The sequence below is a fragment of the Cupriavidus sp. H18C2 genome (assembly GCF_049393795.1).
Classification (GTDB): domain Bacteria; phylum Pseudomonadota; class Gammaproteobacteria; order Burkholderiales; family Burkholderiaceae; genus Cupriavidus; species Cupriavidus pauculus_C.
This window is the reverse complement of the sequence record NZ_CP186011.1, coordinates 226428-280482: the sequence shown is the minus strand read 5'-3', so window position 1 is coordinate 280482 and position 54055 is coordinate 226428. Positions and strand designations below refer to the sequence as shown.

Sequence of the window (54055 nt, the reverse complement as noted above, 5' to 3'; positions counted from 1 at the left end):
CGGATAACTCGCTGCGCGAGCATATCGACGGCCTCTGGCCCGTGCTGACGCGCGAGCCCGCCGAGCATCCGCCGCTGTGCTCGCTGCTGCCGCTGCCCCGGCCGTACGTGGTGCCGGGCGGCCGCTTCCGCGAGCTGTACTACTGGGATTCGTACTTCACGATGCTGGGCCTCTCTGCCAGCGGCCGGCACGACCTGCTGCGCGCGATGGCCGACAACTTCGCCTACCTGCTGGACACCTACGGACTGGTGCCGAACGGCACGCGCACGTACTACCTGAGCCGGTCGCAGCCGCCGGTGTTCGCCCTGATGACGGGCCTGTTCGAGGACCAGGGCGTGGACGCGGCCGTGCGCTACCTGCCGCAACTGGCGCGCGAGTATGCGTTCTGGATGGACGGCGTGGGGCACCTGCAGCCGTGCCAGGCGCATCGCAGGCTGGTGCGGCTGCCCGACGGCGCGTACCTGAACCGCTACTGGGACGACCGCGCCCATCCGCGCGAGGAAGCCTACCTGGAAGATGTCGACACGGCGCGCCGCGCCAGCCGGCCCGCCCACCTGGTGTTCCGGGACCTGCGCGCGGCGGCCGAATCGGGCTGGGACTTCAGCTCGCGCTGGTGCGAGCCCGACCCGGTGGCCGGGCAGGCCGCCTGCGACCTGGCGACCATCCGCACCACGGCTATCCTGCCCGTGGACCTGAACGCGCTGCTCTGGTACACCGAATGCCGCCTGGCGGAACTGAGCGAGCGGTCCGGCGACGCTGACGCCGCCGCGCGCTACCGCGAGGCCGCCGAACGCAGGCGGCAGGCCATCGCCGCCATCATGTGGGACGACGGCGTCGGCGCGTTCACGGACTTCGACTGGCACCGCGGCACGGCGCGCCCGCACCTGAGCGCCGCCACGCTGATGCCGCTGTTCCTGGGTCTGGCCACGCCAGCACAGGCGGCGCGCGTGGCCGACGCGGTATCCGCCCGGCTGCTGGAGGAAGGCGGGCTGGCCACGACCGAGATCGACTCCGGCCAGCAATGGGACCGCCCTAACGGCTGGGCGCCGCTGCAGTGGGTAGGCATCATCGGGCTGCGGAAGTACGGCTTCGACGCGCTGGCCGACGACATCGCCCAACGCTGGCTGCGCACGGTCGGCAGCCTCTATGCATCGGAATACAAGCTCGTGGAGAAATACCGGCTGCAGCGGCGCAGGTCCGGCAGCGCCGAAGGCGGCGGGGGCGGCGAGTATCCGCTGCAGGACGGCTTTGGCTGGACCAACGGCGTGGTCAGCGCGCTGCTGGCGCTGTACCCGGCCGATCCGGCCCGCCACAGCCGGGCGGGCCAGCCGGCGCCGGCGGGGTGAGCGGGCGGTGGAACGGGCGGGGAACCCCGCGCCGACGTCGACATTCGGAATCGCGTTCCTTTGTTCAGAATTCGACAATGCACTGCGGCAAATGCTGGCGACTGTTCCTGAAACGCCAATAACTCACATGAGTTATTGGCGCATCCGCCGCCGGCCCTCACACTAGCCGGAGGGTCATTCGACACGACCCTAAACGACTTGGCAACTCTTACTACCCCGGCGATCCCGCGCGTCGGGGTATTTCTTTTTGGGACGGCAAACCTGCCCTACGCATCCGCCCAGCGCCGCAGCAGGTTGTGATAGACGCCCGTCAGGCCGATGACCGATGCGTGGGTGTGGCCCAGTTCGGCCGATTACACTGGCGGCTTCCCGGACTGACCGGGTATCCAGATTTCTCGATTTATGCAGCCGACATCACCTGTCTCCCTGATCGACTTCCGCGCCGATCCCACGCCCGCCCACGACAACCCGCGCCCGGACCGGCTGGTGACTGGCAACCCCGACCGCACCACGTGGACGCACTACAGCGCGGCCCAGGGGGATTTCGACTGCGGAATCTGGGGGTGCGAACCGGGCGCGTGGCGCATTGCCTTTCCGGCCGGCAAGGAAGAGTTTTTCCACGTGATCAGTGGCCGGCTGCGGATCACCAGCCATACTGGAGACGCCCGCGAGTTCGGGCCGGGCGATGCCTGCGTGATTCCCGCGGGCTTCGAAGGCGTGTTCGAGGTCATCGAAACCGTCCGCAAGCATTTCGTCGTGATCGACCGCAACGCGGGCTAAGCCGGCCCGCAGGAGCCCCTGCCATGCCAAGCTGTGCCGCCGTCCCGCTTGCCGCGTCCCGCGCCCTCGCCACCCTGACGACCTTCGCAGTGCTTGCCGCGTCCGGCCCCGCCGCGTTCGCGCAAGGCAATCCGTCGGCACCGCCGGCACAGGAAGCCGCGCCGCCTGCCGCCTCCGCGCCCCGGCCGGCCCGGCCCGTGGCCGTGACGCCGAGTTTCGACTGCAAGAAGGCGGAAGGACAGGTCGAGCAGCTGGTCTGCAAGGACACCACGCTGGCCCGACTCGACCGCGAGACCACGCGGCTCTATGGCCTGGCGCTCGATGCCCGCTCACTGCCCACGGCGCAGAAGAAAACGCTGCTGGCCGAGCAACGGGGCTGGGTCAAGGGCCGCAACGACTGCGCGCAGGCCGACGACGCGCCCAACTGCATCGCCACCACCTACCTGCGCCGGATCTATGACCTGCGCCATGGCTACGCGGGCGCCCGCACGCAGGATGATCGCGGCATCAGCCGGGGGCCGTTCAATATCCGGTGCGGGGGCGTGGACGCGGTCATCGCGGGCACCTTCGTGCAGACCGATCCCGGCTATGCCTATCTGCGCTGGCTGGACCAGCAGGTGGTGCTGCGGCAGACGCCGGCGGCATCCGGCGCGCGCTACGCCGCGACGCTCAAGGATGGTGAAGCGCTGTTCTGGGACAAGGGCCCCGACGCGCTGCTGACCCTGCCCGGCAAGCCCGACATGCAGTGCCGCGTGGAGATGGCGGCCCACTGAGCCGCCCCCCTTTAGGCCGTCAGGCCGCCTCGCCGCTCCAGCGCCGCAGCAGGTCGACGGTGCCGCCCCCGGCGTCGCACGCGGCCTGGCCGATTTCCCGCGCCCAGTAGCGTTCCGAGCCATCGGCCACGCGCCAGGCGTGGAGCCGTCGCGTCAGCAATTGCAGGTCGTATTCCTCGGTGATGCCGATGGCGCCGTGCACGGCGTGGGCCATCGACGTGACCGGCCCCACCGCGTCGCTGGCGTTGCACTTGGCGATGGCCGCGTCCATGCGCGACGGGCGCCTGCCGGGGCCGCCGAACGCCAGCTGCACGGCCATCCGCACCATCGCCACCTGCTCGGCCATCACGCTGATCTGGTGCTGGATGGCCTGGAACTTGCCGATGGCCCGGGCAAACTGCTCACGGTCGTTGGCGTACTGGAGCGTCATGTCGAAGACGCGCGCGATGGCGCCGGCCATCTGCGCCGCGTGCAGCGCCGCGCCCACCGTGCGCAGCGTGCCGGGCGCCAGCGCGAACGTCGCGGCGGCCGGGCAGGCCACGCTGACCGTCAGGTCGCCATGCACGCCGGTCGGCGCCACGTCGGCGGCGTCGCGCGGCACCAGCCACGCCCGGTCCGCATCCTGCGCCAGGAACCAGCGCGCCGCCGCGCCGTCGGCAACCTGCGCGCGAGGCTGGCCGTCCAGGCAGGCCAGTGCGACGGGGCCGTCCGGCACCTCGCGCTTGGCCTCGTCCAGCAGCGCGCGCGCGAACATCGTCTGCGCCAGCGGCAGCGGCACCACGTACTGGCCGGCCAGCGACAGCATCGGCAGCACATCCGACAAGGACAGGCCCGCGTCAGGCCGCAGGCTGTCGGCAAAGCCGCTGGCGTCGAGCCGCGCCCAGAGCGGCGCGGCGTCGCCACCGGCCTCGATGGCGCGTATCACGGCCGGCCCGCAGTGGTCGCGCAGCACGGCTTCGAGCGCGTCGGCGTAGAGGTTGTCCATTCCGCTCTCCATGTCAGCGCAGCCCCAGCCCGCGCGCGATCATGCCGCGCAGGATCTCGCGCGTGCCACCGCGCAGCGAATAGGTCGGCGATATCTGGCTCACGTAGGCGGCCGTGCGATAGAGGTCCGCATTGCCGGCCAGCGCCGGGTCGTCGCCCAGCGCGGCCTCGGCCAGCGCGCCGATCGACTGTTCCAGTTCGGTGCCCAGGTCCTTGACCAGCGCCGCCTCGACGAGCGGGCTCTTCCCCGCAGCCAGCCGCGCCGTCACGGCCAACGACATCGCGCGCAACGCTGCCAGCCGCGCCAGGATCTGGCCGACGGCCACCGTGTCGCGCCGAGCGGGCGGCAGGCCGCGCAGCGCCGCGAGCCAGGCGTCCAGCAGCACCACGCTCGAATACAGCCGCTCCGGGCCGCTGCGCTCGAACGCCAGTTCCGCGTTCACCTGTTCCCAGCCGGCGCCTTCCTGGCCGACCAGCGCGTCAGCCGGCAGGTGGACGTCATCGAACGCAACTTCCGAGAAATGCGCGTCGCCGGCCAGGTCGCGGATCGGCCGCACCGTCACGCCGGGCAGCGACAGGTCGACGATCACCTGCGACAGCCCGCGCTGCCGGTCGCCCGCATCGCCCGACGTGCGCACCAGCGCCAGCATGTAGTGGCAGCGGTCGGCATTGGTCGTCCAGATCTTGCGCCCGTTGAGCCGCCAGCCGCCATCGGGCAGCGGCACGGCGCGCGTGGTCACGCTGGCCAGGTCCGATCCCGCGTTTGGCTCGCTCATGCCGATGCAGAAGAACGCCTCGCCACGGCAGATGCGCGGCAGGTAGTGCGCGCGCTGCGCGTCGGAGCCGTAGCGCAGGATCAGCGGGCCGCTCTGGCGGTCGGCGATCCAGTGCGCGGACACCGGCGCGCCGCACGCGAGCATTTCCTCCACGAGCACGAAGCGCGAGAACGCGTCGAGCCCCGCGCCGCCGTACTGCGCCGGCAGCGTGATGCCGACCCAGCCGCGCCGGGCCAGCGCGCGGCTGAAGCCGGCGTCGAAGCCCATCCACGAACGCGCCCGCACGTCGGGCGGCGTGGGGGGCAAATGCTCCCGAAGGAACGCCTTGACCTCCTGCCGCAACGCGGCGGCGGGGCCCGGCAGCGCGGTCAGCGCGAACGTGCCAAACAGCGGATGCAATGTGGACTCCTGGCGGCTAAGCGTGGCGATGGGCAGCGATGGGCAGCGATGGGCGGCGATGATCGGCGGTCAGTCGAGCGTCACGCCCGAGTCCTTGACCACCTTGCCCCAGCGGTCGATTTCCTGCGCGACGTAGCGGCCGTACGCCTCGGGCGTGGACCCGCGCGGCTCGGCGCCCTGGGCGGCCAGGCTGGCGCGCACGTCGGCCGATGCCAGCGCCTTGGTCACGGCCGCGTTGAGCCGCTGGACGATCTCGGGCGGCGTTCTGGCGGGCACCATCATGCCCTGCCACGCGCCCACCTCGAACCCCTGCATGCCCGATTCGGCCAGCGTCGGCACGTCGGGCAACTGCGCGCTGCGCGTGGCGCTGGTCACGGCCAGCGCCTTCATGCGCTTGTCGCGGATGAATGGCAGCGACGAGTTGATCGTATCGGTCATGAACTGCACCTGCCCGCTGGCCAGGTCCGTCAGCGCCGGCGCGCTGCCCTTGTACGGCGCGTGCACCGCGTCGAGCCCGTTGGCCTGCAGGAACAGGAACGCGGCCAGGTGCGTGACGTTGCCGTTGCCGGCCGATCCGTACGTCATCTTGCCCGGATGCGCCTTGAGCCACGCCACGAACTCCGGCACGGTGCTGGCCGGCACCTGCGCGTTCACTTCCAGCACCAGCGGCACGTTGGCGGTCATCGCCACGGGCAGCAGGTCGCGCCGCACGTCGTAGGGCAGCTTCTTGTACAGCGCCGGGCTCAGCGCGATGGACGACGTGTTGTACAGCACCGTGTAGCCGTCGGCCGGTGCCTTGGCGACGATCTCGTTGCCGATGTTGCCGTTGGCGCCGGGCCGGTTGTCCACCAGCACCTGCTGGCCCAGTTCGTCCGACATCTTCCGGGCGATCACGCGCGACACGAGGTCCGTGGGGCCGCCCGGCGGGAACGGCACCACGAGCCGGATCGGCTTGTCGGGATAGGCAGCGTGCGCGGGCATGGCGCCCAGTGCCAGGCTGCAGGCGGCCACGGCGGCCAGCCCCTTGCGGGCCAGCGCCGACAGCGGCAGGCGCCGGGCGGTGATGCGTGGTATTGGCATGGTTGTCTCCTCCGGTGAATACCGTTGGCGCCGACGGCGTGTCCCCGCCGCTGGCGTCCGTGCGCGCCGGGCGCCTAGGCTTCGCGCCCCGCCAGCAGCCGGCGCGCGGTGTACGTCATGACCCGTTCGTCGCGCTGGTTGAAGACCTCGATCGACGAATCGACCACGGCGCGGCCGCTTTTCGACGTGGGGCGGATGCCGGTCACGGTCACGCGGGCGCGGATGGTGTCGCCAACCAGCACCGGCGCGTGGATCTGCTGCGTCAGTTCCAGCATCGCCAGCCCGGTGCCCTGGATCATCGTCTGCAGGATGAAGCCCTCGATCAGCGCGTACGTCAGCGCCGCCGGCACGGGGCGGCCCTTGATCGCGCCGCCCGCGTAGCCCGATTCGATGAAGATGGCCTCCAGCATGCCCGTCACCGAGATGAAGTTGACGAGGTCGGTCTCGGTCACGGTGCGGCGGAACGTCTCGAAGACCTGCCCGGTCTCGATGTCCTGCCAGTAGTAGCCCTGTCCCAGGCGTTGCGGTTGCGGCTGTGTCATGCGTGTCTCCTGTTGTGAGTCGGCCAAGGGGTCAGCCCAGCGCCGCGATCTCGTCGTCGCTGAGTCCGATGCTGCCCAGCACCTCGCGCGTGTGCTCGCCCAGCCGGGGCGGCACGCCGGCATGGGCGCGCTGGCCGTCAAAGCGCACCGGCGCCCCCGGAAAGCGCAGCGTGCCCATGGCCGGGTCCTGCACCGCATCGAAAAAGCCGGTGGCGCGCAGGTGCGGGTCGTCGACAAGTTCGTCCAGGCCGTTGACGCGGGCCACCGGGATCTGCAGTCCTTCGCAGAGTTCGATCCAGTCGGCGGTGTCGCGCGCCCGCACCAGCTCGCCGGTGATCTCGTAAAGCGTCTCGATATGGCGCGTACGCGCGGCGATGTCGGCAAAGCGCGGGTCGGCGGCCAGGTCGTCGCGGCCGGCCGCGCGGAAGAAGTCGCGCCAGTGCGCGTCGGTGTACGGCATCATGCAGACGTAGCCGTCGGCGGTCTGGTACGGCCGGCGCAGCGGCGCCAGCACGCGCGGATAGCCGGCCTGCGCGCGCGGCGGGTCGAAATGCTGGCCGTACAGGTGCTCGACCAGGTTGAACGCCACCATCGACTCGAACATCGGCACCTCCACCATGCCGCCCTGCCCGCCATTGCGCGCGCGGCCGGCCAGCGCGGCCGAGATCGACAGCGCGGCCACCAGGCCGCTGGTCTTGTCGGCCGCAATCGTCGGGAAGTAGCGTACGGTGCCGGTCTGCGCGGCCATCAGCGCGGCATTGCCGCACAGGCCCTGGATGATGTCGTCGTAGGCGGGCCGGCCGCCGTACGGGCCGTCCTCGGCAAAGCCAAGCAGGCTGACGTAGACCAGTTGCGGATGGCGCGCCATGACGCTGGCCGGGTCCAGGTCCAGCTTGCCCAGCTTCTGCGGGCGCATGCTGTGCAGGAACACGTCGGCCGTATCCAGCAGCCGGTGCAGCGCAGCCTGCGCGGCCGGCTGCTTCAGGTTCAGCACCACGCTTTTCTTGCTGCGGTTGACGCCCAGGAAGATCGCGGACATGCCTTCCTCGGTGGCCGGGCCGGTGCGGCGCGTGGAATCGCCATCGGGGGTTTCCACCTTGATCACCTCGGCGCCAAGGTCGGCCAGCCACTGGCTGGCATAGGGGCCCATCACGACCGTGGACAGGTCGATGACGCGGATACCGGACAGGGGCAGCATCGCGGGGGGTCTCCTTGTTTCTGGAATCGAATGGGCCCCAGCGTAGCCCCGCGCGGCGCTTGCGTCTAATATTCCTTTTTTAGGAACCGATATCCAGACAGTATCGCCATGGACCTGCGCCAGCTCCAGCAATTCGTCGTGCTCGCCGAGACCGGCAACTTCCACCGGGCGGCCGAGCAGCTCCACATGGCGCAGCCGCCGCTGTCGATCTCGATCCGCAAGCTGGAGGCGTCGCTGGGCACGCCGCTGTTCCTGCGGACCACGCGCGGCGTGCGGCTGACCCAGGCCGGCGAGGCCGCGCTGGACGACGCCCGGCGCGCGCTGTTCCACGCCGCGCAGGTGCGGGCGGCCGCGCAGTCCGCCGCGCACGGCGAGCGCGGCGCGCTGCGCATCGGCTTTGTCGGCTCGGCCACCTACGCGCTGCTGCCGCGGCTGATCCCGGCCTTCCGCGAGGCCCATCCCGGCATCGAGCTGATCCTGCACGAATCGACCTCGGCGTCGATCCTGGAGCGGATCGGGCGCGGCCTGCTCGACGCCGGGCTGGTGCGGTTCCCGATCCTCGACAGCGGCCCGTTTCAGCTACTGCCACTGGAATCGGACACCTTCATGGCCGCCGTGCCGGCCGACAGCCCGTACGCCGCGCACGACAGCATCGCGCTGAAGGCGCTGGCCGCCGAGCCGTTCATCATGCATCCCCATGCCGATGTGCCCAACCTGCGGGCCGTGGCGATGCTGCTGTGCCAGCAGGCCGGCTTCGTGCCGCGCATCGCCCAGGAGGCCGTGCAGGTGCAGACCATCGTCAGCCTGGTGGAAAGCGGGCTGGGCGTGGCGCTGGTGCCGGGCGTCACGGCGCGGTACACCACGCGGCGGGTGCGCTTCCTGCGACTGTCCAGCCCCCGGCCGGCGGCCCGCATCGGCATCGCGCTGGCCACGCAGCAGGATGCCGACGACCGCCATGTCCAGCGCTTTATCGCGGTGGCGCAGCGGCTGGCCAAGGAATAGCGGCGGGGCGACGGTGTCGACCGGGCGGCACCCGCGACCCGCGCTTCGATTTCTTTCAGGACGACCCAGAAGAAATTCAGATCACGGCGTGACAGCATCGCGGCGCCATACCGGTGCGCGCCGCGATTCAGGCTGGCGGCGCATGACCCCCAGTCAGAGCCGAACTTGTCCGCATCTGCGGTCCGGGTGCATGTCTTGACACTCGGCGTAGCCATTCCTTTAATGAGTACGCATTCCCGAGCACAGGCCGAGGAGATCATGGACCCGCGCAGCGTTGACGATCCCCAGCGCAAGAAGGAAGAGGTGCGCAGCTTTCTGTTTCTGACGGCCGTGATGGTGCCGGTGCTGTCCGTGATCATCGTGGCCGGCTACGGCTTCATCGTCTGGATGAGCCAGCTCATCAGCGGCCCGCCCACGCATTAACAGGACCGCCAGAAAGCACAGCCTCGGCAGAATTGGCCCAAAGTCCAATTGCCATCGAGAAGAAAACCTGCAAAAGCAGTCTTGTCAGGAGTCGACGCATGCCTGAAAGACGTTCCATCCCCATCCAGCCGGCCGCCCCGGACGACGAGTGGCATATCGCCGGCATCATGGTCTTTGCCCAGCCGGGCCAGCTTGACCGCGTGCGCCATGCCATCGACGCCATGACCGGGGTCGAAGTCCACGCCGTCAGCGACGCCGGCAAGCTCGTGGTGACCGCCGAGGCCCCCACCTCGCAGGCCATCGTCGCCCAGCTCACCTGCCTGCACCAACTGGAAGGCGTGGTATCCGCCACGCTGGTCTACCAGCACAACGAAGACGCCGCAGCCATGCACGAGGAGATTGCCGATGTCAGTCACGCGCCGTGATTTCATCAAGCAGACGGCCATCGCGGCAACCGCCTCCGTGGCGGGTATCCCGGTGCCTGGCGAGGCCGCCAATTTCGTCACCGACAGCGAAGTCACCAAGCTGAAATGGTCGAAGGCGCCCTGCCGCTTCTGCGGCACCGGCTGCGGCGTGACCGTGGCCGTGCGCGACAACAAGGTGGTGGCCACCCAGGGCGACCCGCAGTGCGAGGTCAACAAGGGGCTGAACTGCGTCAAGGGCTACTTCCTGTCGAAGATCATGTACGGCCAGGACCGGCTGACCCGCCCGCTGCTGCGCATGAAGAATGGCAAGTACGACAAGAACGGCGAATTCGCGCCCGTGAGCTGGGACCAGGCGTTCGACGAGATGGAGCGCCAGTTCAAGCGCGTGCTCAAGGACAAGGGCCCGACGGCGGTCGGCATGTTCGGATCGGGCCAGTGGACGATCTGGGAGGGCTACGCCGCGTCCAAGCTGATGAAGGCCGGGTTCCGCTCGAACAACATCGACCCGAACGCGCGCCACTGCATGGCGTCGGCCGTGACCGGCTTCATGCGCACCTTCGGCATGGACGAGCCGATGGGCTGCTACGACGACTTCGAGGCCGCCGACGCCTTCGTGCTGTGGGGCTCGAACATGGCCGAGATGCACCCGATCCTCTGGACCCGCATCACCGACCGGCGCCTGAGCCACCCGAAGACCCGCGTGGCGGTGCTGTCCACGTTCACGCACCGGTCGTTCGACCTGGCCGACCTGCCGATCATCTTCACCCCGCAGACGGACCTGGCGATGCTGAACTACATCGCCCACCACATCATCCAGACCAACCGCGTCAACAAGGACTTCGTCAACAAGCACACGGTGTTCAAGGAGGGCGTGACCGACATCGGCTACGGCCTGCGGCCGGACAACCCGCTGCAGAAGGCCGCCAGGAATGCCGGCAACCCGACCGACGCCAAACCGATCACCTTTGACGAATTTGCGAAGTTCGTCTCGAAGTACGACGCCAACTACGTCAGCAAGCTTTCCGGCGTGCCCAAGGACAAGCTCGAACAACTGGCCGAGCTGTACGCGGACCCGAACGTCAAGGTCATGTCGCTGTGGACCATGGGCTTCAACCAGCACACGCGCGGCACGTGGGTCAACAACATGGTCTACAACGTCCATCTGCTGACCGGCAAGATCGCCACGCCGGGCAACAGCCCGTTCTCGCTGACCGGGCAGCCATCGGCGTGCGGCACCGCGCGCGAGGTGGGCACCTTCGCCCACCGGCTGCCGGCCGACATGGTCGTGACCAACCCCAAGCACCGCGCGGAAGCCGAGCGCATCTGGAAGCTGCCCGCCGGCACCATCCCCGACAAGGTGGGCTACCACGCCGTGCTGCAGAACCGCATGCTCAAGGACGGCAAGCTCAACGCCTACTGGGTGCAGGTCAACAACAACATGCAGGCCGCCGCCAACATGATGCAGGAGGGGCTGCCCGGCTACCGCAACCCGGACAACTTCATCGTCGTGTCCGACGTCTACCCCACGGTCACGGCCCTGTCGGCCGACCTGATCCTGCCCAGCGCCATGTGGGTGGAAAAGGAAGGCGCCTACGGCAACGCCGAGCGCCGCACACAGTTCTGGCATCAGCTTGTGGACGCCCCGGGCGAGGCGAAGTCCGACCTGTGGCAACTCATGGAGTTTTCCAGGCGCTTCAAGATCGAGGATGTCTGGCCCGCCGACCTGATCGCCAAGCAGCCCGACGTGCGCGGCAAGACGCTGTTCGACGTGCTGTTCCGCAACGGCAACGTCGACAAGTACCCGCTCAAGGAGACCAACAGCGGCTACAACAACGCCGAGGCCAAGGTCTTCGGCTTCTATGTGCAGAAGGGACTGTTCGAGGAATACGCGGCGTTCGGGCGCGGCCACGGCCATGACCTGGCCCCGTTCGATGCCTACCACGAGGCGCGCGGGCTGCGCTGGCCCGTGGTCAACGGCAAGGAAACGCGCTGGCGCTACCGCGAGGGCAGCGACCCGTACGTCAAGGCCGGCACCGGCTATCAGTTCTACGGCAATCCCGACGGCAAGGCCGTGATCTTCGCCCTGCCCTACGAGCCGCCGGCCGAGGCGCCGGACAAGGAGTACCCGTTCTGGCTGGCCACGGGCCGCGTGCTCGAACACTGGCACTCGGGCTCGATGACGCGCCGCGTGCCGGAGCTGTACCGCGCGTTCCCGAACGCGGTGTGCTTCATGCATCCGGAAGATGCGCGCGCGATGGGCCTGCGGCGCGGCGTGGAGGTGGAGGTGGTGTCGCGGCGCGGCCGCATGCGCACCCGCATCGAGACCCGGGGCCGCGACGCGCCGCCGCGCGGCCTGGTGTTCGTGCCGTGGTTCGACGCCAGCCAGCTCATCAACAAGGTCACGCTGGACGCCACCTGCCCGATCTCGCTGCAGACCGACTTCAAGAAGTGCGCGGTCAAGATCGTCAAGGTCTGACCGACGGCCACCAAGGAGACGCCATGGAAGCAGACGCCCTGAAAGCCAGCCGGCACCGCGCCACGTGGCTGGTGTTCGCCGCCTGGCTGCTGGTCGCGCTGGTCACGCTGCTGGTGCCGCCGGCCGGCGCGCAGGGGCTGGTCGACGCGATGCGCGGCCCCACCCCGGTCGGCGACGAGGCCAAGGCGCCGCTGCTGTACCCCACCGAGAACAAGGACATCCGCCGCACGCGCAACTACACCATGCAGCCGCCCACGATCCCGCACAAGATCGACGGCTACCAGCTCGACAAGGACTTCAACCGCTGCATGTTCTGCCACGCGCGCACCAAGACCGAGGAAACCGGCGCCATCCCGGTCAGCATCACGCACTACATGGACCGCGACAACAACGTGCTGGCCGAGGTGTCGCCACGGCGCTATTTCTGCACCCAGTGCCACGTGCCGCAGGCCGACGCCAAGCCGCTGGTCGGCAACTCGTTCGTCGACGTGGAGACCATGCTGAGGCGTGCCGGCGGCGAGAAAGGGGCCAAGGGCGGCAACGCCCGGGCGGGCACCACGAGCACCAAGTAACCACACGGCCGCACCGACCGGGGCAAGCGATGACGGGCAGATTCTGGGATCTCATCAAGCGGTACTGGCGCACCATCAACCGGCCCAGCGCGTACTTCAGCCTGGGCTTCCTGACGGTGGGCGGCTTCATCGCCGGCGTGCTGTTCTGGGGCGCGTTCAACACGGCGCTGGAGCTGACCAACACCGAGCAGTTCTGCACCGGCTGCCACGAGATGCGCGACAACGTGTACCAGGAACTGCAGGGGACGATTCACTTCACCAACCGCAGCGGCGTGCGCGCCAAATGCTCGGACTGCCACGTGCCGCACAACTGGACCAGCAAGATGGCGCGCAAGATGCAGGCGTCCAAGGAAGTCTGGGCCAAGATCTTCGGCACCGTGGACACGCGCGAGAAGTTCCAGGCCCACCGCCTGACGCTGGCGCAGCACGAATGGGCGCGCTTCAAGGCCAACGATTCGCTCGAATGCCGCAACTGCCACGACTACCAGTCGATGGACTTCACGCGCCAGAGCCCGCGCGCGCAGGCCATGCATTCCACCTACCTGGCCAACAAGGAGAAGACGTGCATCGACTGCCACAAGGGCATTGCGCACCGGCTGCCCGACGTGGCCAAGGCCCAGGAGCCGTAGCGCCATGGCCGCCGCGCTGGAGGCCAGCGAGCTGACCGTCCGGCGCATGGGCCGGAAGATCTTCCGCGACGTCGGCGTGGCGCTGCCGCCGGGCGGGCTGCTGCAGGTCGTCGGCCCCAACGGTGCGGGCAAGACCACGCTGCTGCGCGTGCTGTCGAGCCTGCTGCAGCCGGCCGCGGGCCAGCTTGCATGGCTCGGGCGCCCGGTGCGCGCGGGCGATGCCGACTACCTGGCCAGCCTGGCCTACGTCGGCCACACCAACGGCATCGACGCCGACCTGGGCCCGCTCGACAACCTGCGCTTCGCCGCGCGCATGGCCGGGCTGCGGCCCGATACGGCCGCGCTGCGGCAGGCGCTGGCGCGGCTCGGGCTCGATCGCGTGGCCGAAACGCCCGTGCGGGCGCTGTCGCAGGGCCAGCGGCGGCGCGTCAGCCTGGCCCGGCTGGCGCTGGCGCCGCGCCGGCTGTGGCTGCTGGACGAGCCGCTGACGTCGCTCGACCGCGACGCCGCCGACCGCTTCCACGCGATGCTTGGCGCGCACCTGGCCGACGGCGGCATGGCGGTCGTCGCCACGCACCAGCCGCTGGACGTACCCGGTGGCGCGGTGCTGGCGCTGCGCGGCGCCGAGGGGCGGCCATCATGATCGCCACCACCGGGGTGCTCGGCGCCGTGGTCGCGCACGACCTGTCGCTGGCGTGGCGGCGCCGCACCAGCCTGCTGGCCAGCGTGGTGTTCTTCGTGATCGTCTGCAGCCTGTTTCCTCTGGCCATCGGCCCCGACCCACAGCAACTGCGCGCGCTGGCGCCGGGCATCCTCTGGGTGGCCGCGCTGCTGGCGTCGATGCTGTCGCTGTCGCGCCTGTTCGCGCAGGAATACGCCGATGGCAGCCTGGACCAGCTGCTGCTCTCGCCCCATCCGCTGGCGCTGCTGGTGCTGGGCAAGATCTGCGCGCACTGGCTGACCAGCGGCCTGCCGCTGCTGGTGCTGACGCCGCTGCTGGCGCAGCAATACAGCCTGCCCGGCGCGGCCACGTTGCTGCTGACCGCGTCGCTGCTGGTCGGCACGCCCGCGCTGAGCCTGATCGGCGCGGTGGGCGCGGCGCTGACGCTGGGCGTGCGCGGCGGCGCGGTGCTGCTGTGCATCCTGGTGCTGCCGCTGTCGATCCCGGTGCTGGTGTTTGGCGCCAGCGCCGGCGCGGCCGCCGACGCGGGGCTCAGCGTGGCGCCGCATTTCTCGCTGCTGGGCGCCTGCCTGGCGCTGTCGCTGCTGCTCTGCCCGCTGGCGGCGGCGGCCGGCCTGCGCATCGCCATGGAGTGACACGATGACCCGCCACGCCTCGCTGCCCGACGCCTCGCCATCGCCCGCCGCCTGTCCGCTGCCGCCCGCGCGCCTGCGCTGGACCGCGCTGGCCGCGCCGGTGCGCTTCTATCCGCTGGCCGGCCGGCTGGCGCCGTGGTGCTTCGCGCTGGCGGCCGTGTGGCTCGCGGTGGGGCTCTGGCTCGGCTTTGTCGTGGCCCCCACCGACGCCCAGCAGGGCGAGGTCTACCGCATCATCTTCATCCACGTGCCGGCTGCGTGGATGTCGATGTTCATCTACCTGGTGATGGCCATCTACGGCGCGCTGTCGCTGGTGCTGCGCACGCGGCTGTCCGCGATGATGGCGTCGGCGCTGGCGCCCACGGGCGCCATGTTCACGTTCCTGGCGCTCTGGACCGGCGCGCTCTGGGGCAAGCCGACGTGGGGCACATGGTGGGTCTGGGACGCGCGGCTGACGTCCGAGCTGATCCTGCTGTTCCTCTACCTCGGCTTCCTGGCGCTGGAATCGGCCATCGACGAGCCGCGCCGCGCCGAGCGGGCCTGCGCGGTGCTGGCCGTGGTGGGCGTGGTGAACCTGCCGGTCATCTACTTCTCGGTGCAATGGTGGAACACGCTGCACCAGGGCGCGTCGGTGAGCCTGACGGCCGCGCCGACCATGGCCGCGACGATGCTGGCCGGCATGCTGGCGATGACGCTGGCCTGCTGGCTGTACACGATTGCCGTCGCGCTGGTGCGCGTGCGCTGCATCCTGCGCGAGCGCGGCGAAGTGGGGAGGCTGCGAGCATGAGCGGTCATACGGCGTACATCGTCGGCGCGTTCGGCGTGGCATTGGCCGCCATCGTGCTGGAACTGGGCTGGCTGGCGCGGCGGGGCCGGCGCGGCACGGCCGACGGGCGGAGCGACGCGCCATGATGACCGCGCGCCAGCGGCGCCTGGGCCTGCTGCTCGCAGCGCTGGTCTGCGGCAGCGTGGCGCTGGCGCTTGTGCTCAATGCGTTCCGGTCGAACCTGGTGTTCTTCTTCAGCCCCAGCCAGATTGCCGCGCAGGAGGCGCCCACCGCGCGGGCGTTCCGGCTGGGCGGGCTGGTGGCGCCCGGCTCCATCCGGCGCGAGGGCGAGAGCCTGACCATCCGCTTCATCGTCACCGATACGCGGCATACGGTGCCCGTGGTCTATCGCGGCCTGCTGCCGGACCTGTTCCGCGAAGGCAAGGGCGTGGTGGCGCGCGGCATGCTCGATGCCAGCGGCACGTTCGTGGCCAGCGAGGTGCTGGCCAAGCATGACGAGAACTACATGCCGCCGGAGGCCGCCGAGGCCCTGAAGCGGGCCGCCAACGACAGCGCCCCCGGCGCGAAGGCGCAGCGATGATCGTCGAACTGGGCCACTTCGCGCTGATCTGCGCGCTGCTCGCAGCGCTGGTGCAGGGCGTGCTGCCGCTGGCGGGCGCGCCGCGCGGCTTCGTGCCGTGGCTGGCGCTGGCGCGGCCGGCGGCGGTCATCCAGTGCGTGCTGGTGCTGGCCGCGTACCTGACGCTCACGTGGGCGTTCGTCGACAACGATTTCAGCGTGCGCTACGTGGCCGGCAACTCGAACAGCGCGCTGCCGCTGGTGTACCGGCTGGCCGCCGTCTGGGGCGGGCACGAGGGGTCGATGCTGCTCTGGACGCTGATGCTCGCGGGCTGGTCGCTGGCCGTGGCGCTGTGCAGCCGGCGCCTGCCGCTGGCGTTCGTGGCGCGCGTGCTGGGCGTGATGGGCGCGATCTCCACCGGGCTGCTGCTGTTCCTGCTGTTCGCGTCGAACCCGTTCGTGCGGCTGCTGCCGCGCGCGATGGAAGGCCGCGACCTCAACCCGCTGCTGCAGGACCCCGGCATGGTGTTCCATCCGCCGTTCCTCTACATGGGCTACGTGGGCTTTGCGGTGGCCTTTGCGTTCGCGCTGGCGGCGCTGCTGGAAGGCCGGCTGGACGCTGCGTGGGCGCGCTGGTCGCGGCCGTGGACCACGCTGGCGTGGGCGTTCCTGACCGTCGGCATCGCGCTGGGCAGCCTGTGGGCCTACTACGAGCTGGGCTGGGGCGGCTGGTGGTTCTGGGACCCGGTCGAAAATGCGTCGTTCATGCCGTGGCTGGCCGGCACGGCGCTGATCCACTCGCTGGCCGTTACCGAAAAACGCGGCGCGTTCCGCGCGTGGACCGCGCTGCTGGCCATCTTCACGTTCTCGCTGAGCCTGCTGGGCACGTTCCTGGTGCGCTCGGGCGTGCTCACGTCGGTCCACGCATTCGCGGTGGACCCACGGCGCGGCGTATTCATCCTGACGCTGCTGGCGCTGGTCACGGGCCTGGCGCTGGCGATCTTTGCGTGGCGCGCGCCGCAACTGCGGCGCGGCACCGCGTTCAGCCTGGCGTCGCGCGAGACGTTCCTGCTGGCCAACAACGTGCTGCTGGCCGTGGCGGCGTCGGCGGTGCTGCTCGGCACGCTCTATCCGCTGCTGCTCGATGTGATGGGGCTTGGCAAGGTGTCGGTGGGCCCGGCCTACTTCGAGCAGGTGTTCGTGCCCCTGATGGCGCCCGCCGTGCTGCTGATGGGCGCGGCGCCGCTGGCGCGCTGGCGCCGGGGCGACTGGCCGCCCGTGGCGAGGCGGCTGCGCTGGGCGGCCGTGGCCAGCGTGGTCATCGCGCTGGGCCTGCTGCTGGTGCTGCGCCACCGCTCCGCGCTGACCGGGCTGGGGCTGACGCTGGCGCTGTGGTGCATCGCCAGCGCGCTGGCCAGCCTGGCAGACCGGCTGCGGCACCGGCCCGGCTGGCTGGCGGCGCTGCGCCAGTTGCCGGCCGGCTACTGCGGCATGCTGCTGGCTCACGCGGGCGTGGGCGTGTTCATCGTCGGCGTGACGCTGGTGGGCAGCCAGGAGACCCTGCGCGAGCTGCCGATGCGGCCCGGCGACAGCGTGACCGTGAACGGCTACGCGTTCCGCTTTGACGGCGTGCTGCCCGTGGCCGGGCCGAACTACGAGGCGCTGCGCGCGGTGCTGACGGTGACGCGGGACGGCCGGCCCGTCACGACGCTGGGCACCGAGCGGCGCATCTACCGCAGCCAGGACATGCCCACCACCGAGGCCGCCATCGATACCGGCTTCACGCGCGACCTCTACGTGGCCGTGGGCGAGGCCGCCGGCGAGAAGACCTGGGCGGTGCGCATCTACGTCAAGCCGTTCGTGACATGGATCTGGGCCGGCTGCGGGCTGATGGCGCTGGGCGGACTGGTGGCCGCTGGCGACCGCCGCTACCGGGCGCGGCGGCGCGTGGCCGAAGTTGCGGACGTGGCCGGGGCCGACGACGGCCGGCTGGCACCGCTCTCGCAGGCCAAGGCAGGACAACCGGTGCCGGGAGCCACGCCATGACCCGCTTCCTGCTGCCGCTGGCATTGTTCCTGGCAATCGTCCTGGCGCTGGGCGCCGGCCTGCGCCACGATCCGCGCGAGCTGCCGTCGGCGCTGGTCGGCAAACCCGCCCCGGCATTTGCGTTGCCGGTGCTGGCCGCGCAGGACGGGCCCCGGACGGTGACCACCGCGGACCTGCGCGGCAAGGTGTGGATTCTCAACGTCTGGGCGTCGTGGTGCGCGGCGTGCCGGTCCGAGCATCCGCTGCTGGTCGACTTTGCGGCGCGCTCGCCGGTGCCGGTCTACGGCCTGAACTACAAGGACACGCCGCCCGCCGCGCTGGCGTGGCTGCGCGAGATGGGCGATCCGTACCGCCAGTCGCTGGTCGATGCCGATGGCCGAGCGGGTATCGACTTCGGCGTCTATGGCGTGCCCGAAACCTACGTGATCGACGCCCAGGGCGTGGTGCGCTACCGCCAGGTGGGCCCGCTCACGCGCGACGTGCTGGAGCATCGCATCCAGCCGCTGCTCGACCAGTTGCGCGGAGACGGCCATGCCTAGCCGCCGCTGGCACACGTTGCACACGCTGCGCACGTTGCTGGTGCTGCTGGCGGTGCTGGCGGGCCCGGCGCACGCCGCCGCGCCCGACCCCGCCCTGGACGCGCGCGTGCACGCGCTGGCGCAGCAGTTGCGCTGCATGGTCTGCCAGAACCAGACGCTGGCCGATTCCAACGCGCCGCTGGCCGTGGACCTGCGCGGGCAGATCCGCGCGCAGATGGCCCAGGGCGCCAGCGATATGGCGATCAAGGATTTCCTGGTCCAGCGCTACGGCGACTTCGTGCTCTACGATCCGCCGTTCAAGCCGGCCACGTGGGCGCTGTGGCTCGGCCCGTTCGCGCTGCTGGCCGGCATCGTGGCAATGCTGTGGCGGCGCCGGCGGGCCACGGCGACGGCCGCGCTGGCGGCGGGCGAAATCCTCCCGCCCCGGCCGGCAGAACCGCCACCGCCCCGCCGCGCCGGCGCGCGCTGGACGTCGGCCGCGCTGTGCCTGTGCCTGCCGCCGGCCGCGGCGGCGATCTACCTGCACCTGGGCAACCCGTCGGCGGTCTGGCAGCGGGCCGATGCGCACGACCTGTCCGGCGACACGCACGCGCCCCAGATTGGCCAGATCGAGGCCATGGTGGACCAGCTCGCGCGCCGGCTGCAGGCCAAGCCCGACGACGCCACGGGCTGGACCATGCTCGCGCGCTCGTACACGGTGCTCGAACGGTTCGACGATGCCGCCTCGGCCTACGCCCGGGCCATTGCGCTGGCGCCCGGCGTGGCCTCGCTCCATTCCGACTACGCCGACGTGCTGGCGAGCCTGGACGACGGATCGCTCGAAGGCCGGGCGATGACCGAGATTCGCGCCGCGCTGGCCCACGACCCGGAAGACCCGAAGGGCCTGGCGCTGGCGGCCAGCGCCGCCGCCCAGCGCGGCGACGTGGCACAGGCCATCGACTACTGGCAGCGGCTGTACCGGCTGCTGCCGCCCGATTCCCAGACCGCCACGCGCATCGCCGCCAATATCGCGGCGGCACAGGGCGCCGGGGCGCCGGCCAATGCCGCCACGCCGCGCTGAACCTGCGGCACAGCGCCACATCGTCCGTAATTCCTTGCATCTGCCACGAAAAGGTTGCAGTTAGCGCATCCCGTTCCGGGAAACGCCTTGCCTTGTCTGCCGACAAGTGGCCCGAAAGTGAATGCCGCCACAATGCCGCAATTTGGGCGTCGGCCACAGTGACAGCGAAACGGAACAGGGAACGATACGCGCCGGAATGCGGCGCGACGGCAGGCAGCGAACCGCGGCACGGCCGTCTGGCGCTGGCCCTGCCGGTGCGGGCGCCCGAGGAATGCCGCCCCGCCCCGCCCGCCCGGCACGTCAGCACCACGCACCTGCGCCGCTTTGTGCTGCTGATGCAATACGAGTCCGCCGTGGCGGCCGAGCACTACACGGGCGTCCGGGCCGCGTCGATCCGCTATGCGGTGCAGCGGCTGGAGGAACGGCTGGGCACGGCGCTGTTCAACCGCTCCCCCTCGGCCATGTCGCCCACGGCCGCCGCCGATCGCCTGTATCCGTGTGCCGTGCGCCTGCTGGACATGTGGGACACGCTGACCGGCGGATCCGCGCACGACGCCCCGCACGCCCAGCCCTCTTCCCGGGCTCCGCAAGGCCCCGATGCCCCGGACGCCCGCGACGCCTCCCTGCCGCCCGGCCCCCTGTGGGAGTAACGGAAGCGGTCTGCCAGTGGCTGTCTGGCATCGGCCAGTCACCCTTCCATCGTAGAATGGCCAATTACTTGGCAACCCCGGGGTTCACCCATGGCCGATCGTGACGGTCTGCATCACAAGACATTCCTGCTGTTGCTGGCGATGGTCACCATCGCATTTTTCTGGATCCTGCTGCCGTTCTACGGCGCCGTGTTCTGGGGCGCCGTGCTGGCCATCATCTTCGCGCCGCTGCAACGGCGGCTGGTCAACACGCTGCGCGGCCGCACCAACGTGGCCGCGCTGCTGACCCTGATACTGGTACTGGTGCTGGTCATCCTGCCGGTCACGGTCATCACGATGTCGCTGATCCAGGAAGGCGTGAACCTGTACGACAGCATCCGCTCGGGCCAGATCAACTTCGGCCACTACTTCCAGTCCGCCGCCGACGCGCTGCCGCCGTTCGTGCGCGACATGCTGGCCCGCGCCAACCTGGCCAGCGTGTCCGACCTCAAGGACAAGCTCAGCGCCAGCGCGCTGGTGGCCAGCCAGGCCGTGGCCACCCGGGCGCTCAGCATCGGCCAGAACACGGCCCAGTTCATGATCGGCTTCGGCATCATGCTGTACCTGCTGTTCTTCCTGCTGCGCGACGGGCCCGTGCTGTCGCGCAAGCTGCGGCTGGCCGTGCCGCTCAGCGCCAGCCACAAGCAGCACCTGATCCAGAAGTTCACCACCGTCGTGCGCGCGACGGTCAAGGGCAATATCGCCGTGGCCGTGGTGCAGGGCGTGCTGGGCGGCGGCATCTTTGCCGTGCTCGGCATCCAGGGCGCGCTGCTGTGGGGCGTGGTGATGGCCTTCCTGTCGCTGCTGCCGGCCGTGGGCGCGGGGCTGATCTGGGCGCCGGTGGCGGTCTACTTCCTGCTGACCGGCGCCATCCTGAAGGGCTGCATCCTGATCGGCTTCGGCGTGCTGGTGATCGGCCTGGTGGACAACGTGCTGCGCCCCATCCTGGTCGGCAAGGACACGCAGATGCCGGACTACGTGGTGCTGATTTCCACGCTGGGCGGCATGGCGCTGTTCGGGCTGAACGGCTTTGTCATCGGCCCGCTGATCGCGGCGCTGTTCATCGCCTGCTGGGACCTCAACAACACCGAGGACCCGGCCGACCTGCACTGACCCGGGCGCCCGACCATGGACCGACTCCAGGCGATGAAGACGTTCGTGGCCGTCGTGGAATGCGGCGGCTTCACGCCGGCCGCGCGCCGGCTGGACGCGTCGCTGAGCGTGGTGAGCCGCATCGTCACCGACCTGGAGACCCACCTGGGCGTGCGGCTGCTGACGCGCACCACGCGCGTGGTGCGGCCCACGGCCACCGGCGCCGCCTACTACGAGAACTGCCGCCGCATCCTGGCCGAGATCGACGAGGCCGAACTGGCCGCCGCCGGCAGCCACGAGGCGCCGCGCGGGCGGCTGTCGATCACCGCGTCGGTGCTGTTCGGGCGCCGCTTCGTGACGCCGGTGGTGGTGGAATACCTGCGGCGCTACCCGGAGGTCGATGTCGACTGCCTGTTCATCGACCGCATCGTCAATTTCATCGACGAGGGGATCGACGTCGGCGTGCGGATTGGCGAGTTGCCGAGTTCGTCGCTGCAGGCGATCCCCGTGGGCCGCGTGCGGCGGGTGGTCTGCGCCGCGCCCGACTACCTGTCGCGCTACGGCACGCCGGGTTCGCCCGATGACCTGGCGGCCTATGCCGTGATCCAGACCACCGGCATCTCGACCGCGCCGGAGTGGCGTTTTCAGCACAATGGCGAGCCGATGCCAGTGCGGCTGACCCCGCGCATGGCCACCACCACCAATGACTCGGCCATCGCCGCGGCCGTGTCCGGCTTCGGGCTGGTACGTGTGCTGTCCTACCAGATTGCCGACGAAGTGCGCGACGGCCGCCTGCGGATCGTGCTGGCCGACTTCGAGCCGCCGCCGCTGCCCATCCACATCATCCACCGAGAAGGCCGCCACGCGATGCACAAGGTGCGGGCCTTCATCGACCTGGCTGTCGATACGCTGCGCGGCACGGCGTCGCTGAACGGCGGCTGAGCGCCGCCCGGCCGCATTCTTCTGGAATCCACAAGAGTCCCTTCGGCGGCCGCCCGTTTTTCCGCCTGATCGGGCTGTCTATAGTCGATCCTTACCCGGCACGGCTTCTCCGTGCCGCAACAATCGACCCAGGACCCCCGACCATGAAACTCTACGGACACCCGCTCTCCGGCCACGCCCACCGCGCCTGGCTGTACCTCTCGCTGCTCGGCCAGCCGGCCGAATGGGTCGACGTCGACCTGCTGGCCCGCGCCCACAAGACGCCCGAATTCCTGGCCATGAACCCGTTCGGCCAGGTGCCCGTGCTGGTGGATGGCGACACGGTCGTCAACGATTCCAACGCGATCCTGGTCTACCTGAGCAAGAAGCTCGGCCGCACCGACTGGCTGCCGGAAGCGCCGGCCCAGGCCGCCGCCGTGCAGCGCTGGCTGTCCGTGGCCGCCGGCGACCTGGCGTTCGGGCCGGCCCGGGCGCGGCTGGTGACCGTGTTCAACGCCCCGCTGGACAGCGAGGACGCCATCTCGCGTGCCCACGTCCTGCTCAGGCGCATGGACGACGCGCTGGCCGCCACAGGGTGGATCGCCGCCGACCATCCGACCATTGCCGACGTGGCGCTCTACAGCTACACGGCCCGCGCGCCGGAAGGCTTCGTCGACCTTGCCGAGTATCCCAACGTGCGCCAATGGCTGGCCCGCGTGGAGGCGCTGCCGGGCTTCGTGCCGTTCCAGCAGACCGCCGTCGGCCTTGCCGCCTGAGCCTTAACCGTTCCGATTCGCCCCGTTGCCGAAGGAGCCCGCCATGACCCCGCATCCCGCCGCCCACGCCGCCATCCAGCCCGGTACGCCCTGGCATACCGGCGAACGCCAGCTCCAGGCCAGCATCGGCGTGGAGACGCGGCTGGCCGAAGTGGGGCCGCGCGTGGTGCGCGACTACATGCCGGACCAGCACCGCGACTTCTTTGCGATGCTGCCGTCGATCGTGATCGGCACGGTGGCGCCCGATGGCCGTCCGTGGGCCACGGTGCGCGCCGGCCAGCCGGGCTTCCTGCATTCGCCCGATCCGCGCCGGCTGGACGTGACACTGGTGCGCGACGCCGACGACCCGGCCGACGCGGGCATGGAGGACGGCAACGCCATCGGCCTGCTCGGCATCCAGCCGGCCACGCGGCGGCGCAACCGGATGAACGGCGCCGTGCACCGCGCCGACGCGGGGCATTTTCATGTGGCGGTGGGCCAGAGCTTTGGCAACTGCCCGCAGTACATCCAGAAACGGGCGCCGATCTTTATCCGCGACGCCGGCACGCCGGCCCCGGTGGCACCCGAGGTGCTGGACGCGCTGGACCCCCGCGCGCGCACGCTGATCCGCCACGCCGACTCGTTCTTCGTGGCGACCTATGTCGACCTGCCGGACGGCCAGCGCCAGGTGGATGTGTCGCACCGTGGCGGCAAGCCCGGCTTTGTCCGCGTGGACGACGACGGCGGCCTGACCATCCCGGACTTCGCCGGCAATACGTTCTTCAACACGCTGGGGAATATCGTGGCCAACCCGGTGGCGGGGCTGGTATTCGTCAGCTACGCAACGGGCGACCTGCTGCAGATGACCGGCCGCGCCGAGGTACTGACCGATTCGCCGGACATCGCCCGCTTCGAGGGCGCCCAGCGGCTGTGGCGCTTTGTGCCGGAACAGGTCATCCGCCGCGATTCGGCGCTGCCGCTGCGCTGGGACATCGACCCGGACGGCGCGTCACCGCAGGCGCTGGCGACGGGGAGCTGGGGTTGAGGGGTGGGCGGATGCGCTGGCGGGGGTACTGGCGGGGACACGTCGCAAATTGCACCTCGGTGCCCTCTCCCCCGGCCCCTCTCCCGCGGGCGGGAGAGGGGAGAAAAAGCTGTCGCGGTCTCACCCGCCTGTCGCTTCCCGCACCGCCCCGGCCACCCACTGCGCCAGCATCCGCAGCGCGGTGAGGTCCTCGGCGGTCCACGTCTCCACTGCAGCCAGGTAGTTGAACGTGCCGATCACCGTGCCGCCGTGGCACAGCGGCACGTTGACCACGCCGTTCAGGCCCAGGTTGCGGATGGTGGCGATGTCGTCGAACACGGCGGCCAGGGCCGTGTCGCCTTCGCCGACGAAGACTTCGCCGCGTTCCAGCAGTTGGCGGGTCCAGGCGGTGTCGCCCTTGACCTTCTTGCCGCCCACCGGATACGCGGCCGGGTCCGACGACCAGAGCCGGCGGATTTCGCGGGTCGGCACGTCCCAGGCGTTGATGGTCAGCAGGCCCGGCCCGACGATGTCGAGCGTGGCCTGGCCCACCGCGTCCATGACGGCCTGCGGCGTGGCGGCCGCGCGCAGGCGGTCGAACAGCGGGTGCAGGTGCGCCTGCCAGTGGCCCAGCGAATCCACGCTTTCCATCCTCATTCCCCGTGGATGCCCAGGTCCTTGATCAGCTTGCCGTAGCGGTCCGCGTCGCGGCGCAGGATCTTGCCGAATTCCTGCGGCGTCGACGTGGCCGTTTCCACGCCGATGGCATCCATCTTGGCCTTGACCTCGGGCAGCGTCATCACGCGGTTGATCTCGCGGTTCAGGCGCGCCACCAGGTCGGCGGGCATGTTCTTCGGGCCGAAGGCGCCGTACCAGACCGACAGCTCGTAGCCGGGAATGGTCTCGCCGACGGTCGGCACGTTGGGCAGCAGCGGCGAGCGCTTGGCCTCCGTCACGGCCAGCAGCTTCAGCTTGCCGCCCTTCACGTGCGGCAACGTCTGCGTGCCGGCCGAGAACAGCAACTGGGTCTGGCCCGCCACGGTGTCCACCACGGCCGGGGCGCCGCCCTTGTAGGGCACGTGCAGCATCTGCACGCCGGCCATCTTCTCGAACAGCACGGCGCTGAGGTGGTTGGTGGAGCCCGGGCCGGCGCTGGCGTAGGCCAGCTTGCCCCGGTTGGCCTTGGCGTAGGCGATCAGTTCCTTGACGTTGCTGGCCGGCACCGACGGATTCACGACCATCGTGTTGGTCACGTAGGCCAGCAGGCCCAGCGGTGTGAAGTCGTCCACGCCCTTGAACGGCATGTTGGCCATCAGCGCCGGGTTCATCGCGTGCGTGCTCATCGAGCCAATCAGCAGCGTGTAGCCGTCCGGCTGGGCGCGCGCGACCATGGCCGAGCCGATGTTGCCCGACGCACCGGGCTTGTTGTCGACGATCACCGGCTGGCCCAGCGACTTCGTCAGGTGCTCGGACAGCACGCGCGCCAGGATGTCGGTGGACCCGCCGGCGGCCCAGGGCACGATCAGCGTGACGGGCTTGGCCGGATAGGCGTCGGCGGCACCGGCGTGGCCGGCGAACGACATCGCCAGTGCGGCGGCACCGCACAGCAGGCTCTTGAATACGGACCTCATGATGCAACTCCCCTTCTGTCTTCGGACTTCTCGATGTAATCGGGCTTTAGCGGCCCACTGCGTAACCCTGCATGCCGCGCGCGTTGGCGCCGGCACGCAGCACCAGCCGGCCGCGCGCGTCGCGCTCGCGCGTGCAGGCCGACATGCGGCCTTCCGACCAGTCTTCACCCACGCGAACTTCGTGCCCGCGCGCGCGTAGCGCGTCCACGGTGGCAGCCGGGAAGCGCGATTCGACGGTAATGCGGTTCAGCGTCGTCTGGCGCGGCCAGAACGACTGCGGGAAATGGTCGATATGCCACGCGGGCGCGTCGATCGCCTCCTGCAGGTTCATGCCGTGCACCGCGTGGCGCATGAAGAACGCCAGCGACCACTGGTCCTGCTGGTCGCCGCCGGGCGTGCCGAAGACCATGTACGGCTCGCCATCGCGCAGGCACAGCGACGGCGACAACGTGGTGCACGGGCGCTTGCCCGGTGCCAGCGTGTTGGGCAGCCCCGGTTCCAGCCACGTCATCTGCAGCCGCGTGTTCAGCGCGAAGCCCAGCGACGGGATGGTCGGGCTCGACGACAGCCAGCCGCCCGACGGCGTGGCCGCCACCATGTTGCCGTGGCGGTCGATCACGTCGATGTGGCAGGTATCGCCGACAAAGACCTCGCGCTCGGCCCATTCGCTGACCGGCGGCAGCGCGGCAAACGTGGGCTCGCCGATGCCGAAGCGCGTGTCGGCCACGGCCAGCGTGCGCTCGGCCACGCCAAGGTCCGGCATGCGCGGCGCCAGGCCGCCCAGCGCGCCGGGCAGCATCGCCGTCGACGCCTGGTCGCCGATCAGCGCGGCGCGCGCGGCCAGGTACTGCGGGTCCAGCAGCGCGCGCAGGCGGCTGTCGGTGAACAGCGGATCGCCGTACCACGCGGTGCGGTCGGCCATCGCCAGCTTGGCGGCCTCGGCAATCTTGTGCACGAATTCGGGCGACGTGGGGGCGTGGGCGTCCAGCCCGGCGTGGCGCAGCATGCCAAGCTGCTGCAGGAACATCGGCCCCTGGCTCCAGATGTCGCACTTGGCCACCGCGTAGCGGCCAAAGTCCAGCGAGACCGGCGCCTCGACCGTGGGCGTCCAGCCCGCCAGGTCGTCGTAGCGCAGCAGGCCGGTGTGCTTTTCGCCCGTGGTGTCGCGCACGGGGGTGTCGCGGCAGTAGGCGTCGATGGCTTCGGCCACGAAGCCGCGGTACCAGCACTGCATCGCGGCGTCGATCTGGCCGGTGCGGCTGTCGCTGGCGGCCATGGCGGTCTCCACCACGCGCGTGTAGGTATCGGCCAGCACCGGCAGCGTGTGCAGCGCGCCGGGGCGCGGCACCTTGCCGTCGGGCAGCCAGGTATCGGCCGAGCTGTGCCATTCGTCGCGGAACAGCGACTCGACGGCCAGGATGGCCTGCGAGATACGCGGCACCAGCGGAAAGCCGTTGCGCGCATAGCCGATGGCGGGCGCCAGCACGTCGGCCACCGACCACGTGCCGTGGTCGCGCAGCATCGTCAGCCATGCGCCGAACGCGCCGGGCACCGTGGCGGGCATCAGGCCGATGCCGGGCATCAGTTCCATACCCTGGCGGCGCAGTGCCTCGGGGTCGGCCAGCGCCGGGGCCGGGCCCTGGCCGCAGACCGCGCGCACGGCGCGGTCCTTTTCGCTCCAGAACAGGATCGGCACCTCGCCGCCGGGGCCGTTCAGGTGCGGCTCCACCACCTGCAGCACGAAGCCCGCCGCCACCGCCGCGTCGAAGGCATTGCCGCCGCGTTCCAGCACGCCCATCGCCGTCTGCGTGGCCAGCCAGTGGGTGGAAGCGGCGACGCCGAAGGTGCCGACGATCTCGGGGCGTGTCGTGAACATGAGGGAATGACTCCTTTTGCAGGCATTTGCAACGTGATTCGAGTATAGGCAGCCGGGATAACTGCCAACATCGAATTTCTTATCGTTGTATTACCATCTGGTTATACCTGCCCGGACCGCCTTCCCATGCCGATTGCCACCGACAAGCTGCTGCACCAGATCGTGTCGCGCCTGCGCCTGCGTCATTTGCCGCTGCTGCTGGCGCTGGAGCGCCAGCGCTCGGTGTCGCGCGTGGCGGCCGAGCTGAACCTGTCCCAGCCGGCGGTGACCAAGGCACTGCGCGAGATCGAGGACATCTTCATGACGCCGCTGTTTACGCGCACGCGCAACGGGCTGGAGCCCACCGCCACGGGCGCGGCCGTGCTGACCCACGCCCGGATGACGATGGCCGACGCCGAGGCGCTGGGCCGCCAGCTGGCCGTGATCGAGGCTGGCAAGCGCGGCCGGCTGCGGCTGGGCGTGATTCCGTACACGGCGCGGGCGGTGCTGGACGCGGCGCTGGCCTATGCGCTGGACCAGTCGCCGCGCCTGACCGTGCTGGTGCGCGAGGGGACCACCGACGAACTGGTGGGCGCGCTGCGGCAGCACGAACTCGACTGCGCCATCGCCCGGTCGTTCTACCTGGCCGGCGAGGACATCGCCCAGCAACCGCTCTACCGCGAAGAGCCGGTGCTCGTGGTACCGTCGCGGGCCAAGGCGCGGCTGGCGCGCGGCGGGCTGGACTGGAAGCGGCTGGCCGAACTCGACTGGATCCTGCCGCCGCCGCACACCCCGGTGCGCCGCACGATCAATACGATGTTCGCGGTGGCCGGCGTGGCGCCGCCGCTGCCGATTGTGGAGACCTACTCGGTCAAGCCGATGGCCACGCTGCTGCGCAGCCAGCCCGACGCCATCACCATCGTCCCGCGCGCCGTGGCCGCCGAACTGATCGAACTGGGCGACGCCGCCGCACTACCGTTCTCGCTGAGCTGGGACCTGCCGCCCGTGGGCGTGATGTGGCGCCGGGAGTCGGAAGCCAATGAACTGGTGCTGCCGCTGGTGGCGGCGCTGCAGCGGGCGGTCAGTTGATGGCGCCTGCCTGCTTCCGGTTTGCGCACCCAATGCCAGACGCCGCTTGATAGAAGCCACAACCCTATGAAAACCATCGCCCTCTACCTGCTGACCGCGCTGGCCGAAATCCTCGGCTGCTACCTGCCCTACCTCTGGCTGCGGCAGCACGGCAGCCCCTGGCTGCTGATTCCCGGCGCCATCTCGCTGGCGGTCTTTGCCTGGCTGCTGACGCTGCACCCGGACGCCTCCGGCCGGGTCTACGCCGCCTACGGCGGTATCTATATAGCAGTGGCCATCGGCTGGCTCTGGCTCGTCGACGGCCTGCGGCCCACGGTCTGGGATGTGACAGGTGTCACAATCGCGGTCGCCGGCATGGCCGTGATCGTCTTTCAGCCGCGTTAAATGGGCGCCGCAGGCGGTTTAATCGCCACCTCCCGCTGACAAAAACCGTCACCAGGTGTTTCTTGAGTCGCTCCCTCCCAGAGTGGGGTGACAACTTTTGACAGATACATCTGGTTACAGGTGACAAGAATTCTCACATTTCTACGAATTCTGGCCCGTTTCAGGGCTGGCACACCTGTTGCTCTCTATGCACCCGACAGCAACTGCTGTTTCCAAATTAATCAAAGGGGTCAATTCCATGAAAAAAGCACGGATGGGAATCCAACGGGTCCAGAAGGGTTTTACGCTGATCGAACTGATGATCGTGGTCGCGATCATCGGTATCCTGGCTGCTATTGCGATTCCGCAATATCAGGATTACGTGGCGAAGACGCAGGTCGCGCGTGTGGTCAGCGAAACCTCGGCGTATAAGACGGCAATCGAAGACCGGCTGAATCAAGGTGCCCAGAGCGTTTCGTCGGATGACGTGGGTTACGTCACTTCTACGTTGGTGGCGGCGAACCCGTTTGCCACGGCTATCGCGCCGGGAGCGGACGGTTCGTTTACCTATACCGCGACCATTGGCGGCAATGCCAGCAAGGCTGTGTCGGGCGCTACGGTTACCCTCGCCCGGGACAAGACGGGTACTTGGAAGTGCACGACCGCAGCAGGCGGCTCTCAGAACTGGAAGACCAGCTACGCTCCCGCCGGCTGCGGCCCGGCGACTAATGGTAACGGCACGGGCACCGGCACCGGCACGGGCACCGGCACCGGCACCGGCACGGGCACGGGCACGGGCGGCGCGTAAGTCGCACGATAGCCTTAGCCTGCAAAAAACCCCTGGCCTTTCCCCAGGGGTTTTTTCTTTTCTGAAGCCTCTTCACCGGTCTCCGACCTGCCCCCTCAAATACCCCAGCAAATCCTCCACCTGTCCCGCATTCCCCATCCCCCAGAAACGCATCTTCGTCCCCGGCACGACCTTGTCCGGCGACTTGACGAAGGCTCGCAGCGTTTCGTCGTTCCAGACCACGTTTGACGTTTTCATCGCCTCGGAATACCGGTAGTCGGCGGTGCTGCCAGCCTTGCGGCCGTAAATGCCGTTCAGGTGCGGGCCAAAGGCGGCGCGGGCGGAGGGGCCGACCTGGTGGCACGACGCGCAGCGGGTGGTGAAGATCTGGCGGCCTTTCTCGATATCGGCGGCCTGGGTGGGGGTGGTTGGAAGGGCGAGCAGAACGGCCAGGGGGACGGTGAACTTCATGATGCGTGGCGGGTGATGAAACGGCTTTGCCCTCTCCCCGGCCTCTCTCCCGCGATGTGGGCGATGAGAGCAAACCTCCCGAGAAAAAGCGCTGTGGGCGCCGTTTTATGTAACAGCATGTGAGGCTGTGCAGTGGAAGGCGTACTGTACACCGGGCGCTGAAAGGGCGGCTTTTATACTGCCGGGCCGGTCAACCACCGCGCCCCCCCTCATGCGCAGAATCATCTGGCTCGTCATGAGCCTTGTCATTGCCGCACTGCTCCAGGTGCCGGCATTCGCCGCCGATCCGGCCTCCGAGGCCGAAGCGCAGCAAATCCCCGTCCTGACCCACGCCGAAGCCGTTGCCGAACTGAAGCGCCTGCAATCCGAGCAGGATCGTGTGAAGCAGCAGGCATCCAGCGCGTCGGGCAATACCAAGCTTGGCGACCTCAACGACGCCCTGAAGACGCTCGACGAGGATGTCGACAAGCTGACCGCGTCGCTGACGCCGCAGCGCGCCCAGGTGCAGGCCCAGGTGGACCTGCTGGGCCCGCCGCCCGAGGCCGGCACCACCAAGGAAGCGCCGGCCGTGGTCAGGCAGCGCGCCGAGCTGAAGGCCCGCGTGGCGCAGCTCGACGACGAACTGAAGCAGGCGGCCGACAGCAAGGACAACATCGCCCACCTGCAGGACCAGCTGGCCAAGCTCCAGCGCAGCCGGCTCAAGGACCAGCTGGCGCTGCGTTCTGACAGCATCCTGAATCCGGCCTTCTGGACGCCGCTGTTCAAGGTGTCCGACGAAGACAAGGAACGGCTGGGCAACTTCACCGACGACATCGGGCCGATGATCCGCGACGCCTGGCACCCGTCCAACCGCGGCAAGACGCTGATCCTGCTGGCCGTGGCGCTGGCCGTCTGGTCGCTGGGCCGGCGGCTGCTGGAACGCGGGCTGGCGTGGTTCTGCCTGACGCAGTTGCCCGAGACCCGCCTGCGCCGCAGTGCGCTGGCGCTGGCCACGGCGCTGACCACGGTCGTCACCACCGCCTTCGCGGTGCGCATCGTCTATGCGGCGTTCACGGGCGGCGAGGAGATCGCGCCGGCGCTGCAGGACCTGATGAACGAGATCGCCAAGTTGACGATGACCAGCGCGCTGATCGCCGGCCTGGGACGTGCATTGCTGTGCACCCGGCATCCGAGCTGGCGGCTGCCCGCGCTGGCCGATCCCGTGGCGCTGGCGATGAAGCCGTTCCCGACCGTGCTGGCCGGCCTGCTGCTGCTGGCGGGCACGCTGGAGCAGCTCAATCGCATGGCCGACACCACGGTGCAGGTCACGCTGCTGGGCCGGGGGCTGGTGTCGCTGGTGGTGGTGCTGACGATTGGCGCGGCGCTGCTGCGCGCCAACAAGGTCCGCAGCGAACTGGTGGCGGCCGGCGAGCGGCCCGAGGAACGCGCCACGCTGGCCGGGCTGATCCACGCCGCCGTCACGGTGATCGTGGCGGTGTCGTTCGTGGCGCTGCTGATCGGCTACATCAGCTTTGCGCGATTCCTGACCTACGAACTGGTCTGGTTCGACATCGTGCTGTGCAGCCTGTACCTGCTGACCCAGCTCACGCGCGACGTCTGCGAGGCGCTGTTCTCGGCCAACCACCGCAGCGGGCGCATCATCAAGCAGTTGTTCGGGGTGGGCGACAGCCATCTGGAGCAGGTGTCGACCGTGCTGTCCGGCCTGGGCGCCAGCGTGCTGTTGCTGCTGGCCGTGCTGGCGCTGCTGACCGGCGGCTTCGGCACCACGCCGGCAGACCTGCTGAACAGCCTGCTGACCGTGCTGGGCGGCGAGAAGCTGCGCAGCATGAACATCATGCCGGACCGCATCCTGAACGCCGTGATCGCGCTGATCGTCGGCATCTGGCTGCTGCGCACCGTGCGCCGCTGGCTGGACGCGGAACTGCTGCCCAAGCTGTGCTCGGAGCCCGGCCTGCGCGCGTCGCTGATCACGCTGTTCAGCAACGTCGGCTACGTGCTGCTGGTGCTGCTGACGCTGTCGCTGCTGGGCGTGACGTGGGAAAACCTGGCGTGGATCGTCAGCGCGCTGTCGGTCGGTATCGGCTTTGGCCTGCAGGAAATCGTCAAGAACTTCGTGTCCGGCCTGATCCTGCTGACCGAGCGCCCGGTCAAGGTGGGCGACATGGTCAGCCTGGCCGGCGTGGAGGGCGACATCCGCCGCATCAACGTGCGGGCGACGGAAATCCAGCTTGGCGACCGCTCCACGGTGATCGTGCCGAACTCGCAGCTCATCTCGCAGAACGTGCGCAACGTGACGATGAGCAACAGCACGCAGGGGGTGGCGACGCTGCAGCTCACCTTCCCGCTCAACACCGACCCCGAGGCGGTGCGCGACCTGCTGCTCGACGTCTACCGCGAGAACGACACCATTCTCGACATCCCGGCGCCGTCGGTCACGTTCAGCCAGTTGGCGCCGAATGGCATCACGCTGAGCGTGACGGGCTACGTATCCAGCCCGCGCATCGCGGCCGGCACCAAGAGCGACCTGCTGTTCGATATCCTCAAGCGGCTGCGGGCGGCCAATATCTCGCTGTCCGAGCCGCAGACGCTGCGGGTGGAGAACATGGCGGCCGCGCTGGGCACCTGAGCGCGCGGCCCGGCGCTAGTGCGTGCCGGGCGCGTGGCCGGTCCAGTAGTCGGCGCCATCGTCGTGCGTGGACAGGACGACCTTCTGGTGGCAGTGCTGGCAGGTGTAGACAAAGACCTGCCGGCCGGCGTGAACTTGCGTCTCGCCTGACCTGGCCAGGCGCGGATGGGGCGGAACATGACCGGGACGACCCAGCAGGTTCTTGCAGAGTTCGCAAGGAACCATGGTGCTCTCCAACTCTGACTTCGGACACCGCAACAGCGACGCCCGCCCTTTTCGCAAAAGATGCAAAAGCAGACATTGCTGCAGCGCAACAGAAAGTCAGTATAGGCGCACGATCGTGCGGTCGCCACGGGCTTTCCGGCCGATAGACGATTTCCTCGACCGGCCGCCCCGCCCGCCCGGCATCAGCCGTTCGGCTGTGTGGCGAAGCGGTCCGTGGCGGCCAGCAGCTGGTCCATGATGCCGGGCTCGGTCCAGGCGTGGCCGGCGCCCTCGATCAGGTGAAAGTCGGCGTCGGGCCAGGCCTGGTGCAGCGCGTAGGCGTAGCGCACCGAGCACGGCATGTCGTAGCGGCCGTGCACGATCACGCCGGGAATGCCGGCCAGCTTGTGGGCGTCGCGGATCAGCTGGCCATCTTCCAGCCAGCCACGGTGCGTGAAGTAGTGGTTCTCGATGCGGGCGAAGGCCAGCGCGAAATGGCCCTCGTCGTGCTTGGCGCTGTTGTCGGGGTTCGGCAGCAGCGTGATGGTCTCGCCTTCCCAGACGCTCCAGGCGCGGGCCGCTGCCAGCTGTTTCTCGCGGTCGTCGCCGGTCAGCAGCCGGCGGTAGGCGGCCATCATGTCGCCGCGCTCGGCCTCGGGTACCGGGGCCTGGAAGCGCGCCCACTTGTCCGGGAACATTTCCGAGACGCCGAACTGGTAGTACCAGTCCAGCTCCGCCTGCGACACCGTGTACACGCCGCGCAGCACCAGTTCGCTCACGCGGCGCGGGTGGGTCTGGGCATAGGCCAGCGCCAGCGTGGAGCCCCACGAGCCGCCGAATACCAGCCACTGTTCCACGCCGATCAACTGTCGCAGCCGCTCGATGTCGTCGACGAGGTGCCAGGTGGTGTTGGCCTCCAGCGACGCGTGCGGCGTGGACTTGCCGCAGCCGCGCTGGTCGAACAGCAGCACGTCGTAGCGGGCGGGGTCGAACAGGCGCCGGTGGTCGGGCGAGATGCCACCGCCCGGGCCGCCGTGCAGGAACACGGCCGGCTTGGCGCCGCGCGTGCCCACGCGCTCGAAGTACAGCACATGGCCGTCGCCCACGTCGAGCGTGCCGGTCTCGTAGGGTTCGATGTCGGGGTAGAGGGTGCGCAGGGCGGACATGAAATGTTGCGTGGCGAGATCATTCGAAACAAAAGTGTAGCCCCGGCGCGGGCCGATTGCCGCTAAGTTTCGCCTTAAGTCTCGTTTAAGTCTTCGGCCCTAGATTGGAGCCGTACCGCAACGACGCAACCGAACCGCAAGAGGTGATGCCATGACTCCCCAAGACGTGCAGGCCCTGGAAGCCTTCCTGACCCAACTGACCCAGGCGCGCGTGGACGACAAGGACCCGCAGGCCGCCGCGATGATCGCCGACGCCGCGGCCCGCCAGCCCGACGCCGCCTACCTGCTGGTGCAGCGGTCGATGCTGCTGGACCGCGCGCTGCAGAACGCCCAGGCCCAGATCGTGACGCTGCAGAACCAGTTGCAGGCCGCCCAGGGCGGCGCAGGCCGGAGCTTTGTCGACAACGACAACGCGTGGGGCCACAGCGCCGGCCGCGCGCCGCAGCCCCCGGCCTACCAGCCGGCGCCGCAGTACCCGCCGGCCGGCTACCAGGCCGCGCCGGGCCAGGCGCCGATGGCGCAGCAGCCGGCGCAGGCGGCCCGCCCCGGCTTCCTGGGTGGCGGATTCGGCAGCACGCTGGGCACCATCGCCACCACGGCGGCCGGCGTGGCCGGCGGCGCGATGCTGTTCCAGGGCATCGAGAACCTGTTCCACCACGGCAACGGCGGCGGCGGCTTCTTCGGCAACCAGACGGGGTCGGGTTCGGGTTCGGGGTCGGGTTCTGGCTCGGAGACCGTCGTCAACAACTTCTACGGCGATGACGCGGGTTCGGGCGGCCAGCGGGACAACGCGCTGCTGGCCGACAACGGCAACCTCGACAACGGGCTGGACGACTACGTCGATGCCGGCCAGGACGACGACTCGTCGTTCTTCTGACCCCCACCCCGCGGTTGTAGGACGGCGCCCGGTTGCACGGGCGCCCGCGCCGGGGCACGATCAGCCCATCGTGCCCAATCTGCCCAGCCCCCGGCCGGCGCCATGAAGACCTTCCACTGCAATCGCTGCGGCAACCTGGTGTTCTTCGAAAACGTCGCCTGCGAGCGCTGCCAGGCGACGCTGGGCTTCCTCCCGGCCATCTCGCAGATTGCCGCGTTCGAGGGCGACGACGACAGCGGCTGGCGCAGCCTGCGTCCGGACGCCCCGGACCAGATGTTCCGCCGCTGCCACAACTACCGCGCCGAGGCGGTCTGCAACTGGATGGTGCCGGCCGGCGACCCCAGCCCCCTGTGCGACGCCTGCCAGCTCACGCACACGATCCCCAACCTCGACGTGCCCGGCAACCGGCTGTACTGGTACCGGCTGGAATCTGCCAAGCGGCGGCTGCTCTATACGCTGCTGTCGCTGGGCCTGCCGGTGATCTCGCGCGGCGACGATCCGCAGGGCGGCCTGCAGTTCGACTTCCTGGCCGATGCCGGCCCCCACTCGCGCGCGATGACCGGCCACGACAACGGCCGCATCACGATCAACATCGCCGAGGCCGACGACACGCACCGCGAGCAGACGCGCAACAAGATGGGCGAGGCGTACCGCACGCTGCTCGGCCACTTCCGGCACGAGGTGGGGCATTTCTACTTCAACCTGCTGATTGCCGACACGCGGCGGCTGGAGCCATTCCGCAAGCTGTTCGGCGACGAACGCGCCGACTACGGCCAGGCGCTCAAGCGCCACTATGAACAGGGCGCGCCGCCCGACTGGCAGGCGTCGTACATCAGCGCCTACGCGACGATGCATCCGTGGGAAGACTGGGCCGAGACCTGGGCGCACTACCTGCACATGGTCGATACGCTCGACACGGCCGTGTCCTGCGGGCTCGTGCTCAAGCCCGACAGCCCGCAGGAGCCGACGCTGACCGACCAGACGCCGGTGGAGGACGCCAGCTTCCGCAGCCTGATGAACCGCTGGTTTCCGCTGACCTACGTGCTCAACAGCCTGAACCGCAGCCTTGGCGCGCCGGACAGCTACCCGTTCACGCTATCGCCGACGGTGGTCGCCAAGCTCGAATTCGTGCACCGCGTGATCGACGCCGCGGCGCGCGAGCACGCGGCCCACCGGCTGGCGGCCGGCGCTACGCCGGCACCGTGACGTCGCGGCGCGGCGCGCTGGCCAGCGACCACGCAAACACCGCCAGGCCGCCCAGCGCCAGCAGCGCGCCAACCCAGCCCGTCGACGTCCAGCCCATGCCGGCGGCGATGGTCACGCCACCCAGCCACGCGCCCAGCGCGTTGGCCAGGTTGAAGGCCGAGTGGTTCAGCGCGGCAGCCAGCGTCTGCGCGTCGCCGGCCACGTCCATCAGGCGGATCTGCAGCGGCGGCCCCAGTGCCACGGCCGTGCCCACCAGCATCACGTTCAGCGACGCCAGCCACGCGTGGTGCGCCGTGAAGAAGAACGCGCCAAGCACCAGCGCCGACCAGACCAGCACGCCGCCGACAGTCGGCATCAGCGCGCGGTCGGCCAGCTTGGCGCCAGCCAGGTTGCCCGCCACCATGCCCACGCCGAACAGCGCCAGCACGACCGGAATGCCGCTGGCCGGCAGGTGCGCCACCTCCAGCATCGTCGGCTTGACGTAGCTGAACACGGCAAACATGCCGCCAAACCCGATCGCGCCGATGCCCAGCGTCAGCCACACCTGCTTGCGCGCCAGCGCGGACAGCTCGCGCAGCGGGCTGGCGTGGCGATCCGCCGGCACGAACGGCACCCAGCGCCAGACCAGCAGCACCGTCAGCGCGCCGATGGCGCCGACGATCATGAACGCGGCGCGCCAGCCCAGCCACGCGCCGATGCCGGCCGCGATCGGCACGCCCACCAGCGTCGCCACGGTCAGCCCGAGCATGACCAGCCCCACCGCCTGCGCGCGGCGTTCCCGCGCCACCAGGCTCGCCGCGACCAGCGCCGCCACGCCAAAGTAGGTGCCATGCGGAAAGCCGGTCAGCAGGCGCAGCGCCAGCATCGACAGGTAGTCCGGCGCCAGCGCGCTGGCAACGTTGCCCATGGCAAACCACGCCATTAGCGCGATCAGCAGGTTGCGGCGCGGCCAGCGCGCGCCCAGCACGGCCAGCAGCGGGGCGCCGATCACCACGCCCAGCGCGTAGGCGCTGATCAGGTGGCCGGCTTCGGGGATGGTGATGGCGAGGTCGCGGGCGGCGTCGGGCAGCAGGCCCATGATCACGAATTCGCCGGTGCCGATGCCAAAGCTGCCGACGCCCAGCGCCAGCAGCGCACGGCGGTCGGCGGCACGGTCGCGCGGCGCGTCGGCCGTGGACGAGCCCGGCAGATCGGGAAGGTTGTCAAAATTTCCGGAAGGAGCGGTCATGAGGCGAGAAGCAGGCAATATTTTTCATGGCGGCGCCGCGCACTGGCGGGCGGGATCTTGCGTCCTGCCTCGGGGGCTCCAGCGTGCTCCGGTTGCGGCGATGCGTTGCGTTCGGCTGCGTAGTACCACGCAGTGCCGCCGGGGCGGCACGCCTACGCGCGAGGGCGCTATTGTGGGCCAAAACGGCGGACGCTGCCGGGCGCGCCGCAAAGCCCCTGCGCGCAGGTACTGTATCCGCAGGTATCCACTGGGGCCCCTGGCACTGTGGGATAGGGCACAACGAGCATTGCGGGCGCCGCGATGGCCGCCCTATGCTGAAGACATGCGGCGCCCGGGCATCGAGCCCACGAAGCACGGTGCCGGATGCCGCGCGTATCGTCGTGTGGGAGGGGATATGTCCCTGCGGAATGCACTGCTTTTATCGGCCATTGGCCTGGCCTGGACCGTCCCCGCCTTCGGGCAGGGTTGCCAGCACGACATGCAATGCAAGGGCGACCGCATATGCAACCAGGGCGTATGCATGGCCGCCGATGCCGACGGCTCGGACAGCCCGGCCGCCACGGGGTCGTCGTCCACCTCGTCTGGCTCGTCGGCCCCGGCTTCCAAGCCGCTGCCGACGATCCGGCTCTCGCCCAAGCCTGCGCCGCAGGCATCGCCGGCGCCGTCGCCCGTATCGCCACAATCGCCGCCGTCGCAGGTGCAGCCGCAACCCGCGCCGCAGCCGGCATCGCCACCGCCCGCGCAGATGTCGCCGCAACACCAGGCCCAGGGCGCGCAGCAGCAGGTCAGCGTGCCGCAAAGCTGCTGCACCGTGGCCGGCAAGCTGCGCATGGCCCCGCTGCAGTCGGGTGATGCGCCGCTGATGGCGGGCGACAGTTGCCGCGGCTTCACCAACTCGGGCAAGCCGGTGCCGGGCATCGTCTGCAACTAGTTGACGAAGGCGGCCCGCGCCGCGCGCGCTACGCCACCGCCGCCGTGATCTGCTCGCGCAGCCAGCGGTGCGCGGGATCGCGGTGCGCGCGCTCGTGCCAGAGCATCGACATCTCGTAGCCGGGCACGTCCACGGGCGCGTCCACCGCCTGCAGCGCGGCGTTGTCGCGCACCAGCCGGTCCGGCAGCATGGCCACGAGGTCGGTGCTGGCCACGACCGACGCCACATACAGGAAATGCGGGACCGACAGCACCACGCGACGCGACAGCCCCACGGCGGCCAGCGCCTCGTCGGTGACACCAAGGAAGCCGCCGCCATCGGGCGACACGATCACGTGCTCCAGCGCGCAGAACTGCGCGGCCGTGGGCTTGCGTTTCAGGCGCGGATGGCCCACGCGGCCCACCAGCACGTAGCGCTCGGTGAACAGCGACTGGCGATGCAGCGCGGCCGGCGCGCCTTCGGTCGTGTGGAAGGCCAGGTCGATGTCGCCCTGCTCCGCCTGCCGCGCCAGCCGGGACGGCACCATCTCCACCACGGCCACGCGCGTGCCGGGCGCCGCCTGACGCAGCGTGGCCAACGCGGGCAGCAGCACGGTCAATTCGCTGTGGTCGCTGGCGGCGATGCGCCAGGTGTGCGTGGCCGCGCCGGGGTCGAACGGCTGCTCGGGCGACACCGCGCGCTCCAGCGCGGCCAGCGCCTCGCGTAACGGCTCGCGCAGCGATTCGGCGCGCGCCGTGGGCCGCATGCCGCGCGGGCCCGGCAGCAGCAGCGGATCGTCGAAGATCTCGCGCAGGCGGGCCAGATGCACGCTGACCGAAGGCTGGGAATAGTGCAGGCGCTGGGCCGCACGCGTGACGTTGTGCTCGGAGAGCAGCACATCCAGGGTGACCAGCAGGTTCAGGTCGAGCCGACGCAGGTTGATCATGGCGGTATCGAGGGGGCCTGGCATAGGCTTCGATAATACCTGCTATCCCGACAATTCATTTCTCCTACCGTGGCCGTCCCTATCCTGCAGCCATCCCCATCGATTCGCCTTGCAGGAGGCAGCCATGAACGTACTGATCGTCTACGCCCATCCCGAACCGACGTCGCTGAACGGGTCGCTCCGTGATTTCGCCGTGCAGCGGCTGCAGGACGCCGGCCACCGCGTGCAGGTGTCCGACCTCTACGCGATGCAATGGAAGGCGCCGCTCGATGCCGGCGACGCGCTGGCCCGGCGGCCCGGCGACGCGCCGTTCCACCCCTCGCTCGACTCGCAGTTCGCGTTCGCCAACGGGCTGCAGAGCCCCGACATCGCGGCCGAGCAGGAAAAACTGCGCTGGGCCGATGCCGTGATCCTGCAGTTTCCGCTCTGGTGGTTCTCGATGCCGGCCATCCTCAAGGGCTGGGTCGAGCGCGTCTATGCGTACGGCTTTGCCTACGGCGTGGGCGAGCATTCGGACGCGCGCTGGGGCGACCGGTATGGCGAGGGCAACCTGGCAGGCAAGCGGGCGATGCTGGTGGTGACGACCGGCGGCTGGGCATCGCACTACAGCGCGCGCGGCATCAACGGGCCGATGGACGACATCCTGTTCCCGATCCATCACGGCATCTTGTACTACCCCGGCTTCGACGTGGTGCCGCCGTTCGTGGTCTATCGCGCCGGCAAGATGGATGCGGCGCGCTTTGCGGCCACCACCGAGGCGCTGGGCCAGCGGCTGGACGACCTGTTCACGGCCGCGCCGCTGCCCTTCCGTCCGCAGAACGGCGGCGCCTACGAGATTCCGGCGTTGACGCTGCGGGCCGACATCGCGCCGGACCAGACCGGCTACGCGGCGCACCTGGCATCGGGCGCGCCGGGCGCCTAGCGGTCGCGCGTCACGCTGACACCGGCATCGACGGTGCCGTAGGCGGTAACGCTGGACTGCCGCTCGCCGGTCTCCGAGACCGTGGTACAGCCCTGCGCCAGTGCCGCAAGAAGAAGGATGCCAAAGGAGCAAAGGACGCGCATGGGGTGGGCCCGGATCGTGGTGAATCCCGCTTCGACGGCCGGGGCGGCCGGTAAGTTTCCCGCGCCCCGCCGCCGAGGCGGCGCGGCCAGGGCGCCTGTGGCGTGCGCGCCTCGCGGGCGGCCTGTGTCCCGGCCGCGGCGGCGTGCCAGCGGATGGGCGGCGCTACAATGCCGGCTCCCTGGATCCGGAGCCTCCGCCATGCTGGCAGACCACGACGCGCTGCGCCTGCTCGTGACCCGCGAGATGCCGTTCGGCAAGCACAAGGGCACGGTCATCGCCGACCTGCCCGGCAACTACCTGAACTGGTTTGCACGCGAGGGCTTTCCGCCCGGCGAAATCGGCCGGTTGCTGGCGCTGATGCACGAACTCGACCACAACGGCCTGAAGCACCTGCTAAATCCCCTGCGTGAAAAAGCCCCCGGCCGCTGAGCGGTCCGGGGGCTTGCCTGTGCGGCGTTTGCGACGGGCGCGGCGGGCGCGGCGTTACTTCGCCGCCTGCGTCGGCGTGGGCAGGTGCGCGGTGCCCGGCGGGATCTGGTAGCTCCAGGTCTCGCTGACCGGCTTGCCGTTGACCACCAGCGCCTCGCGCATTTCCACCACCTTGCCTGGGTCCTTGACCTTGATGCGCAGCGTCACGCGATAGCCCTTGGTCACCGGGTTCGGCTGCAGCACGTTCTCGATGACCTCGGCGTTGTCGCCCACGCTGAACTGGGCCTGCACCGGCGTATTGGCCGGCAGGCTGGCCAGCGGGCCGCCCTCGAAGTCGATCACGAAGCCCAGGCTGCCGTCCAGATGGCGGATCAGGTTCTTCTGCGTGATCTCGCCGGCCGTGCGCAGCGTCTGGCGCGCCCAGGCCAGGTCCTTGGCGAACACGCCGCGCTCGTCCATGGTCCAGTGGATCGTGTAGTCGGCCTTGATCGGCGTGCCCTTGGGCGGCAACTGGTCGGGCGTCCAGAACGACACGATGTTGTCGTTGGTCTCGTCCGGCGTGGGGATTTCCACCAGTTCCACCTTGCCACGACCCCAGTCGCCCTGCGGCTCGATCCAGGCGCTGGGGCGCAGGTCGTAGCGGTCCTTCAGGTCCTCATACTGCGCGAAGTCGCGGCCGCGCTGCATCAGGCCGAAGCCGCGCGGGTTGTCCACCTGGAACATGCTCAGCGCCACGTAGCGCGGGTTGTTCAGCGGGCGCCAGAGCCATTCGCCGCTGCCGGTGTGGATCGACAGCCCATTGGAATCGTGCAGCGCCGGGCGGAAGTTGTTGGCGTCGCGCATCTGCTGCGGCCCGAACAGGAACATGCTGGTCAGCGGCGCGATGCCCAGCTTCTTGACCGGCCCGCGCATGAACACGCGCGCCTGCACCTTGAGCACCGCGTCCGAATCGGGCCGCAGCTCGAACCGGTAGGCGCCCGTGGCGCTCTGCGAGTCCAGCAGCGCGTAGAACACCAGGTGCTTGTCCTGGGGCTTCGGCCGCTCGATCCAGAATTCGCGGAAGGCCGGGAATTCCTCGGGCTCGGACAGCCCGGTGTTGATCGCCAGCCCGCGCGCGGACAGGCCGTACACCTGGCCCTTGCCAATCACGCGAAAGTAGCTGGCGCCCAGCACGCTCATGACCTCGTCGAGCTTGTCGGCGCGGTTGATCGGGTACAGCACGCGAAAGCCGGCGTAGCCGAGCTTGTTGGTGGCGGCCTTGTCGAGCTTCAGGTCGCCGAAGTCGAAGCGGCTGGGCTCGTACCTGATCTCCTGCACGCGGCTATCGACGATCTCGTTGATACGCACCGGCGTGCTGAAATGCATGCCCTGGTGGTAGAAGCCGAGCTTGAACGGCGTGCCCTGCCCCTTCCACTCGACGTTCTCCATCTTCGGCTGGATCTTGATGTAGTCGCCAAACTGCATCTGGGCGAATACGGGCGGCAGGTTGCTGGCAGGCGCCGCGTACGGCTGCTCGGACAGCTTGCGGGCGCGCGCCGTCACGTCATCGAGGGAAAAGGCGTGCGCCGGGGCGATACCGACCAGGCAGCCGGCCAGGGCCAGGCCCGGCAAGACAATTTGCATCCTGTTACGAAACGATGCGACGCGACGCGCGGCGAAGGCAGTAACCACCAGGCGATCTCCAGGTTGACAGCGGTTGGAATGGGGAAAAAGCCACAAACAAGCCATTCCCGGCACGGTAAGGCTGTAAACTTGCGGCGCAGTTCAGAAACATAACCGATTTCGCCTGACGCGCCTGTCAGACACGCGGCGACAGTCGGGCATTCGGCCCTGCCGCACCATGGCGGGGCGAACATCCCGGCGCTGCGCCCATCCGAGACAACGAACAATGCGAATGCTTTCCCTGCTGGCCGCCGCGGCCAGCCTTGCCTGCGCGCCGCTGTTTGCCGGCGCCGCGCCCGCCGCCACTGCCACTGCCACCACCGCCGCCGCGCCCGCCCTGGCCGACAAGCAGGCGTTCGTCAACGACCTCGTCGCCCGCATGACGCTCGACGAGAAGGTGGGCCAGCTCCGGCTGATCAGCATCGGCCCCGAGATGCCGGCCGCGAAGCTGATGGAGGAAATCACGGCCGGCCGCGTGGGCGGCACGTTCAACTCGGTCACGCGCAAGGACAACCGCCCGCTGCAGGAAGCCGCCACGCGCAGCCGCCTGAAGATTCCCATCTTCTTTGCCTACGACGTGGTGCACGGCCATCGCACCATCTTCCCGATCAGCCTGGGCCTGGCATCGAGCTGGGACATGGGCGTGGTGGAGCAGGCCGCGCGCATCTCTGGCCTGGAGGCCGCGTCCGACGGACTGGACGCCACGTTCGCGCCGATGGTCGACATCTCGCGCGACCCGCGCTGGGGCCGCACGTCCGAGGGCTTTGGCGAAGATCCTTTCCTGGTCTCGCAGTGCTCGCGGGCCAGTGTCAAGGGTTTCCAGGGCAGCTCGCCGGCCAACGCGGACAGCGTGATGGCCTTCGTCAAGCATTTCGCGCTGTACGGCGCCGTGGAAGGCGGACGCGACTACAACACCGTCGACATGAGCCCGCAGCGCATGTACAACGACTACCTGCCGCCCTACCGGGCCGGGCTGGATGCCGGCGCCGGCGGCGTGATGATCGCGCTGAACTCGGTCAACGGCCAGCCGGCCACGTCGAACAAGTGGCTGCTGCGCGACCTGCTGCGCAAGGAATGGGGCTTCAAGGGCGTGACCGTGAGCGACCACGGCGCGATCGACGAACTGCTGCGCCACGGCGTGGCCAGCAACGGCCGCGAGGCCGCGCAGCGGGCCATCGAGGCCGGCGTCGACATGAGCATGGCCGACACGCGCTACCTGGAGCAGCTGCCCACGCTGGTCAAGTCCGGCGCGGTGCCGATGGCGCTGCTCGACGACGCCGTGCGCGAGGTGCTGGGCGCCAAGTACGACATGGGCCTGTTCCATGACCCGTTCCGCCGCATCGGCACCGCGCAGACCGACCCGGCCGACGTCAACGCCGACAGCCGCCTGCACCGCGCCGAGGCCCGCGACGCCGCGCGCAAGTCGATGGTCCTGCTGGAAAACCGCAACCGCACGCTGCCGCTGAAGAAGGCCGGCACCGTGGCCGTGATCGGCCCGCTGGCCGACGCGCAGATCGACATGATGGGAAGCTGGTCGGCGGCGGGCGTGGCCAAACAGTCGGTCACGCTGCTGCAGGGCATGCGCGACGCGCTGGCCGGCAAGGGCCAGGTCGTCTACGCGCGCGGCGCCAATATCACCGACGACCCGCGCGTGGTGGGCTATCTGAACTTCCTGAACTGGGACAACCCCGAAGTGGTGCAGGACAAGCGCCCGGCCGGCGACATGATCGAGGAAGCGGTACGCGTGGCGCGCGGCGCCGACACGATCGTGGTGGCCGTGGGCGAGACCCGCGGCATGTCGCACGAGGCGTCCAGCCGCTCCAGCCTGGGGCTGACCGGCAGCCAGCTCACGCTGCTCAAGGCGCTCAAGACCACCGGCAAGCCGCTGGTGGTGGTGCTGATGAACGGCCGCCCGCTGACGATCAACTGGGAGAAGGAAAACGCCGACGCGATCCTGGAAGCGTGGTACCCCGGCACCGAGGGCGGGCACGCCATCGCCGACCTGCTGTTCGGCGACGCCAACCCGTCCGGCAAGCTGCCGATCACGTTCCCGCGCTCGCTGGGCCAGATCCCGACGTACTACAACGCGCCGCGCATCGGCCGGCCGTTCACGCCGGGCAAGGCGCCCAACTACACGTCGCAGTACTTCGAGGAAGAATACGGGCCGCTCTACCCGTTCGGCTACGGCCTGAGCTACACGACGTTCAGCCTGTCGGACATCCGCCTGTCGGCCGGCAAGCTGGCCCGCAACGGCCGCCTGACCGCCAGCGTGACCGCGCGCAACACCGGCGACCGCGCGGGCGAGACCGTGGTGCAGCTCTACGTGCAGGACGTGATGGCGTCCACGGTGCGCCCGCTCAAGGAGCTCAAGGGCTTCCGCAAGGTCATGCTGGCGCCGGGCGAATCGCGCGTGGTCGAATTCCCGATCGACGAGGCGATGCTCAAGTTCTACGACGCCCGGCTCGACTACGTGGCCGAGCCCGGCGACTTCAACGTCCAGGTCGGGCTCGACTCCGCGACGGTGAAGGAGGCAAGGTTCACGCTGGAGTGACCCGCGCCTCAGCGGTTGCCGTCGAGCAGGTCGTTCAGCACCTCGTCGAACGCCGCCTGGGCGTCTTCCAGCGCCTGGAGCGCGGCGTCGAAGGTCTGCAGCGCGATCTTCGACGGCTTGCCGCTGCCCTGCGGCGGATACTGGCCTTGCAGCGCGGTGAACGCCACCTGCACCTGGCGCGTGGCGTTGACCACGCGCTCCATCGCCTGCGCCTCTTCAGCGCGTTTCTGTTCGTCGTTCATGCAACAGCCCCCCGGCGGCCTTGGTTCGATATGCGGCATATCGTACAAGAACTTGCGGCCGGCCGGCCGGGTCCAACGCCGCATTGCCGGAATTTCGGGTACGCTGGACGCGCATGACCGTCCGCGCCCATGACCTCCTTCACGCCCCCATGTCATCGTCGTTTCTGCGCAGAACGCTGGCCGCGTCGCTGCTGACCGCCGGCGGCTTCGCCTGCTACTGGACCTATCTCGCCGTCAACCAGGAGCGGCTGCTGTTCGACGCGCGCCGCCGCCCGCCCCGCGACCTGCCCGAAGGCATCGACGCCTACTCGCACCCCGTGCCGGGCGGGCTGTTCCGCGGCTACACCTACCACGCCGACCACGAGGGCGTGCGCGACCTGCTGTTCTACCTGCCCGGGCGCGGCGAGGACGTGCTGGACACGCTGCAGTTCATGAAATGGCTGCCGGCCGGCATGGGCTTCGCCACGTTCGACTACCGCGGGCTGGGCCATTCCGACGGCATGCCGTCGGAGGCCGCCGCCGTGGCCGACGCCAGCCAGTTCCTGCTGCATATCCGCCGCGCGTTTCCGGGCGTGCGGGTGCACGTGGTGGGCCGCTCGCTGGGCACCGGCGTGGCGATCCAGCTTGCCGACCTGCAGGATTTCGAGAGCCTGCAGCTCATCACCCCCCACGACTCGCTGCTGGAAATCGTGCGCAAGCGCTTTCCGCTGGTGCCGCTGCGCCAGCTCATGCGCCACCATTTCGATTCGATTTCCCACTGCAAGAAGGTGGTGCAGAGCACGAAGGTGCTGCTGGCCGAGATCGACGACGTGGTGCCGCACGAGTGCTCGGAGCGCCTGATGGCCGCCTGGCCGGGCCCGGTGGCCGTGCAGACCATCGCCGGCACCGACCACTACACGATCGTCGAGCGGCCCGAAACCTGGGTGGCGCTCTGCGAGTTTGCCCAGGGTGTGCCGCATCAGCCACCGCAGCGGGTGCCCCAGCCGCCGCCGGCCGACCTGACCGATACCGGCATGCCGTTGCCGCTTTCCGCCGCGCGGTAGAATGCGCGCCATGAAAAAAATCGTAGTCAAGGCGGCGGGCGTCACGGCGGCGCTGGCTGCCGCCGGCGTGCTGGTGGCCGGTTTCGCCGCGCTGGTCAGCCTGCGGCAACTGCCCCCGGTCGACGCGCTGCGCGACTATCGCCCCCAGGTGCCGCTGCGCATCTTCACGCGCGACGACGTGCAGATCGGCGAATTCGGCACCGAGCACCGCGAGTTCATCCCGATCGAGCAGATGCCCAAACGGATGTCCGACGCGCTGCTGGCGGCCGAGGACGACCAGTTCTACCACCACGTCGGCGTCGACGTGGCGGGGCTGGTCCGGGCCGCGCTGGCCAATATCGGCGAAGGCTACGCACAGGGCGCGTCCACGATCACGATGCAGGTGGCGCGCAACTTCTACCTGTCGCGCGAGAAGACGCTGGCGCGCAAGTGGTACGAGATTCTGCTGGCGTTCCAGATCGACCGCTCGCTGTCCAAGGACCGCATCCTGGAGCTGTACATGAACCAGGTGTACCTGGGCGAGCACGCGTACGGCTTCGGCAGCGCCGCGCAGACCTACTTCGGCAAGCCGCTGGCGCGGCTGTCGCTGGCCGAGACGGCCATGCTGGCCGGCCTGCCCAAGGCGCCCTCCACGATGAACCCGATGGTCAACCTGCCGCGCGCCAAGCGCCGGCAGGAGTACGTGCTGGGCCGCATGCTGGCGCTGGGCATGATCACGCAGGACGAGTACCGCGACGCGCGCAACGCGCAGATCGTGGTCAACCGCGACGCCAACGGCCGCTTCGACGGCCACGCCGGGTACGTGGCGGAACTGGCGCGCCAGCTCGCGCATGACCGCTTTGGCGACGACGCCTACACGCGCGGCCTGAACGTCTACACCACGGTCTCGGCGATGCACCAGACCATGGCCTACGATGCCGTGCGCGCCGGCATCGAGCGCTACGGCAAGCGCCATGGCGCCGGCAAGGCCGCCACGGTGCCGATGCCGCAGGCCGCGCTGGTCTCGCTGGACGCCCGCACCGGGGCCATCGAGGCGATGGTCGGCGGCACCGACTTTGCCACCAGCCGCTTCAACCACGCCACGCAGGCGCAGCGCCAGCCGGGCTCGACGTTCAAGCCGTTCATCTACTCGGCGGCGCTGGAGCGCGGCATCTCGCCGGGCACGCTGATCAACGACGCGCCGCTCGAAAGCTCGCCACGCTGGCAGCCGTCGAACGACGACGGGCGCTTTGTCGGGCCGATCACCATGCGCGAGGCGCTGGCCGAGTCGCGCAACCTGCCGGCCATCCGGACGCTGCAGGCCATCGGCATCTCGTACGCTATCGATTTCGCGGGCAAGTTCGGCTTCTCGGCCCGCAAGCTGCCGCCGTACCTGCCGATGGCGCTGGGCACCGGCACCACGTCGCCGCTGCGTCTGGCCGCCGCCTATGGCGTGTTCGCCAACCAGGGCCATCGCATCGAGCCCTACCTGATCGAGAAAATCACCGACGGCGACGGCAACGTGCTGTTCGCCGCCGATACCGCCGAGCCGCCGCGCGTGATTTCGGCGCGCAATGCGTTTGTCATGAACAGCCTGCTCCAGAGCGTGGTGGACGAAGGCACCGGTGCCGGCGTGCGACGCTACCTGCGGCGCGACGACGTGGCGGGCAAGACCGGCACCACCAACGATTCGGTCGACGGCTGGTTTGCCGGCTACGCCGGACAGGTGGTCACGGTGGCCTGGATGGGCTACGACGACAACCGCAGCCTGGGCCGCCGCGAATTCGGCGCCACCACCGCGCTGCCGATCTGGGCCGCCTACATGGAAGGCCGGCTCGCCGGCGTGCCGACGACCGACTTTCCGGCGCCGCCGCAACTGGCGCGGATGAACAACGACTGGGCCTATGCCGAGAATGCCGACGGGTCGCACGGCCTGGCCTCGCTCGGCTTCCCGCCGCCGCCTGCGGTGCCGGACATGCCTGCCACGGGCGCGATGCCCGGCGCTCCGTCCCTCGCCACGCCCACGCCGGCCGCGCTCGGCGCACCGGCGGCCGCCAGCGCTCCGCTCGCACCTGCTCTCTGAAGGCTGTCATGACCGCATCGGCCGCATACGCCACACCGATGATCTGGGCGGTTGCCGCGCTGGCCACCGCCGGCGTGCTGTTCCGCCCGTTCCGCCTGCCCGAGCCGTTCTGGGCCATGGCGGGCGCCGTCCTGCTGTGCGTGGCCGGCCTGCTGCCGTGGCGCGACGCGCTGCAAGCCGTGGCGCGCGGCAACGACGTCTACCTGTTCCTGGCCGGGATGATGCTGATCTCCGAGCTGGCCCGGAAGACCGGCCTGTTCGACCACGTGGCCGCGCTGGCCGTGCGCAGCGCGCGCGGGTCGGCCCGGCGGCTGTTCGTGCTGGTCTACGGCTTTGGCATCGCGGTGACCGCGTTCATGTCGAACGACGCCACCGCCGTGGTGCTCACCCCGGCCGTGCTGGCCGCCACGCGCGCGGCGCGCGTGCGGCATCCGCTGCCCTACCTCTATGCCTGCGCGTTCATCGCCAATGCCGCCAGCTTCGTGCTGCCGATCTCGAACCCGGCCAACCTCGTGCTGTTCGGCGAACGCATGCCGCCGCTGATGAGCTGGCTGGCGCGCTTCACGCTGCCGTCGGTCGTCGCCATCGTCATGACGTTCCTGGCGCTGTACTGGACGCAGCGCAAGGCGCTGGACGAGCCGATTGCCCAGGACGTCGAGACCCCGCCGCTGTCCGTTCAGGCGTGGCTGACGGCCGCCGGCATCGTGCTGACCGGCGTGGCGCTGCTGACCGCGTCCCTGCTGGGCCGCGATCTGGGCTGGCCCACGTTCCTGGGCGGCGCGGCGACGCTGCTGGCCGTCTGCGCCACGCAGCCCCGGCTGCTGCGCCCGGCGCTGGCCGAGGTGTCGTGGGGCGTGCTGCCGATGGTCGCCGGCCTGTTCGTGCTGGTGGCCGGCCTGGCGCAGACCGGCTTGACCGATCAACTCGCGCACTGGGTGCGCGAACTGTCGGCACGGCACGGCACCGACGCCGTGCTGGGCGCCGGCGTGGCGGGCGCGCTGGTGGGTGTGGTCAGCAACATCGTCAACAACCTGCCGGCCGGGCTGTTCGCGGCGTCGGCGCTGGCCGCCGGCCATGCGTCGGACACGGTGACGGCGGCGGTGCTGATCGGCGTGGACCTTGGCCCGAACCTGTCGGTCACGGGGTCGCTGGCCACGCTGCTGTGGCTGACCGCGCTGCGCCGCGAGGGCCATGCCATTGGCGCCGGCACGTTCCTGAAGACCGGCGCCATCGTGATGCCGCTGGCGCTGCTGCCCGCGCTGGCCGTGCTGCGCTGAGCCCCGGCGCACCGTTTTCGCTTATAGTGAAGCACCGCGCACCGAGCGCCCTATCCGCCTGACCATCGGCGCCGCACATGTCACACAAGGAACACCCCGACGGGGCCAGGCCCGCCACCCCGACGCCCGTATCGGACCGCATCCGCGCCCGCATCGCCGCCTCCGGCGAACGCTTCCACGCCAACGACAATATCGCCCGCCATATCGAGCACGGCGAACTGGACGCCCTGCAGGCCGAGGTGGAGGCCCGCATGGAGGAAGTGCTGCGCACGCTGGTGATCGACGTCGACCAGGACCACAACACGCGCGAGACCGCGCGCCGCGTGGCCAAGATGTACCTCAAGGAGATCTTTGCGGGCCGCTATGCCAAGGCGCCGCAGGTCACCGAGTTTCCAAACGTCGAGCAGCTCAACGAGCTGATGATCGTCGGCCCGATCCGCGTGCGCAGCGCGTGCTCGCACCACCTGTGCCCGATCATCGGCAGCCTCTGGGTGGGCGTGATGCCGAACCGGCATTCGAACCTGATCGGCCTGTCCAAGTACGCGCGGCTGGCCGAGTGGGTGATGTGCCGCCCGCAGATCCAGGAGGAGGCCGTGGCCCAGGTGGCGGACCTGCTCCAGGAAAAGATGAACCCGGACGGGCTGGCCATCGTGATGGAGGCCGAGCACTTCTGCATGCACTGGCGCGGCGTGCGCGACACCGACGCCAAGATGACCAACAGCGTGATGCGCGGCTCGTTCCTGAAGGACGACAAGCTGCGCCGGGAATTCCTGACGCTGCTGAACCTGAACCGGCGCTGACCCGCCCGGAACCGCAAGAGGCCGACCGATGCTAGTTCGCCTGCTCTACGCCAGCCGCGCCAGGGAGCCCCTGAGCGCCGACGTGCTGGATGCCATCCTCGAAACCAGCCTGGCCAACAACCCGCGCCACGGCGTGACCGGCGTGCTGTGCCACAGCAACAGCATTTTCCTGCAGGCGCTGGAGGGCAGCCGCGAGGCGGTGTCGCGGCTCTACCTGAACATCGGCCAGGACGCCCGCCACCACGACGTGGTGCTGCTGCACTACGAGGAGATCGCCGAGCGCGCGTTCTCCGGGTGGTCGATGGGCCGCGTCAACGCCGGCAAGATCAACGCGGCCACGCTGCTCAAGTATTCGGCGCAGGGCGAACTCGACCCGTACCGGATGCCCGGCGCGGCGTCGCTGGCGCTGTTGCAGGAATTGATAGCGGGCGCGTCGATCGTGGGCCGCAGCCACGAGCGCGGACGGGGCTGACCCCGCCGCTTGCCGCGCGGCGCCCAGCGCGCCCTACTGAGAGAGCTGGCCGAACAGGCCGCATTCCAGGTCGCTCTCGAACTCCTCGATCCACGACGTGCCCGGGCCGGCGTCGTAGACGCTCTCCGCCCCGGTGCGCTGTCGGCGCACCGTCACCTGGCGGGCGGCGCTGCCATTGGCATCGGAAATCTCGAATTCCTGCATCGCCATCCCCACCTGCCTGAACACGGCCTCGACGTCCTGCTGTTCCTCGGGGGGAAACTCCTCGAATCGACGCATCGTCATGGCACACCTCCGCTCCGGGTCCCGCCGGCCCCAGCATGCCACTTTTCGCGCGTGGCCGTGACGCAGTGCGAAAGACCCTGCGGCCACCGGATGTATTGATCCGTCGGCGCCACTTCGGCTGGGGCTTTTCCACCTAACCGTTTCCTTAAATTCCGCCGTCGGGCGGCTCCGGCCCGGCCGGAAATCTGTCGTGTTCGTGACCCATGGTGGACGGCGGCCGCACGGTTTGCGGTGAATTTAAACAAATGCCGATAGACCCGATTTGCCTCCACTCGTAGTGTCGACATTCCCTATCTCCATCCTCACGGGCACGACAAATGCGGAAGAAGACCACTCACGAAATTGAAGGCGAGCAACGGCGTCAGAGCCTCTTCCATACGGCGCAGGCGCAGGCGGATGCCCTGCATGGGATGTACCGGGACACGCTCACAGTCTTCATGACCACGCCGGCCGCCGTGCCGGTGCCGCGCGCGGCGCGCGCGATGTTCTGGCTGGGCCGGCTGCGGCAGTGGCGCGCGATCGAACTGAACCGGACGGAAACCTGTCCCGCGCCGAACTGGCTGTCGCTGCAGCTTGGCGTCGTGGAGTCGCTGGCCGGCACCCATGCCCTGGCGCTGCACAAGGAACAATGGAGCGGCCCGACCCGCCGGCAGACCTACGAGCGCGACATGTCGCTGCAACTGGCGATGCTGCTCGCGCTGGACTGGCAGGACCTTGCGGCGTTCGCGCTGAAGTCCTGGTTCGGCGTCGATGCCGAGGGCGCCGCGCCCCACCCGCTCGGCGGCATGACCGGGATGATCGTCGGCGTGGCCGGCCAGGCGCTCGACGTGACGGTGCCCCAGACCGTGTTCCACAAGTGCGATGCGCTGCTGGCGCGCATCGTCGAACAGTGGCAGGCCCCGGACGACGTGTTCATGCCGCTGGCTTTCGAGCTGGCCGACCGTCATCTGATGCAGACCAGCCGCGATAGCGACGAGTCGCTTTTTGATTTCGATCATCCCGTCGAACAGACCATGCCAATCGAGCTGCTGATGCTGATGCGCCTGCGCGGGCTGGACCGCCTGCCCGACGCGCTGGCCAAGCATCCGGCCATGTCGCATCCGGCTGCCATGCTGGTGCGTCCCAGCGCGCCGGTGCGCTCGCAGCGCTGCGCCGGCTTTATCGAACGTGTCAGCCGCGTCCTGCCGCAGTACCGCGGGCTGACCGATTCGCTGGCCAAGCAGTCGCGGCATTTGCAGGAACCGATCCTGTGACGCACGCATCGGCGAAAACTAGTCGAATTGCGATTTCTCTCGCGTCGCTGAAACATCAGAATGCGACAGATCCGATGCACGGCTCGATTTGCTGCCAATACGCTATCGTTCCGTCACGGGGTTTTACTCGTAGATTTACGCTGTTTCAACGATATCCACGATAGCTTCTCCGGCTCCATCGAATACTGCGCGCTCAATCGTTCGCATCGCGTGATCGTGCGCGTCTTCGAGATGGAGTTATTCCTATGCTTGCGAAAGCACGAACTCAGGTTGCGCGCCGGCGGGTGCGCCACCTTGTCTGCGAAAAGGACACCGAGGCATGCCTGCAAAAACCATCCGGGTCGCACTGGCGGACGACCATCCGCTCGTCGTCACAGCCCTGCGCGACTGCCTTCAGCGCACACCGGGCTTCCAGGTCAAATGCGAATGCACGAACGGCAGCGAACTGATTGGCGCGCTGGCCCAGAATCCGGTGGATGTCGCGGTCACCGATTTCAGCATGGGGCACGGCGATGCCTCGCTTGACGGCTTCAACCTGCTGCGCCGGCTGACGCGGCTCTACCCCGATACGCGCATCGTGATCGTCAGCGCGCAGAACAACCCCGGCGTCATCGTGCGCGCCATGAAGCTCGGCGCCCGCGCCTTCGTCAGCAAGGAGGACGACCTCGACGAGATCGTCCGCGCCTGCATCCACGTAACGGTCAGCCACGGCAACTTCTACTCTCCCTCCATCCGCGCCGTGCTGGACGGCGTGGCCTCCGCCGCCCCCAATACCGAACTGACGCTGCGCGAACTGGAGGTGGTGCGCCTGTACGCGCAAGGCTTCCAGCTCAGCGAGATTGCCAACAAGCTGGGCCGGTCAGTCAGCACGATCTCCAGCCAGAAGACCGTGGCAATGCGCAAGCTCAACGTGCAGACCAATACGGACCTGATCCGCTACGCCTACGAGAACGGACTGATCTGACGCGCCATGCAGCAGATTCTCGACCGCACGCAGGAATCCCTTGCGCAAGCCTTTGCCTCCCTCGCCCGCAACGCCCGCCGCCAGCAGCACCTCTACTACGCCACGGTCGGCCTGCTGATCGCCATCGTCATCGTATCCGGCCTGCTGCTGGCCGGGCTGGCGGCGGCGCGGCACCTCGACGTCCGGCGCGGGCAGATCGCGCAGTACGTCAGCACGATTTCGTTGCAGTTGCAGAGCCAGGCGTCGTTCCTGCGCCGCACGGCGCTGACGATCGACTACTACCTGGGCGCCAGCGTCGACGCGCCGCCGGACGCGGCCCTGCTGGCGCAGGTGCGGCAGTCGGGCTCGGCGCGGTCGGCCGATGGCCGGTACGTGCTGCTGGTGCCCGAGGCCACGC

Annotated in this window: 58 protein-coding genes (2 of these 58 only partly in view); 40 read left to right on the top strand and 18 right to left on the bottom strand. The window is 69.4% G+C overall.

The window, feature by feature from the left end; all coding sequences use genetic code 11:
• Positions 1 to 1346: the 3' portion of an alpha,alpha-trehalase TreF gene (gene treF / locus EPAKOI_RS17930; RefSeq protein ID WP_423194170.1), read on the top strand. The gene continues 424 nt to the left of window position 1, outside the view; the window shows 1346 of its 1770 coding nt (coding positions 425–1770); its start codon lies beyond the left edge, outside the window; its stop codon occupies positions 1344 to 1346.
• A gap of 266 nt (positions 1347 to 1612) precedes the next feature.
• Here treF and EPAKOI_RS17925 read toward each other — a convergent pair whose 3' ends face one another.
• Positions 1613 to 1666, bottom strand: a complete 54-nt coding sequence (locus EPAKOI_RS17925; protein ID WP_313839624.1) for a hypothetical protein — start codon at positions 1664 to 1666, stop codon at positions 1613 to 1615.
• 82 nt (positions 1667 to 1748) lie between these two features.
• On the opposite strand from EPAKOI_RS17925, the gene EPAKOI_RS17920 reads away from it, so the two are divergent.
• Complete coding sequence (locus EPAKOI_RS17920) at positions 1749 to 2126, top strand: cupin domain-containing protein (RefSeq protein ID WP_423194169.1); 378 nt, start codon at positions 1749 to 1751, stop codon at positions 2124 to 2126.
• A gap of 23 nt (positions 2127 to 2149) precedes the next feature.
• Positions 2150 to 2899 carry an MliC family protein gene (locus EPAKOI_RS17915; RefSeq protein ID WP_423194168.1) on the top strand — a complete coding sequence of 250 codons (750 nt, stop codon included), beginning with the start codon at positions 2150 to 2152 and terminating at the stop codon, positions 2897 to 2899.
• Between the two features lie 19 nt (positions 2900 to 2918).
• Here the strand turns inward: EPAKOI_RS17915 and EPAKOI_RS17910 are convergent, their stop codons facing one another.
• From EPAKOI_RS17910 to EPAKOI_RS17890, 5 genes are all read right to left on the bottom strand, one after another.
• Entirely contained in the window at positions 2919 to 3884 is a 966-nt protein-coding gene (locus tag EPAKOI_RS17910; protein ID WP_423194167.1) for an acyl-CoA dehydrogenase family protein, read from the bottom strand.
• Positions 3885 to 3897: 13 nt separating this feature from the next.
• Positions 3898 to 5058 carry an acyl-CoA dehydrogenase family protein gene (locus EPAKOI_RS17905; RefSeq protein WP_423194166.1) on the bottom strand — a complete coding sequence of 387 codons (1161 nt, stop codon included), beginning with the start codon at positions 5056 to 5058 and terminating at the stop codon, positions 3898 to 3900.
• Positions 5059 to 5127: 69 nt separating this feature from the next.
• Positions 5128 to 6138 carry a Bug family tripartite tricarboxylate transporter substrate binding protein gene (locus EPAKOI_RS17900; RefSeq protein ID WP_423194165.1) on the bottom strand — a complete coding sequence of 337 codons (1011 nt, stop codon included), beginning with the start codon at positions 6136 to 6138 and terminating at the stop codon, positions 5128 to 5130.
• 74 nt (positions 6139 to 6212) lie between these two features.
• On the bottom strand, positions 6213 to 6680 hold the full coding sequence (locus tag EPAKOI_RS17895) for a MaoC family dehydratase (RefSeq protein ID WP_124685414.1): 468 nt from the start codon (positions 6678 to 6680) through the stop codon (positions 6213 to 6215).
• A 31-nt stretch (positions 6681 to 6711) separates the two neighbouring features.
• Positions 6712 to 7878 (bottom strand): CaiB/BaiF CoA transferase family protein, encoded by a 1167-nt coding sequence (locus EPAKOI_RS17890; protein WP_124685415.1) that lies wholly within the window; start codon positions 7876 to 7878, stop codon positions 6712 to 6714.
• 108 nt (positions 7879 to 7986) lie between these two features.
• On the opposite strand from EPAKOI_RS17890, the gene EPAKOI_RS17885 reads away from it, so the two are divergent.
• From EPAKOI_RS17885 to EPAKOI_RS17795, 19 genes are all read left to right on the top strand, one after another.
• Complete coding sequence (locus tag EPAKOI_RS17885) at positions 7987 to 8880, top strand: LysR family transcriptional regulator (protein ID WP_423194164.1); 894 nt, start codon at positions 7987 to 7989, stop codon at positions 8878 to 8880.
• A 258-nt stretch (positions 8881 to 9138) separates the two neighbouring features.
• Positions 9139 to 9303, top strand: a complete 165-nt coding sequence (gene napE, locus EPAKOI_RS17880; RefSeq protein ID WP_124686679.1) for a periplasmic nitrate reductase, NapE protein — start codon at positions 9139 to 9141, stop codon at positions 9301 to 9303.
• Positions 9304 to 9401: 98 nt separating this feature from the next.
• Complete coding sequence (locus tag EPAKOI_RS17875) at positions 9402 to 9728, top strand: chaperone NapD (RefSeq protein WP_423194163.1); 327 nt, start codon at positions 9402 to 9404, stop codon at positions 9726 to 9728.
• Complete coding sequence (gene napA / locus EPAKOI_RS17870; protein WP_423194162.1) at positions 9709 to 12204, top strand: periplasmic nitrate reductase subunit alpha; 2496 nt, start codon at positions 9709 to 9711, stop codon at positions 12202 to 12204. Before EPAKOI_RS17875 ends, napA begins: the two co-directional genes overlap by 20 nt.
• Positions 12205 to 12227: 23 nt before the next feature.
• Positions 12228 to 12776, top strand: a complete 549-nt coding sequence (locus EPAKOI_RS17865) for a nitrate reductase cytochrome c-type subunit (protein ID WP_253700263.1) — start codon at positions 12228 to 12230, stop codon at positions 12774 to 12776.
• A 29-nt stretch (positions 12777 to 12805) separates the two neighbouring features.
• Entirely contained in the window at positions 12806 to 13405 is a 600-nt protein-coding gene (locus EPAKOI_RS17860; RefSeq protein WP_124685419.1) for a NapC/NirT family cytochrome c, read from the top strand.
• A gap of 4 nt (positions 13406 to 13409) precedes the next feature.
• Positions 13410 to 14048, top strand: coding sequence for a cytochrome c biogenesis heme-transporting ATPase CcmA (gene ccmA, locus EPAKOI_RS17855; protein ID WP_423194161.1), 639 nt, complete (start codon positions 13410 to 13412; stop codon positions 14046 to 14048).
• Positions 14045 to 14722, top strand: coding sequence for a heme exporter protein CcmB (ccmB, locus tag EPAKOI_RS17850; protein WP_124685421.1), 678 nt, complete (start codon positions 14045 to 14047; stop codon positions 14720 to 14722). The genes ccmA and ccmB overlap by 4 nt, the downstream gene beginning before the upstream one ends.
• 4 nt (positions 14723 to 14726) lie before the next feature.
• The gene (locus tag EPAKOI_RS17845; RefSeq protein WP_124685422.1) at positions 14727 to 15509 is read left to right on the top strand and encodes a heme ABC transporter permease; all 783 of its coding nucleotides are present in this window, start codon (positions 14727 to 14729) and stop codon (positions 15507 to 15509) included.
• Complete coding sequence (gene ccmD, locus EPAKOI_RS17840) at positions 15506 to 15634, top strand: heme exporter protein CcmD (RefSeq protein ID WP_423194160.1); 129 nt, start codon at positions 15506 to 15508, stop codon at positions 15632 to 15634. The genes EPAKOI_RS17845 and ccmD overlap by 4 nt, the downstream gene beginning before the upstream one ends.
• Positions 15634 to 16089 carry a cytochrome c maturation protein CcmE gene (ccmE, locus tag EPAKOI_RS17835; protein ID WP_124686681.1) on the top strand — a complete coding sequence of 152 codons (456 nt, stop codon included), beginning with the start codon at positions 15634 to 15636 and terminating at the stop codon, positions 16087 to 16089. The genes ccmD and ccmE overlap by 1 nt, the downstream gene beginning before the upstream one ends.
• Entirely contained in the window at positions 16086 to 18113 is a 2028-nt protein-coding gene (locus EPAKOI_RS17830; protein WP_423194159.1) for a heme lyase CcmF/NrfE family subunit, read from the top strand. Before ccmE ends, EPAKOI_RS17830 begins: the two co-directional genes overlap by 4 nt.
• Positions 18110 to 18652 carry a DsbE family thiol:disulfide interchange protein gene (locus EPAKOI_RS17825; protein ID WP_124685425.1) on the top strand — a complete coding sequence of 181 codons (543 nt, stop codon included), beginning with the start codon at positions 18110 to 18112 and terminating at the stop codon, positions 18650 to 18652. The genes EPAKOI_RS17830 and EPAKOI_RS17825 overlap by 4 nt, the downstream gene beginning before the upstream one ends.
• The gene (locus EPAKOI_RS17820; protein ID WP_423194158.1) at positions 18645 to 19712 is read left to right on the top strand and encodes a cytochrome c-type biogenesis protein CcmH; all 1068 of its coding nucleotides are present in this window, start codon (positions 18645 to 18647) and stop codon (positions 19710 to 19712) included. The genes EPAKOI_RS17825 and EPAKOI_RS17820 overlap by 8 nt, the downstream gene beginning before the upstream one ends.
• Positions 19713 to 19870: 158 nt before the next feature.
• On the top strand, positions 19871 to 20362 hold the full coding sequence (locus tag EPAKOI_RS17815) for a LysR family transcriptional regulator (protein WP_423194157.1): 492 nt from the start codon (positions 19871 to 19873) through the stop codon (positions 20360 to 20362).
• Between the two features lie 90 nt (positions 20363 to 20452).
• A complete protein-coding gene (locus EPAKOI_RS17810; RefSeq protein WP_124685428.1) occupies positions 20453 to 21514 on the top strand; it encodes an AI-2E family transporter in 1062 nt (353 codons plus the stop codon).
• A gap of 15 nt (positions 21515 to 21529) precedes the next feature.
• Positions 21530 to 22435: a LysR family transcriptional regulator gene (locus tag EPAKOI_RS17805; protein ID WP_423194156.1), complete on the top strand. Its 906-nt coding sequence runs from the start codon at positions 21530 to 21532 to the stop codon at positions 22433 to 22435.
• A 143-nt stretch (positions 22436 to 22578) separates the two neighbouring features.
• Positions 22579 to 23190 (top strand): glutathione S-transferase family protein, encoded by a 612-nt coding sequence (locus tag EPAKOI_RS17800; protein ID WP_423194155.1) that lies wholly within the window; start codon positions 22579 to 22581, stop codon positions 23188 to 23190.
• Between the two features lie 43 nt (positions 23191 to 23233).
• The gene (locus tag EPAKOI_RS17795; protein ID WP_423194154.1) at positions 23234 to 24214 is read left to right on the top strand and encodes a pyridoxamine 5'-phosphate oxidase family protein; all 981 of its coding nucleotides are present in this window, start codon (positions 23234 to 23236) and stop codon (positions 24212 to 24214) included.
• Between the two features lie 120 nt (positions 24215 to 24334).
• Here the strand turns inward: EPAKOI_RS17795 and EPAKOI_RS17790 are convergent, their stop codons facing one another.
• The 3 genes from EPAKOI_RS17790 to EPAKOI_RS17780 are packed head-to-tail and all read right to left on the bottom strand — an operon-like array spanning position 24335 to position 27700.
• Entirely contained in the window at positions 24335 to 24850 is a 516-nt protein-coding gene (locus tag EPAKOI_RS17790) for a GAF domain-containing protein (protein ID WP_423194153.1), read from the bottom strand.
• Positions 24847 to 25824, bottom strand: a complete 978-nt coding sequence (locus EPAKOI_RS17785) for a Bug family tripartite tricarboxylate transporter substrate binding protein (RefSeq protein WP_423194152.1) — start codon at positions 25822 to 25824, stop codon at positions 24847 to 24849. Before EPAKOI_RS17785 ends, EPAKOI_RS17790 begins: the two co-directional genes overlap by 4 nt.
• Positions 25825 to 25870: 46 nt before the next feature.
• The gene (locus tag EPAKOI_RS17780) at positions 25871 to 27700 is read right to left on the bottom strand and encodes a gamma-glutamyltransferase family protein (RefSeq protein ID WP_124685434.1); all 1830 of its coding nucleotides are present in this window, start codon (positions 27698 to 27700) and stop codon (positions 25871 to 25873) included.
• A gap of 126 nt (positions 27701 to 27826) precedes the next feature.
• Between EPAKOI_RS17780 and EPAKOI_RS17775 the strand changes: the two genes are divergently transcribed.
• The 3 genes from EPAKOI_RS17775 (at position 27827) to EPAKOI_RS17765 (ending at position 29939) form a co-directional block, all read left to right on the top strand.
• The gene (locus EPAKOI_RS17775) at positions 27827 to 28768 is read left to right on the top strand and encodes a LysR substrate-binding domain-containing protein (protein ID WP_124685435.1); all 942 of its coding nucleotides are present in this window, start codon (positions 27827 to 27829) and stop codon (positions 28766 to 28768) included.
• A 66-nt stretch (positions 28769 to 28834) separates the two neighbouring features.
• Entirely contained in the window at positions 28835 to 29152 is a 318-nt protein-coding gene (locus tag EPAKOI_RS17770) for a YnfA family protein (RefSeq protein ID WP_124685436.1), read from the top strand.
• Positions 29153 to 29390: 238 nt separating this feature from the next.
• A complete protein-coding gene (locus tag EPAKOI_RS17765; RefSeq protein WP_423194151.1) occupies positions 29391 to 29939 on the top strand; it encodes a pilin in 549 nt (182 codons plus the stop codon).
• A gap of 72 nt (positions 29940 to 30011) precedes the next feature.
• Here EPAKOI_RS17765 and EPAKOI_RS17760 read toward each other — a convergent pair whose 3' ends face one another.
• The gene (locus EPAKOI_RS17760; RefSeq protein ID WP_423194150.1) at positions 30012 to 30389 is read right to left on the bottom strand and encodes a c-type cytochrome; all 378 of its coding nucleotides are present in this window, start codon (positions 30387 to 30389) and stop codon (positions 30012 to 30014) included.
• Between the two features lie 211 nt (positions 30390 to 30600).
• Here EPAKOI_RS17760 and EPAKOI_RS17755 point away from each other — a divergent pair, with 211 nt between their 5' ends.
• Positions 30601 to 33015, top strand: coding sequence for a DUF3772 domain-containing protein (locus tag EPAKOI_RS17755; RefSeq protein ID WP_423194149.1), 2415 nt, complete (start codon positions 30601 to 30603; stop codon positions 33013 to 33015).
• A gap of 15 nt (positions 33016 to 33030) precedes the next feature.
• Here the strand turns inward: EPAKOI_RS17755 and EPAKOI_RS17750 are convergent, their stop codons facing one another.
• Both EPAKOI_RS17750 and pip read right to left on the bottom strand, forming a co-directional pair.
• Positions 33031 to 33240 (bottom strand): hypothetical protein, encoded by a 210-nt coding sequence (locus tag EPAKOI_RS17750; protein ID WP_124685439.1) that lies wholly within the window; start codon positions 33238 to 33240, stop codon positions 33031 to 33033.
• A gap of 182 nt (positions 33241 to 33422) precedes the next feature.
• Positions 33423 to 34385, bottom strand: a complete 963-nt coding sequence (pip, locus tag EPAKOI_RS17745; RefSeq protein WP_423194148.1) for a prolyl aminopeptidase — start codon at positions 34383 to 34385, stop codon at positions 33423 to 33425.
• A gap of 151 nt (positions 34386 to 34536) precedes the next feature.
• Here pip and EPAKOI_RS17740 point away from each other — a divergent pair, with 151 nt between their 5' ends.
• Together EPAKOI_RS17740 and EPAKOI_RS17735 are read left to right on the top strand one after the other, a co-directional pair.
• Positions 34537 to 35262: a DUF2076 domain-containing protein gene (locus tag EPAKOI_RS17740; RefSeq protein WP_423194147.1), complete on the top strand. Its 726-nt coding sequence runs from the start codon at positions 34537 to 34539 to the stop codon at positions 35260 to 35262.
• A gap of 102 nt (positions 35263 to 35364) precedes the next feature.
• On the top strand, positions 35365 to 36468 hold the full coding sequence (locus EPAKOI_RS17735) for a zinc-binding metallopeptidase family protein (protein WP_423194146.1): 1104 nt from the start codon (positions 35365 to 35367) through the stop codon (positions 36466 to 36468).
• On the opposite strand, the gene EPAKOI_RS17730 is transcribed toward EPAKOI_RS17735, so the two are convergent.
• On the bottom strand, positions 36452 to 37696 hold the full coding sequence (locus EPAKOI_RS17730) for an MFS transporter (RefSeq protein ID WP_423194145.1): 1245 nt from the start codon (positions 37694 to 37696) through the stop codon (positions 36452 to 36454). The genes EPAKOI_RS17735 and EPAKOI_RS17730 overlap by 17 nt on opposite strands.
• Before the next feature lie 394 nt (positions 37697 to 38090).
• Here EPAKOI_RS17730 and EPAKOI_RS17725 point away from each other — a divergent pair, with 394 nt between their 5' ends.
• On the top strand, positions 38091 to 38627 hold the full coding sequence (locus tag EPAKOI_RS17725) for a hypothetical protein (RefSeq protein WP_423194144.1): 537 nt from the start codon (positions 38091 to 38093) through the stop codon (positions 38625 to 38627).
• Between the two features lie 28 nt (positions 38628 to 38655).
• Here the strand turns inward: EPAKOI_RS17725 and EPAKOI_RS17720 are convergent, their stop codons facing one another.
• On the bottom strand, positions 38656 to 39552 hold the full coding sequence (locus EPAKOI_RS17720; protein ID WP_423194143.1) for a LysR family transcriptional regulator: 897 nt from the start codon (positions 39550 to 39552) through the stop codon (positions 38656 to 38658).
• 124 nt (positions 39553 to 39676) lie between these two features.
• Between EPAKOI_RS17720 and EPAKOI_RS17715 the strand changes: the two genes are divergently transcribed.
• Positions 39677 to 40474 (top strand): NAD(P)H-dependent oxidoreductase, encoded by a 798-nt coding sequence (locus EPAKOI_RS17715; protein WP_423194142.1) that lies wholly within the window; start codon positions 39677 to 39679, stop codon positions 40472 to 40474.
• On the opposite strand, the gene EPAKOI_RS17710 is transcribed toward EPAKOI_RS17715, so the two are convergent.
• Positions 40471 to 40617, bottom strand: coding sequence for a hypothetical protein (locus EPAKOI_RS17710; RefSeq protein ID WP_423194141.1), 147 nt, complete (start codon positions 40615 to 40617; stop codon positions 40471 to 40473). The genes EPAKOI_RS17715 and EPAKOI_RS17710 overlap by 4 nt on opposite strands.
• Before the next feature lie 199 nt (positions 40618 to 40816).
• Here EPAKOI_RS17710 and EPAKOI_RS17705 point away from each other — a divergent pair, with 199 nt between their 5' ends.
• Positions 40817 to 41047, top strand: coding sequence for a DUF3820 family protein (locus tag EPAKOI_RS17705; RefSeq protein ID WP_124685447.1), 231 nt, complete (start codon positions 40817 to 40819; stop codon positions 41045 to 41047).
• A gap of 54 nt (positions 41048 to 41101) precedes the next feature.
• On the opposite strand, the gene EPAKOI_RS17700 is transcribed toward EPAKOI_RS17705, so the two are convergent.
• On the bottom strand, positions 41102 to 42670 hold the full coding sequence (locus EPAKOI_RS17700; RefSeq protein ID WP_313839522.1) for a glucan biosynthesis protein G: 1569 nt from the start codon (positions 42668 to 42670) through the stop codon (positions 41102 to 41104).
• Positions 42671 to 42941: 271 nt separating this feature from the next.
• Here EPAKOI_RS17700 and bglX point away from each other — a divergent pair, with 271 nt between their 5' ends.
• Positions 42942 to 45260: a beta-glucosidase BglX gene (gene bglX / locus EPAKOI_RS17695; RefSeq protein ID WP_423194534.1), complete on the top strand. Its 2319-nt coding sequence runs from the start codon at positions 42942 to 42944 to the stop codon at positions 45258 to 45260.
• 8 nt (positions 45261 to 45268) lie between these two features.
• Here bglX and EPAKOI_RS17690 read toward each other — a convergent pair whose 3' ends face one another.
• The gene (locus tag EPAKOI_RS17690; protein WP_124685449.1) at positions 45269 to 45502 is read right to left on the bottom strand and encodes a hypothetical protein; all 234 of its coding nucleotides are present in this window, start codon (positions 45500 to 45502) and stop codon (positions 45269 to 45271) included.
• A gap of 149 nt (positions 45503 to 45651) precedes the next feature.
• Here EPAKOI_RS17690 and EPAKOI_RS17685 point away from each other — a divergent pair, with 149 nt between their 5' ends.
• The 5 genes from EPAKOI_RS17685 (at position 45652) to EPAKOI_RS17665 (ending at position 51156) form a co-directional block, all read left to right on the top strand.
• Complete coding sequence (locus tag EPAKOI_RS17685) at positions 45652 to 46545, top strand: alpha/beta hydrolase (RefSeq protein ID WP_423194140.1); 894 nt, start codon at positions 45652 to 45654, stop codon at positions 46543 to 46545.
• A gap of 10 nt (positions 46546 to 46555) precedes the next feature.
• Positions 46556 to 48607 carry a penicillin-binding protein 1A gene (locus EPAKOI_RS17680; RefSeq protein WP_423194139.1) on the top strand — a complete coding sequence of 684 codons (2052 nt, stop codon included), beginning with the start codon at positions 46556 to 46558 and terminating at the stop codon, positions 48605 to 48607.
• An 8-nt stretch (positions 48608 to 48615) separates the two neighbouring features.
• Complete coding sequence (locus EPAKOI_RS17675; protein ID WP_423194138.1) at positions 48616 to 49884, top strand: arsenic transporter; 1269 nt, start codon at positions 48616 to 48618, stop codon at positions 49882 to 49884.
• Between the two features lie 77 nt (positions 49885 to 49961).
• Positions 49962 to 50684: a GTP cyclohydrolase I gene (gene folE, locus EPAKOI_RS17670; RefSeq protein ID WP_124685453.1), complete on the top strand. Its 723-nt coding sequence runs from the start codon at positions 49962 to 49964 to the stop codon at positions 50682 to 50684.
• Between the two features lie 28 nt (positions 50685 to 50712).
• The gene (locus EPAKOI_RS17665) at positions 50713 to 51156 is read left to right on the top strand and encodes a BLUF domain-containing protein (protein ID WP_124685454.1); all 444 of its coding nucleotides are present in this window, start codon (positions 50713 to 50715) and stop codon (positions 51154 to 51156) included.
• Between the two features lie 33 nt (positions 51157 to 51189).
• On the opposite strand, the gene EPAKOI_RS17660 is transcribed toward EPAKOI_RS17665, so the two are convergent.
• Positions 51190 to 51441, bottom strand: coding sequence for a hypothetical protein (locus EPAKOI_RS17660; RefSeq protein WP_124685455.1), 252 nt, complete (start codon positions 51439 to 51441; stop codon positions 51190 to 51192).
• 317 nt (positions 51442 to 51758) lie between these two features.
• On the opposite strand from EPAKOI_RS17660, the gene EPAKOI_RS17655 reads away from it, so the two are divergent.
• The 3 genes from EPAKOI_RS17655 to EPAKOI_RS17645 all read left to right on the top strand — a co-directional run.
• Complete coding sequence (locus EPAKOI_RS17655; protein WP_423194137.1) at positions 51759 to 52694, top strand: hypothetical protein; 936 nt, start codon at positions 51759 to 51761, stop codon at positions 52692 to 52694.
• Positions 52695 to 53013: 319 nt separating this feature from the next.
• Complete coding sequence (locus tag EPAKOI_RS17650) at positions 53014 to 53658, top strand: response regulator transcription factor (protein WP_124685456.1); 645 nt, start codon at positions 53014 to 53016, stop codon at positions 53656 to 53658.
• A gap of 6 nt (positions 53659 to 53664) precedes the next feature.
• A protein-coding gene (locus EPAKOI_RS17645) for an ATP-binding protein (protein WP_423194136.1) crosses the window boundary here: on the top strand, positions 53665 to 54055 show its start. It continues 3008 nt past the right edge of the window; the window shows 391 of its 3399 coding nt (coding positions 1–391); the start codon lies at positions 53665 to 53667; the stop codon falls past the right edge of the window.

Excerpts from the sequence above, each read along its gene's own strand:
- EPAKOI_RS17920 (WP_423194169.1), top strand. The coding sequence starts at position 1,749 with ATGCAGCCGACATCACCTGTCTCCCTGATCGACTTCCGCGCCGATCCC.
- EPAKOI_RS17915 (WP_423194168.1), top strand. The coding sequence starts at position 2,150 with ATGCCAAGCTGTGCCGCCGTCCCGCTTGCCGCGTCCCGCGCCCTCGCC.
- EPAKOI_RS17910 (WP_423194167.1), bottom strand. The coding sequence starts at position 3,884 with ATGGACAACCTCTACGCCGACGCGCTCGAAGCCGTGCTGCGCGACCAC.
- EPAKOI_RS17900 (WP_423194165.1), bottom strand. The coding sequence starts at position 6,138 with ATGCCAATACCACGCATCACCGCCCGGCGCCTGCCGCTGTCGGCGCTG.
- EPAKOI_RS17895 (WP_124685414.1), bottom strand. The coding sequence starts at position 6,680 with ATGACACAGCCGCAACCGCAACGCCTGGGACAGGGCTACTACTGGCAG.
- EPAKOI_RS17890 (WP_124685415.1), bottom strand. The coding sequence starts at position 7,878 with ATGCTGCCCCTGTCCGGTATCCGCGTCATCGACCTGTCCACGGTCGTG.
- EPAKOI_RS17885 (WP_423194164.1), top strand. The coding sequence starts at position 7,987 with ATGGACCTGCGCCAGCTCCAGCAATTCGTCGTGCTCGCCGAGACCGGC.
- napE (WP_124686679.1), top strand. The coding sequence starts at position 9,139 with ATGGACCCGCGCAGCGTTGACGATCCCCAGCGCAAGAAGGAAGAGGTG.
- EPAKOI_RS17875 (WP_423194163.1), top strand. The coding sequence starts at position 9,402 with ATGCCTGAAAGACGTTCCATCCCCATCCAGCCGGCCGCCCCGGACGAC.
- napA (WP_423194162.1), top strand. The coding sequence starts at position 9,709 with ATGTCAGTCACGCGCCGTGATTTCATCAAGCAGACGGCCATCGCGGCA.
- EPAKOI_RS17865 (WP_253700263.1), top strand. The coding sequence starts at position 12,228 with ATGGAAGCAGACGCCCTGAAAGCCAGCCGGCACCGCGCCACGTGGCTG.
- EPAKOI_RS17860 (WP_124685419.1), top strand. The coding sequence starts at position 12,806 with ATGACGGGCAGATTCTGGGATCTCATCAAGCGGTACTGGCGCACCATC.
- ccmA (WP_423194161.1), top strand. The coding sequence starts at position 13,410 with ATGGCCGCCGCGCTGGAGGCCAGCGAGCTGACCGTCCGGCGCATGGGC.
- ccmB (WP_124685421.1), top strand. The coding sequence starts at position 14,045 with ATGATCGCCACCACCGGGGTGCTCGGCGCCGTGGTCGCGCACGACCTG.
- EPAKOI_RS17845 (WP_124685422.1), top strand. The coding sequence starts at position 14,727 with ATGACCCGCCACGCCTCGCTGCCCGACGCCTCGCCATCGCCCGCCGCC.
- ccmD (WP_423194160.1), top strand. The coding sequence starts at position 15,506 with ATGAGCGGTCATACGGCGTACATCGTCGGCGCGTTCGGCGTGGCATTG.
- ccmE (WP_124686681.1), top strand. The coding sequence starts at position 15,634 with ATGACCGCGCGCCAGCGGCGCCTGGGCCTGCTGCTCGCAGCGCTGGTC.
- EPAKOI_RS17830 (WP_423194159.1), top strand. The coding sequence starts at position 16,086 with ATGATCGTCGAACTGGGCCACTTCGCGCTGATCTGCGCGCTGCTCGCA.
- EPAKOI_RS17825 (WP_124685425.1), top strand. The coding sequence starts at position 18,110 with ATGACCCGCTTCCTGCTGCCGCTGGCATTGTTCCTGGCAATCGTCCTG.
- EPAKOI_RS17820 (WP_423194158.1), top strand. The coding sequence starts at position 18,645 with ATGCCTAGCCGCCGCTGGCACACGTTGCACACGCTGCGCACGTTGCTG.
- EPAKOI_RS17810 (WP_124685428.1), top strand. The coding sequence starts at position 20,453 with ATGGCCGATCGTGACGGTCTGCATCACAAGACATTCCTGCTGTTGCTG.
- EPAKOI_RS17805 (WP_423194156.1), top strand. The coding sequence starts at position 21,530 with ATGGACCGACTCCAGGCGATGAAGACGTTCGTGGCCGTCGTGGAATGC.
- EPAKOI_RS17800 (WP_423194155.1), top strand. The coding sequence starts at position 22,579 with ATGAAACTCTACGGACACCCGCTCTCCGGCCACGCCCACCGCGCCTGG.
- EPAKOI_RS17795 (WP_423194154.1), top strand. The coding sequence starts at position 23,234 with ATGACCCCGCATCCCGCCGCCCACGCCGCCATCCAGCCCGGTACGCCC.
- EPAKOI_RS17790 (WP_423194153.1), bottom strand. The coding sequence starts at position 24,850 with ATGAGGATGGAAAGCGTGGATTCGCTGGGCCACTGGCAGGCGCACCTG.
- EPAKOI_RS17785 (WP_423194152.1), bottom strand. The coding sequence starts at position 25,824 with ATGAGGTCCGTATTCAAGAGCCTGCTGTGCGGTGCCGCCGCACTGGCG.
- EPAKOI_RS17780 (WP_124685434.1), bottom strand. The coding sequence starts at position 27,700 with ATGTTCACGACACGCCCCGAGATCGTCGGCACCTTCGGCGTCGCCGCT.
- EPAKOI_RS17775 (WP_124685435.1), top strand. The coding sequence starts at position 27,827 with ATGCCGATTGCCACCGACAAGCTGCTGCACCAGATCGTGTCGCGCCTG.
- EPAKOI_RS17770 (WP_124685436.1), top strand. The coding sequence starts at position 28,835 with ATGAAAACCATCGCCCTCTACCTGCTGACCGCGCTGGCCGAAATCCTC.
- EPAKOI_RS17765 (WP_423194151.1), top strand. The coding sequence starts at position 29,391 with ATGAAAAAAGCACGGATGGGAATCCAACGGGTCCAGAAGGGTTTTACG.
- EPAKOI_RS17760 (WP_423194150.1), bottom strand. The coding sequence starts at position 30,389 with ATGAAGTTCACCGTCCCCCTGGCCGTTCTGCTCGCCCTTCCAACCACC.
- EPAKOI_RS17755 (WP_423194149.1), top strand. The coding sequence starts at position 30,601 with ATGCGCAGAATCATCTGGCTCGTCATGAGCCTTGTCATTGCCGCACTG.
- EPAKOI_RS17750 (WP_124685439.1), bottom strand. The coding sequence starts at position 33,240 with ATGGTTCCTTGCGAACTCTGCAAGAACCTGCTGGGTCGTCCCGGTCAT.
- pip (WP_423194148.1), bottom strand. The coding sequence starts at position 34,385 with ATGTCCGCCCTGCGCACCCTCTACCCCGACATCGAACCCTACGAGACC.
- EPAKOI_RS17740 (WP_423194147.1), top strand. The coding sequence starts at position 34,537 with ATGACTCCCCAAGACGTGCAGGCCCTGGAAGCCTTCCTGACCCAACTG.
- EPAKOI_RS17735 (WP_423194146.1), top strand. The coding sequence starts at position 35,365 with ATGAAGACCTTCCACTGCAATCGCTGCGGCAACCTGGTGTTCTTCGAA.
- EPAKOI_RS17730 (WP_423194145.1), bottom strand. The coding sequence starts at position 37,696 with ATGACCGCTCCTTCCGGAAATTTTGACAACCTTCCCGATCTGCCGGGC.
- EPAKOI_RS17725 (WP_423194144.1), top strand. The coding sequence starts at position 38,091 with ATGTCCCTGCGGAATGCACTGCTTTTATCGGCCATTGGCCTGGCCTGG.
- EPAKOI_RS17720 (WP_423194143.1), bottom strand. The coding sequence starts at position 39,552 with ATGATCAACCTGCGTCGGCTCGACCTGAACCTGCTGGTCACCCTGGAT.
- EPAKOI_RS17715 (WP_423194142.1), top strand. The coding sequence starts at position 39,677 with ATGAACGTACTGATCGTCTACGCCCATCCCGAACCGACGTCGCTGAAC.
- EPAKOI_RS17710 (WP_423194141.1), bottom strand. The coding sequence starts at position 40,617 with ATGCGCGTCCTTTGCTCCTTTGGCATCCTTCTTCTTGCGGCACTGGCG.
- EPAKOI_RS17705 (WP_124685447.1), top strand. The coding sequence starts at position 40,817 with ATGCTGGCAGACCACGACGCGCTGCGCCTGCTCGTGACCCGCGAGATG.
- EPAKOI_RS17700 (WP_313839522.1), bottom strand. The coding sequence starts at position 42,670 with ATGCAAATTGTCTTGCCGGGCCTGGCCCTGGCCGGCTGCCTGGTCGGT.
- bglX (WP_423194534.1), top strand. The coding sequence starts at position 42,942 with ATGCTTTCCCTGCTGGCCGCCGCGGCCAGCCTTGCCTGCGCGCCGCTG.
- EPAKOI_RS17690 (WP_124685449.1), bottom strand. The coding sequence starts at position 45,502 with ATGAACGACGAACAGAAACGCGCTGAAGAGGCGCAGGCGATGGAGCGC.
- EPAKOI_RS17685 (WP_423194140.1), top strand. The coding sequence starts at position 45,652 with ATGTCATCGTCGTTTCTGCGCAGAACGCTGGCCGCGTCGCTGCTGACC.
- EPAKOI_RS17680 (WP_423194139.1), top strand. The coding sequence starts at position 46,556 with ATGAAAAAAATCGTAGTCAAGGCGGCGGGCGTCACGGCGGCGCTGGCT.
- EPAKOI_RS17675 (WP_423194138.1), top strand. The coding sequence starts at position 48,616 with ATGACCGCATCGGCCGCATACGCCACACCGATGATCTGGGCGGTTGCC.
- folE (WP_124685453.1), top strand. The coding sequence starts at position 49,962 with ATGTCACACAAGGAACACCCCGACGGGGCCAGGCCCGCCACCCCGACG.
- EPAKOI_RS17665 (WP_124685454.1), top strand. The coding sequence starts at position 50,713 with ATGCTAGTTCGCCTGCTCTACGCCAGCCGCGCCAGGGAGCCCCTGAGC.
- EPAKOI_RS17660 (WP_124685455.1), bottom strand. The coding sequence starts at position 51,441 with ATGACGATGCGTCGATTCGAGGAGTTTCCCCCCGAGGAACAGCAGGAC.
- EPAKOI_RS17655 (WP_423194137.1), top strand. The coding sequence starts at position 51,759 with ATGCGGAAGAAGACCACTCACGAAATTGAAGGCGAGCAACGGCGTCAG.
- EPAKOI_RS17650 (WP_124685456.1), top strand. The coding sequence starts at position 53,014 with ATGCCTGCAAAAACCATCCGGGTCGCACTGGCGGACGACCATCCGCTC.